The organism is Westiellopsis prolifica IICB1, from assembly GCF_004323185.1.
In the GTDB taxonomy this organism is placed as follows: Bacteria; Cyanobacteriota; Cyanobacteriia; order Cyanobacteriales; family Nostocaceae; genus Pelatocladus; species Pelatocladus prolificus_A.
In genome coordinates, this window is the sequence record NZ_NAPS01000002.1 from 2,111,478 (window position 1) to 2,155,521 (window position 44,044).

At 40.7% G+C, this 44,044-nt stretch carries 31 protein-coding genes and 2 pseudogenes (1 of these 33 running past the window's edge); 14 read left to right on the forward strand and 19 right to left on the reverse strand.

Translation table 11 applies throughout. The features are described from left to right. The 7 genes and pseudogenes from B4U84_RS23410 to B4U84_RS23440 form a co-directional block, all read left to right on the forward strand. Positions 1-269 (forward strand): annotated as a pseudogene (locus B4U84_RS23410) (IS701 family transposase); it begins 1,062 nt to the left of the window's first position. 257 nt (positions 270-526) lie between these two features. Beyond that, entirely contained in the window at positions 527-2,125 is a 1,599-nt protein-coding gene (gene gpmI, locus B4U84_RS23415) for a 2,3-bisphosphoglycerate-independent phosphoglycerate mutase (protein ID WP_131120729.1), read from the forward strand. A 210-nt stretch (positions 2,126-2,335) separates the two neighbouring features. Next, positions 2,336-2,569 (forward strand): preprotein translocase subunit SecG, encoded by a 234-nt coding sequence (secG, locus tag B4U84_RS23420; protein WP_017311576.1) that lies wholly within the window; start codon positions 2,336-2,338, stop codon positions 2,567-2,569. 106 nt (positions 2,570-2,675) lie between these two features. Further along, positions 2,676-3,470: a matrixin family metalloprotease gene (locus tag B4U84_RS23425; protein ID WP_131120730.1), complete on the forward strand. Its 795-nt coding sequence runs from the start codon at positions 2,676-2,678 to the stop codon at positions 3,468-3,470. 160 nt (positions 3,471-3,630) lie between these two features. Further along, complete coding sequence (locus tag B4U84_RS23430; protein WP_131120731.1) at positions 3,631-5,013, forward strand: DICT sensory domain-containing protein; 1,383 nt, start codon at positions 3,631-3,633, stop codon at positions 5,011-5,013. A gap of 476 nt (positions 5,014-5,489) precedes the next feature. Beyond that, the gene (locus B4U84_RS23435) at positions 5,490-6,128 is read left to right on the forward strand and encodes a pentapeptide repeat-containing protein (protein WP_131120732.1); all 639 of its coding nucleotides are present in this window, start codon (positions 5,490-5,492) and stop codon (positions 6,126-6,128) included. 101 nt (positions 6,129-6,229) lie between these two features. Next, entirely contained in the window at positions 6,230-8,260 is a 2,031-nt protein-coding gene (locus tag B4U84_RS23440) for a WG repeat-containing protein (RefSeq protein WP_131120733.1), read from the forward strand. A gap of 12 nt (positions 8,261-8,272) precedes the next feature. Here the strand turns inward: B4U84_RS23440 and B4U84_RS23445 are convergent, their stop codons facing one another. Continuing rightward, entirely contained in the window at positions 8,273-9,139 is an 867-nt protein-coding gene (locus B4U84_RS23445) for a CPBP family intramembrane glutamic endopeptidase (protein WP_131120734.1), read from the reverse strand. Between the two features lie 135 nt (positions 9,140-9,274). After that, entirely contained in the window at positions 9,275-9,556 is a 282-nt protein-coding gene (clpS, locus tag B4U84_RS23450) for an ATP-dependent Clp protease adapter ClpS (protein WP_017311583.1), read from the reverse strand. 404 nt (positions 9,557-9,960) lie between these two features. Between clpS and B4U84_RS23455 the strand changes: the two genes are divergently transcribed. Next, positions 9,961-10,326: a hypothetical protein gene (locus B4U84_RS23455; RefSeq protein ID WP_017311584.1), complete on the forward strand. Its 366-nt coding sequence runs from the start codon at positions 9,961-9,963 to the stop codon at positions 10,324-10,326. Positions 10,327-10,855: 529 nt separating this feature from the next. Here B4U84_RS23455 and B4U84_RS23460 read toward each other — a convergent pair. Continuing rightward, a complete protein-coding gene (locus tag B4U84_RS23460) occupies positions 10,856-11,050 on the reverse strand; it encodes a hypothetical protein (RefSeq protein WP_017311586.1) in 195 nt (64 codons plus the stop codon). Between the two features lie 442 nt (positions 11,051-11,492). On the opposite strand from B4U84_RS23460, the gene B4U84_RS23465 reads away from it, so the two are divergent. From B4U84_RS23465 to B4U84_RS23480, 4 genes are all read left to right on the forward strand, one after another. Then, positions 11,493-11,795: an STAS domain-containing protein gene (locus B4U84_RS23465; RefSeq protein ID WP_017311587.1), complete on the forward strand. Its 303-nt coding sequence runs from the start codon at positions 11,493-11,495 to the stop codon at positions 11,793-11,795. Positions 11,796-12,188: 393 nt separating this feature from the next. Continuing rightward, positions 12,189-14,915: a TIGR03960 family B12-binding radical SAM protein gene (locus B4U84_RS23470; protein ID WP_131120735.1), complete on the forward strand. Its 2,727-nt coding sequence runs from the start codon at positions 12,189-12,191 to the stop codon at positions 14,913-14,915. A 562-nt stretch (positions 14,916-15,477) separates the two neighbouring features. Continuing rightward, the gene (rne, locus tag B4U84_RS23475) at positions 15,478-17,508 is read left to right on the forward strand and encodes a ribonuclease E (protein ID WP_017311589.1); all 2,031 of its coding nucleotides are present in this window, start codon (positions 15,478-15,480) and stop codon (positions 17,506-17,508) included. A gap of 29 nt (positions 17,509-17,537) precedes the next feature. Continuing rightward, positions 17,538-18,200, forward strand: a complete 663-nt coding sequence (locus B4U84_RS23480) for a ribonuclease HII (RefSeq protein ID WP_017311590.1) — start codon at positions 17,538-17,540, stop codon at positions 18,198-18,200. A gap of 180 nt (positions 18,201-18,380) precedes the next feature. On the opposite strand, the gene B4U84_RS23485 is transcribed toward B4U84_RS23480, so the two are convergent. After that, positions 18,381-18,974 (reverse strand): DUF1997 domain-containing protein, encoded by a 594-nt coding sequence (locus B4U84_RS23485; protein ID WP_017311591.1) that lies wholly within the window; start codon positions 18,972-18,974, stop codon positions 18,381-18,383. Between the two features lie 176 nt (positions 18,975-19,150). Between B4U84_RS23485 and pheA the strand changes: the two genes are divergently transcribed. Continuing rightward, positions 19,151-20,017, forward strand: coding sequence for a prephenate dehydratase (pheA, locus tag B4U84_RS23490; RefSeq protein ID WP_131120736.1), 867 nt, complete (start codon positions 19,151-19,153; stop codon positions 20,015-20,017). A gap of 186 nt (positions 20,018-20,203) precedes the next feature. Here pheA and B4U84_RS23495 read toward each other — a convergent pair whose 3' ends face one another. From B4U84_RS23495 to B4U84_RS23535, 9 genes are all read right to left on the reverse strand, one after another. Next, the gene (locus B4U84_RS23495; protein WP_017311593.1) at positions 20,204-20,854 is read right to left on the reverse strand and encodes an LON peptidase substrate-binding domain-containing protein; all 651 of its coding nucleotides are present in this window, start codon (positions 20,852-20,854) and stop codon (positions 20,204-20,206) included. Positions 20,855-21,094: 240 nt separating this feature from the next. Next, complete coding sequence (gene rpsJ, locus B4U84_RS23500) at positions 21,095-21,412, reverse strand: 30S ribosomal protein S10 (RefSeq protein WP_008232935.1); 318 nt, start codon at positions 21,410-21,412, stop codon at positions 21,095-21,097. A 191-nt stretch (positions 21,413-21,603) separates the two neighbouring features. Beyond that, complete coding sequence (gene tuf / locus B4U84_RS23505; RefSeq protein ID WP_017311594.1) at positions 21,604-22,833, reverse strand: elongation factor Tu; 1,230 nt, start codon at positions 22,831-22,833, stop codon at positions 21,604-21,606. A 22-nt stretch (positions 22,834-22,855) separates the two neighbouring features. Beyond that, the gene (fusA, locus tag B4U84_RS23510) at positions 22,856-24,934 is read right to left on the reverse strand and encodes an elongation factor G (RefSeq protein WP_017311595.1); all 2,079 of its coding nucleotides are present in this window, start codon (positions 24,932-24,934) and stop codon (positions 22,856-22,858) included. A gap of 153 nt (positions 24,935-25,087) precedes the next feature. Next, positions 25,088-25,558 (reverse strand): 30S ribosomal protein S7, encoded by a 471-nt coding sequence (gene rpsG / locus B4U84_RS23515; protein ID WP_017311596.1) that lies wholly within the window; start codon positions 25,556-25,558, stop codon positions 25,088-25,090. A gap of 656 nt (positions 25,559-26,214) precedes the next feature. Beyond that, positions 26,215-26,589: a 30S ribosomal protein S12 gene (rpsL, locus tag B4U84_RS23520; protein WP_016860906.1), complete on the reverse strand. Its 375-nt coding sequence runs from the start codon at positions 26,587-26,589 to the stop codon at positions 26,215-26,217. A gap of 127 nt (positions 26,590-26,716) precedes the next feature. Further along, complete coding sequence (locus B4U84_RS23525) at positions 26,717-27,049, reverse strand: HesB/IscA family protein (RefSeq protein ID WP_044451193.1); 333 nt, start codon at positions 27,047-27,049, stop codon at positions 26,717-26,719. A gap of 142 nt (positions 27,050-27,191) precedes the next feature. After that, positions 27,192-27,611: a phosphomannose isomerase type II C-terminal cupin domain gene (locus B4U84_RS23530; protein ID WP_016860909.1), complete on the reverse strand. Its 420-nt coding sequence runs from the start codon at positions 27,609-27,611 to the stop codon at positions 27,192-27,194. Between the two features lie 378 nt (positions 27,612-27,989). After that, on the reverse strand, positions 27,990-30,080 hold the full coding sequence (locus B4U84_RS23535) for a phosphodiester glycosidase family protein (protein WP_131120737.1): 2,091 nt from the start codon (positions 30,078-30,080) through the stop codon (positions 27,990-27,992). A 768-nt stretch (positions 30,081-30,848) separates the two neighbouring features. On the opposite strand from B4U84_RS23535, the gene B4U84_RS23540 reads away from it, so the two are divergent. Then, the gene (locus B4U84_RS23540; RefSeq protein ID WP_131120738.1) at positions 30,849-35,555 is read left to right on the forward strand and encodes a glutamate synthase-related protein; all 4,707 of its coding nucleotides are present in this window, start codon (positions 30,849-30,851) and stop codon (positions 35,553-35,555) included. Between the two features lie 233 nt (positions 35,556-35,788). Here B4U84_RS23540 and B4U84_RS23545 read toward each other — a convergent pair whose 3' ends face one another. From B4U84_RS23545 to B4U84_RS31255, 6 genes and pseudogenes are all read right to left on the reverse strand, one after another. Further along, positions 35,789-36,715: a polysaccharide deacetylase family protein gene (locus tag B4U84_RS23545; RefSeq protein WP_017311600.1), complete on the reverse strand. Its 927-nt coding sequence runs from the start codon at positions 36,713-36,715 to the stop codon at positions 35,789-35,791. A 645-nt stretch (positions 36,716-37,360) separates the two neighbouring features. Then, positions 37,361-38,647, reverse strand: a complete 1,287-nt coding sequence (locus B4U84_RS23550; RefSeq protein WP_017311601.1) for a mannosyltransferase family protein — start codon at positions 38,645-38,647, stop codon at positions 37,361-37,363. Positions 38,648-38,911: 264 nt separating this feature from the next. After that, complete coding sequence (locus B4U84_RS23555) at positions 38,912-40,378, reverse strand: glycosyltransferase family 39 protein (protein ID WP_207390983.1); 1,467 nt, start codon at positions 40,376-40,378, stop codon at positions 38,912-38,914. Between the two features lie 398 nt (positions 40,379-40,776). Continuing rightward, positions 40,777-42,174 (reverse strand): DUF2079 domain-containing protein, encoded by a 1,398-nt coding sequence (locus B4U84_RS23560; RefSeq protein WP_131120739.1) that lies wholly within the window; start codon positions 42,172-42,174, stop codon positions 40,777-40,779. A 94-nt stretch (positions 42,175-42,268) separates the two neighbouring features. Continuing rightward, positions 42,269-43,684, reverse strand: a complete 1,416-nt coding sequence (locus tag B4U84_RS23565) for a DUF2079 domain-containing protein (protein ID WP_131120740.1) — start codon at positions 43,682-43,684, stop codon at positions 42,269-42,271. A 163-nt stretch (positions 43,685-43,847) separates the two neighbouring features. After that, positions 43,848-44,044, reverse strand: a pseudogene (locus B4U84_RS31255) (hypothetical protein); the annotation flags it as partial.

Below are 44,044 nucleotides of genomic sequence, written 5' to 3' on the forward strand. Positions count from 1 at the left end.
CAGTCTTCTTAAGCTTAAATCAATCTCGTAAACTTGAGACCGAGGCACAAGAAAATAGTGATGTTGATTTTTCTAATCATCCGCAATGGAACCATGAATCTGGATGGAAGAATGCTTTAAATAATCTGCGTCTCATTATCCAACCACTTTTACTATTTTGGTTAATTTATCCCTGGTTAAGTATTTTCCCTAATTCACATTTGTTACTAGGATTCAATCATTTAATAGCAGCAATGAATCAATTTAAACCCTATTATGCTTCTGGATAATTTCGTTCCTGAACTACTTGCTTATTCCGGAAAGTGACAGAAGAGGGATATTCGATCTCGATTGAATAGCAACTTCGTTTTCAATGCTCAAGAGTTGGTTATTACCACAAAAATAAGAAAAAATTACTAAAATTCTAATAAATATATAAAAAATGGGGTATCTCTTATAAAAGAAGTTAATAAGCACAAATCTACTTGCGACTGTAGTTAGCAGTGGTATCATTCGGGTATTACAAAAAGTAAAGGGCGATTTTATTATGACCAAAGCACCTGTTGCTCCCGTGGTGCTAGTCATTTTAGACGGATGGGGCTACTGTGAGGAGACAAAAGGAAATGCTATTGCCGCTGCTCAAACTCCGGTAATGGACAGCCTGTGGGCAGCATATCCGCATACCCTTATCCACACATCAGGAAAAGCCGTAGGCTTGCCAGAAGGTCAAATGGGCAATTCTGAAGTTGGTCATTTGAACATTGGCGCTGGTAGGGTTGTACCCCAAGAGTTGGTACGCATTTCTGATGCGGTAGAAGACGGTTCCATCCTCAAAAACTCAGCACTTGTCAGCATTTGTCAAGAAGTCCGCAGTCGCAATGCTAAATTGCACATGATCGGGCTTTGTTCTGAAGGTGGCGTACATTCACACATTAGTCATCTGTTTGGACTACTTGACTTAGCGAAAAGTCAGGAAATATCAGAGATTTGCATACATGCGATTACAGATGGCCGTGATACCGCCCCCACAGACGGTGTCAACTCAATCGCACTGATTCAAGACTACATCGACCGAATTGGAGTCGGACGCCTAGTCACCCTCAGTGGTCGCTATTATGCCATGGATCGCGATCGCCGTTGGGATCGGGTTCAACGTGCCTACAATGTGATCACACAAGATAGTTCTGGTAATGGACACTCTGCGGTGAAAGTTTTGCAAGCTTCCTATGCAGAGGGTGTAACAGATGAGTTTATAGCCCCAGTGAGAATAGCCCCTGGAGCTATAGAACCAGGAGATGGGGTCATATTTTTCAACTTCCGTCCAGATCGTGCCAGACAACTCACCCAAGCTTTCGTCAGTCCAGAATTTAACGGTTTTGAAAGAAAGCTAATTACGCCATTGTCCTTTGCTACCTTTACACAATACGACCCAGAATTGTCAGTAAAGGTTGCCTTTGAACCGCAAAATTTGAGTAATATTCTCGGAGAAGTTATTTCTCAGCACAATCTTAAGCAGTTTCGCACCGCCGAAACTGAAAAATATGCCCACGTTACCTACTTCTTCAATGGTGGACTAGAAGAACCTTTCCCAGGAGAAGACAGGGAACTGGTTAATAGCCCAATGGTTGCCACCTATGACAAAGCACCCAAGATGTCAGCCGCAGCAGTTACAGATGTGGCAGTCGCAGCAATTGAAAAGGGTATTTACTCGTTAATTGTAATTAATTATGCTAACCCAGACATGGTGGGACACACTGGTCAGATCCCAGCTACAGTAGAAGCCATTGAAGCTGTAGATCACTGTTTGGCTCGCCTATTGACAAGCATAAGCAAAGCTGGAGGTACAGCAATAATTACTGCTGATCACGGCAACGCCGAATATATGATAGATGAAAATGGCAATCCCTGGACAGCTCATACTACCAATCCAGTTCCTCTGATTCTATTGGAAGGAGAACAAGCGAAAATTTCTGGTCATGGCGGTAATGTGATCTTGCGTGAAGATGGTAAACTAGCGGACATTGCTCCCACGATTTTGCAAATTCTACAGCTGCCTCAACCAGCAGAAATGACTGGGCGATCACTAGTACAACCCACAGAGTACGATGTAGAACTTTCTCGTAAACCTGTGCCAGTGGGGCAGTAAAAAGTTGATAATAGTGAATTATGAATGAGAATTTCAGTACGTCAGTACACTGAAACTAGTGACGAGGATTGTCATTCGTTCTTTGTCATTTGTCATTGGTAAAAGTTTCAATGATGTTTATGTTTCGTAATATAATTCTGCTTATTTCCGCCGACCTACTTAACATAAGTTCATCATTCATAATTCAAAATTCACAAACACATTGTCACTATGACCATTTCTAACGTTGTACAAGGTATCTGGGTTTTTTCTGCTGTTGCTTTGACCGTCCTAGTATTGTTACATAGCCCCAAAGGTGATGGTATCGGAGCCATTGGTGGACAAGCCCAATTATTTAGCAGCACTAAAAGTGCAGAAAAAACATTAAACCAAGTTACATGGGCCTTGACAGTCATTTTCCTTGGATTATCTGTGGTTTTGAGTGCTGGTTGGCTCCCTAATTGACAATACAAGGGAGATAGGAAGATTCGGAGGACAAGGAGGACAAGGAAGCAGGGAGCAGGGAGCAGGGAGCAGTTAACTGATTATTCTCCCTTGCCCCCGATCCCCTATACCCAATCCCCCATACCCAACCCCCTATACCCTATACCCAATCCCCAATTCCCAATCCACCAACATCTCACAAAGTTTGATTTGGCAGCGTTTACTGGCATTTACTGGATTAGCTATTAGTACAGGACTGCTCGTGATCTTAACTAACGTGCAGTCTTTTGCCATTTCCCCCTCTACACCTCAACCCCATCCCCTACCGCCCACACTGGCGCAGTGGCAAGATCAGACAAATAGCGGTAACTATTTTTCTCAAGTTGTACCGACGCAAGTCGGTTATTTAGTTTGGTCACAGTTTCCCGTTAAGGTTTACATAGAAATACCGCAAGCAATAGACGCTAAACAAGCCCAAGCATGGATTAATGATGTCTTGCAGGCGGTACAAGAGTGGAATGTTTATCTACCTTTACAAGTAGTCGAAAATCAAAAATTAGCCGATATTACGATTATCAGGAAAAACCCACCACTACAAAAATTACCCAATAGCAAGATTCCCCGTGCGCGTTCCGCTCAAACTACTTACGAAGTCTATAGAAAACGAGATATTTTATACCACAATTTCACGATCCTGCTCAGTCCGAGTCAAACAGGTATATATCTTTTAGCAGCTGCTCGCCATGAACTAGGACATGCCTTGGGTATATGGGGACATAGTCAAACGCAAAGTGATGTATTATACTTTTCTCAAGTTCGTAACCCGCCGCCCATTTCTGCAAGAGATGTGAATACACTGAAGCGCGTTTATGAACAGCCTACAAGTTTAGGATGGGCTTTGTCCGATAAGTTTCATAATTGATAACAAAGAAGGCATTTTTGCCAAATTATATAATCTCAAACAATATTAGCACTCTCAGTAGATAGCATATTTTAGTCTCAGACAGTAAACTAAAGTGTCATAAGCCCTGATTTCACCCTCTGCCGTTCTGCATCCTTTGCGGTTCGTTTAATCAAACCTCATGTTACAAGGCTCCATACTCCAACAACTAGAAATAGCTCATCGCCATAGCAAAAGACCGATTAGATTCGGAGTGTACTATAAAAATACCCTAGTCGCTCTGTGTCATGCCCTGGAAGATCACATATTAAATGATGTCACCTCGCCCTTGGTAATTACCGCCTTTGAACAGGGGAAATGGTATCTTCAAGAAGCAGAAAGATATGCAGATATCGCAAAAAAATCCCGTCAAATAGCCATTATGGCCGCTCCAGATACTGGCTGGGCAGAACATCCTACAAGTCAATTACCTAATGTCAACTTAGTTGGTTTAGATCCAGCTGATCCAGTAGCCCAGGAATGGCACTTAATTATCCTATCACCAAGATACACAGCAATGGTAATTTGTCAAGAATTATCAGAGGCTGATTATGGTGCTTCTGGATTGCCTCCGTCAGATTTAGAGCGAAAATTTTACGGCTTGTGGACATTTGAACCAGAATTAGTCAAAGAAACAGCCACATTGGCGATCGCTCACATTCAACGCTACAATCCAGAATTGGCAGCAAAACTCACTACCGATCAACAAGCAATTCAGCCTAGCTTGGCTACACCAGAAGAATTGAATGCGGTAGTTTCCCGTGTAGTTGATTACCTCCAAACCGGACAAGAAAATATCTCTGTCCCCAGCAACATACGCCACCAAGCCCTGGATACTAACTTAGTTTCCAATGAAATCCAAGCATTTTTGCGGATGGCGCAAATTATAGATGCTGCTGATATTACCAATCCTATGGCAGCAGCAGAAGTTGTGACGCTAGTAGAAACAATGGGACAACTTTTAGATTTGCCCGCATGGCAGATCAAAAGATTGCGCCTAGCAGGATTGTTACACCGTTTAGATCCATTGCAAAGAGTAGAAAGCGTACTTACTCCCAGTACAACTACTTATTACCAAGAAGATGCACCTAGTTGTCCTTTAACTTGTTCTCTTGTACCAGGAGCGCAGGTACTGCGAACTATGCCACGACTACGAGCGGTAGCACAAATTATTACTCACCAAACCGAATATTGGGATGGAACTGGTGAACCAGCGGGATTGGCTGGTGATGAAATTCCTCTAGAATCGAGGATTCTAGCACTCATTGTTGAATTTCAATCCCTAGTACATCAAAAACAATCATCTCAATTGAGCCGTGAAGAAATCATTAATCAAGCTTTAGAAGAATGTAAACAACAATCGCGACGCTTTGATCCAAAACTGATAGATACCTTGACACTATTAGTGATGGGTTTACAACAAGGACTAGAATTACCCATAATTACACCCAAACTCAGTGTTGGTATGTGGTTATTGGATTATCGACTCGATAGTGAAACCAAGACTAGTACTCTGACAACCTAACTTTGAGGGGTAAAGGAATGAACCGCCAAGGCGCCTTAGACGCGCAAGCGGCTACTTTCACCAAGCCACTACCTACGGAAGCCGCAGAAGCGTCTACGTGTCTACCGTAAGGTAGTACACCAAGAGAAGAGGAAAAGAAGGTGAATCTAAAATTGGTTTACCTAGCAAAGTTGACTTGCCAGACTACTAGTATGGAAAGAAATCAAAATTTACGTATACAATAAGTGTTTTTTTGCTTAACCAGAACTTACGCAAAAATTATTTGAAAAACTCTTATTTCTTTGCGTACTTTTAGGTATTTGTGGTAACCTCCGGTAAGCCACTATGTGTCTACGTTTTTTCATAATTTTGCGTAAGTTCTACTGCTATTTTTTTGTCGTCTAGTGGTTGATTTTTTTTACTAACCACATAGACGCTTTAGCGACTTACCGTAAGGGTAGGACATAAAGATCACAAAGAGATTTTTTGTAGGTTTTATGAATATAGAAGCTATTAAATTAGGAAAAGTTAAGCACTTAGCAGGAGCTAATTTAGAAGATGAGGATTTATCAAATTTGGATTTAAACCGCATTAATTTTGCTGGTGCTACTCTTGTGGGTACAAATTTCACTGCTTCTAAACTTGAAGGTGGGCATTTGGAAGGTGCTAATTTGATGGGAGCAAACCTACAAGCAACTGATTTGCGGGCGAATTTGATGGGCGCGAATTTGATGCAAGCAGATTTGACAGGTGCTGACTTAAGGGGTAGCAATTTACGCGGTGCTAATTTAATCGGGGCGAGACTGAGTGAAGTGTCTTTTGCTGGTGCTTTCTTGAGTGGTGCAAATTTGATGAATGTCAACTTACAAGGAGTTGACTTCCGGGGTGCTGACTTGCGAGGAGCCAACCTGACAGGGGCGAATCTCAAAGGCGCAGACTTAAGCCGTGCAGATTTGCAAGGGGCGTTGTTGAGTGAAGCAAATTTAGAAGAAGCAGATATGAGAGAGGCTAATCTGTCAGGGGCAAATTTGACAAGTGCAAATTTACTGTGTGCAGAGTTAGAAGGAGCGAATTTAAATGGAGTAAATTTAGATCGGGCTTGTTTGGTAGGGACAATGGCTGAGTTTGCTTCGTAAACAAAAGTAACTAAAATATTATTTTTCCAGTAATTCAAAGGTTGAGCATTGATGTTGATTAACACAATGAGATTAGTGTTTAGCTCTACTGGTTCAACCTTATGCTGGTCAATGGAACAATCCTACGTAATCACTACCAGATAGTCCAACAATTGGGAAGTGGTGGATTTGCTGACACTTATTTGGCAAAAGATATGGATTTACCCACTTATGCCCAATGTGTAGTCAAACACTTAAAACCAACTAGCCCTGATCCATCCGTTTTACCTATTGCCAGAAGATTATTTGAAACAGAAGCACAAGTTTTGTATCAATTAGGCCAACATGATCGAATACCAAGATTGTTTGCTCACTTTGAAGAAAATGGGGAGTTTTATTTAGTTCAGGAATTCGTCGATGGGTATGATCTGGGAAAAGAACTGACTCCTGGTAGGCGTTTTAGTGAAAGTGAGGTTGTAAGACTGTTGCAGGAAATTTTGGAAGTATTGGTGCTTGTTCATGAGCGTAATATTATCCACCGGGATATTAAACCCCAAAATTTAATGCGGCGTAGAAGTGATGGAAAGATTGTAATGATTGATTTTGGGGCAGTCAAAGAAATTGGCAGTTTAGCAATGAACACTCAAGGTCAGGTCAGATCTACTATTGCGATCGGTACTGCTGGCTATATGCCAAGTGAACAAGCTAATCGTGACCCCAAATTATCCAGCGATATCTATGCGGTGGGTATGCTTGGTATCCAAGCTCTTACAGGCTTAATGCCGCAACAGTTACTTCAAGATAATACAACAGGTGAACTGATTTGGCGTAATTATGTGCAAGTGAGCGATAAGCTAGCAAATATTTTAACCAAAATGGTACGCTATCACTTTAGCCAACGCTACCAAAATGCATCTGAGGCATTACAAGCCTTAAATGCCATAACACCACAGTCACAAACACATTCACAACCTTTAATATCTTCTAGATTAACTACTATAGTTTCACAAATTCCCAAACCATTACTATGGGGAAGTTTAATTGGACTAGGTGGATTGGGAATAGGAGTTATTTCTATTGTTGCTCTATTAAGTCGTTCTCCATCTCCACCACAGTCTGTAATATCTCAAACTCCGTCAGCAATAGTTAGTTCTTCTACACCAGCAGATACATCAACTACACCACCAACCTCATCGCTATCTTCAGAAAATGTCAATTTTGCTATTGAGCCGAAATTTGACGGGGTTTCCGATTTTTCTGAAGGGCTAGCACAGATCAAGATTGACGGTAAGTGGGGCTATATCGACAAAACAGGCAGTGTCGTAATTCAACCACAATTTGATAAAACTGATAACTTTTCTGAAGGACTAGCACGAGTTTGGATTTCAGGAAAAAACTGGGGTTATATCGATCAGACTGGAAACTTTGTCATTCCACAGCAATTTACTGATGATAATTCTAGTAATTTCTCTGAGGGGTTAGCACGAGCATGTCTTGCTGATACTTGTGGCTTTATTGACAAAATAGGGCGTTTTGTAATAGAGCGGAAATATTATAATGTTTTCGACTTTCAAGAAGGGTTAGCAGGCATACAAATTGGTGGTAAGTGGGGTTTTATCGACAAAAACGATAATGTTGTTATCAAGCCACAATTCAATGAGGTTGGTCATTTTTCTGAAGGTCTAGCAGATGTAAATATTGCCAACAAATGGGGTTATATTGACAAAAACGGCAACGTTGTTATCAAGCCACAATTTGACTATAATCACACCTTTTCTGAAGGATTAGCAGTAGTAAAGACGAATGGCAAATGGGGATATATTGATAATAAAGGTAATGTAGTGATCAAGCAGCAATTTGATGATGCTAAAAACTTTAGCCAAAACTTAGCAATTGTTAAAGTTGGCAACAAGTGGGGCTATATTAACAAAAGTGGTAACTTCGTTATTCAACCACAGTTTGACGAAGCTTATAGCTTTTTGGAAGAACTAGCTCTTGTTAAAGTTGGCAACAAGTGGGGCTATATTAACAAGAGTGGTGATTTCGTGATTCAACCACAATTTGAGGATGCTGGAAACTTTTCAGAAGGACTAGCATGGGTACAGATTGGTGACAAAAATGGTTATATTCGCAATCCTTTAAATAGTCAGTAATTACATAAATTATCAATTTTTGATATTGAATTTTGCATTTTTAGATTCATCTATGGCGACTGTGGATACCTTTCCCCTCATCCACAACGCCAATATACCCATTAATACTAGTCCCATTACTCCCATCAAAGGATTTTTATTTACCCCTGTCACCCAATCAGGAACCTGATTCGTATATTCAATTAATCCGCCAATATTAACGATGTAATAACCCCAAACTATACCCATATGTAAACCAATAGGTAATCCCAAACGCCCCCGTCGCCAGTGCTTTCCCCATACCTGCGTCAACCCCAGTAGCACTAAAGCCGGAAGTTGTGGCAATGTGTGAAGAATCGCTTCCAAAGTCTTAATAAAATGCGATACCCCATAAATTATTGCACTTGCCCAAAGTGCTACACGGGGAGAATAATCTCGCTGCAATTCATCTAACAACCAGCCTCGAAATAACAATTCTTCAACCAACCCAATACCCAAACCTGTAAGAGAACCTTCTAATACTATTTTTAATAAAAAAACTTTGGGTTGTTGCCACACCAAAAATCCTAATAACCCTTCTAAACCAAATAAAATCAAAATGCTAATTAATCCTATCGCTAAACCTTGTAGTAAATCTACGCCGTTTAATCGCGTGAACTGTAAACCGTAGTGCTGGAAAATTTGAGGTTGTTTATAAACTTGCTTACCCCATATTCTGAGTAGAAAAATAAATTCTACATATAGTAGTACCATTGTTAAAATAGTTACTAAATTACTATCAGGTACTAATAAATATATTGGTATAGCAAAAGGCAACCACAGCACTAATAAAACCACTAGAAAAAAACCCAGCCTGATAAATACAGAACGCTGGGCTAAAAGAGCAAGGTTTATTTTCATACCAAATTGGCTAGAATTTTAAGAATTTTAACTAGTTTATCAAGAATATTTTTACTTATAGACCAACTTGATTTAAAAATGTATGAGTGATCAAAGCGATCGCTAATAACTAATAACTAATAACTGTTCACTGATTTATTCTTCTGGTTCAATTGTACTAATTAAACCATGATTTTTTAAAGTCTCACAATAAAACTCAGCAGGCTCCTGAGCGCAAGTAATGACTAAAGCAATACCACTGCTATGGGCTTCCATCATGATGCTAACAGCCTGTGGTTGAGTAAGACTGGGTACCGTAGTTAATAAAACCTGTACCACATACTCCATAGTGTTGTAGTCGTCGTTATGGAGCAAAACGCGATATTGAGGCGCTAGTTTTCTGGAAGTTGAAGGCTTCTGTTTGGTTTCGACTGACACGGCTGATTGCTCTGCTGGTAATTTACTACAACAAGTTTTTTTCTAGAGGTTGGTTGCTAGAATTAGCTTTACAGTTACTTATGAATTATTGTATAGCACCAAAAAGGGTGTTGGTTATTTGTTGTTAGTTATTTGTCATTGGTCACAGGTAATTAGTTTTTCTTCGCCTCCAGTGGTCTCCCTGCTAAGAGCTTCCTTGTCCTCTTTGTTCTCCTTGTTTCCCTTGTTCAGAATTTTGAATTTTGTACGCCCTTAGCGTTCCCGAAGGGTATTTTGAATTGTTTTGTCCTCCATATCCCACAACATACCATTCCCACCTTACAGGAGGATGGGGTATTTCGCAGAATTAGTTAAAATTAAAACAGCAGCAGCAATATCAATGCCACTGCCAAAGCTGTATAACTATGGAGATTACACTGAATTTTCAACCAGGACAAATAGTATCTTTAGAGCATGATGACAGCCAGCTATATGGAGAAGTTATTCAAGTTGTAATTTCCCGTCATTTGTGCTGGGTACGTCCTTTGGTATTATTGGTCAAATCTTCCGAACCTCCACTTATAAATGATTTACGAGAGGCTTCCGATTTACTTTGGCCATTAGATTTATTTCGACCAGCTTTAGATACAGAAATCATTTCCATCTTGAGTCAGCTCTTAGCAAAAGAACCAAAACCCGAAATAGATTCCCCTACTAAGCAGCTACTTCATCAGTTTATTCATGAAGTTTGGCGAGCTTATAAGAAAGAATCTAATGATTCATTACATTAATTTTGATGAGTCACGGGTGTTCACATCCCCGAATTCGTAAAGAAGTTGAGGATCTATTACCCTTGATAATGAACGCGATACACTACTAAGTAAGCCGGTGGAAATAAACATAACTATATTACGAAAAGTAAACACGCCTAGAACCCTTACGAATGGCAAAGGACAAAGGACAAAGGACAAAGGACAAAGGACAAAGGACGACCCCAACGAGTTCCAGACATGCCATGGCCCGTCTGGTGTATTTGTGCCTACTTACTTAGTACTGCTGCTGGAAGTTATAAATTACACTTTAGTTATACTCGAATATCACTAAACACTTCGATAACCATGTTCTGAATTGAAGTGTTTTTATACTTAAAGTATTTGAAATCACAATATTTAAAAATAAAATATCATGAAATATGAGCAGTCGTATTTCTCAAGATAACAAGCTTGCTGAAATAAAATTTGTCTCACAAAATTGTTCAGCTTGATTAACTGTGGAAGCTGTATTTTTTGTATCATCAAAACGTAATTACTAAGTATTAATTTAAATATTGGGAACTAATTGAATTCGACCAGCATCCATTTCTGCCATTAATAATTCCAAGGCTTCATAATCAATGTCAGAGATGTAACCCATTTGTGTCAGTTCTGAGTTAATTTCATTTTCTATTTCAGGAGTTAATTTCCTAATCAAAAGGGCTTTTTCTACTAGTTGACGAATGATATATCTGGTTTTCATACCTAATTACCAACTAATTTCCTTTATATAGTTATTATCCCAGGCGCAATTTTGTATAAAATGTGATCTAATACTTATGTTAGCAGTGATCTGAATCACAAGTTATGATTGGTTTGATTCGCGATCGCCTCCTGTATCTATCATATAGTTGAAGTGAAGTCAGGATATAGATTATTGCCTTACTGTTTGCATTAACCAACTTTAGTAATCACTAATTAAGAACTAGTCGGTATGGCAAGCAATATATTTAATTCTTATTGTAACAAAAGTATACTTAAATACTTTTTTCTGAGTTTATGAAAATCTTTAAAAAGATATAGCAAAGCAATAAAGATTCCGCTAAGAGAAGTAATACGCATGGTCGATGTCAGCAGAAAGAGTATATGGTCAAATACATCTATCTTTCATTATTGAAAAACTTTACATTTAGTAGGATGTTATTATGCAAGCGCTGCTTAAAAATCCAACAATTACAGTGATTCGTCCTCAAGGTAGTCTAAATGCTGCTAATGCTCTAAAATTTCAACAAGATTTAACAAAAGCACTGGCACAAAACACAACTAATCAATTGCTAGTAGATTTGGAACAAGTAGAAGCATTAGATAGTGCTGGCTTAATGGCACTAGTGTCTGCACTGAAATTTGCTCAAGACTTAGGAAGGCAATTTAGCCTTTGCTCGGTTTCTCCATCTATTAGAATTGTTTTTGAACTGACCCAACTTGATCAAGTTTTTGAAATATCTTAGGACTTAAGTCAGTTGGCACAAATTTAGAGATGCGAAAGACGAAAGTCTCTACAGGCTGAGGTCGTTATTTGTCAAAAGTCATTGGTAAGAGTTTGGTGCATGTTTACTTTTCGTAACAGAGTTAGATTTATTCCCGCTGACTTACGCAGCACTACAGGCTGTAGGGACAATTAATTGTCCTTACTTTGGCTCATCAGAGTTTCGGCGATTCTTTGCGTAACTTCTGATATTTGAAACTAAAGTAGTATCTTAGGTAGGTTGTCACTAAGTTTGGAGTTGATTGACATTAAAAAACTTTGAAACACTAATTAACACTCTGAAACTGCCTAATCAATGCTAATGTTGGAGGTGAGTAAGAGTCATTTATTTTGAAATCGCTAGAAAAATAGCACAGTGGCTATTGCAGTAGAAAAATTAATCACCTCGGATATCGCCAAACCAGCTCGTTACCTGGGTAATGAACGTCTAGCCATACACAAGCCGTGGGAAACGGCAGTGATTCGCTGGGTATTAACTTATCCCGAAGTATACGAAGTGGGAGCCTCTAACTTGGGGCATGTCATTCTCTATAACATCTTGAATGCCCAACCACGCCAGTTATGCGATCGCGCCTACTTACCAAATCCAGATCTATCGGCTAAACTACGGGCAACCAAGACACCGTTATTCGCTGTTGAATCAAAGCGATCGCTCACAGAATTTGATATTTTGGGCTTTAGCCTCAGTTATGAACTTGGCGCCACCAACATTTTAGAAATGTTGGACTTGGCTGGTATTCCCTTAACTTGGAAAGAGAGAAATGAAGGGACAAGGGAGACAAAGGGACAAGGGAGCATTTCTTCCTATCCTTTAATTTTTGCTGGTGGACAGACGGCGACATCTAACCCAGAACCCTACGCTGATTTCTTTGACTTTTTCGCCTTGGGCGACGGTGAAGAACTTCTGCCAGAAATTGGTTTAGTTTTAGAAGAAGGTAAACAATCAGGTTTAAGTCGTCAAGAACTTTTGCTCGACTTGGCACAAATACCGGGTGTATACGTTCCTCAGTTTTATGATCTAGCTGCGGATGGATCTGTCCATCCCAATCATCCAGATGTACCCAGACGAATTTTACGACGAGTGGCTACGCCCATTCCTGCCTATTCGATTGGGTTAGTTCCTTACGTTGAGACAGTCCATGACCGCTTGACGATTGAAATTCGACGCGGTTGCACTCGTGGTTGTCGCTTTTGTCAACCAGGAATGCTGACTCGACCAGCGCGAGATGTGGAACCAGAAAAGGTGGTGACGGCAATTGAGAAGGGAATGCGGGAAACTGGCTATAATGAGTTTTCTTTGCTTTCTCTGAGTTGTTCTGATTATTTGTCCCTTCCAGCAGTAGGGATGGAAATCAAAAATCGTCTCAAAAATGAGAATATTTCTCTTTCCCTACCCAGCCAAAGGGTAGATAGATTTGATGAAAATATCGCTAACATCCTGGGTGGAATGCGGCAAAGTGGTCTAACCTTTGCTCCAGAGGCAGGAACCCAGCGAATGCGAGATATTATCAATAAAGGTTTAACCAATGAAGAATTATTACGGGGTGTAAAAACAGCCTGGGAACAAGGGTGGGATAAAATTAAGTTATATTTCATGATTGGTTTACCTGGTGAAACCGATTCAGATGTTTTGGGTATTGCAGAAACAGTCCGTTGGTTACAACGAGAATGTCGAGCTAAAGGAAGAAAACCACTGGCTTTCAACTTGACGATTTCTAACTTTACCCCCAAACCCCATACCCCATTTCAATGGCACTCCGTTGCAACTGCGGAGTTTGGAAGGAAGCAGAAGTTGCTGCAACAAGAATTCCGCCGCATCAAAGGAGTGAAGGTAAACTTTACCGATGTGCGGCTGTCGGCGATGGAAGATTTTATCGGTAGAGGCGATCGCTCTCTCGGTCAAGTTTTGCGTCGAGCCTGGGAATTAGGCGCAGGTATGGATTCCTGGTATGACAGCATTGAGCGTGCATACAATGCTTGGGGAGTTGCGATCGCCGAAGCAGACCTGAGTTGGAAATATCGCCAAGTTGAGAATGGCGAGTGGAATTTGTTTGGCACAGAGGAGATAAGGGGACAAGGAGGACAAGGGGGACAAGGAGGACAGGGGGGAGAAGAAATTATTTCCTTGTCTTCCCACACACCCCACACATCCCACACTTCCCCCACTCCACTCCCCCCTTCCCTCGATAAACCCCTACCCTGGGACCATATCGACACGGGTATCGATAAAAAGTGGCTGCAAGAAGACTTAAAACGCGCCTTAGAAGCTGCGATCGTTCCTGACTGCTCTTTTGATAGTTGCTCTCACTGTGGTGTCTGCGGCACAGACTTTGGTCATAACATTGTCATTCCCCCGCCATCAATCCCAGAATTTGCAGGACAGTTTGTACCAAATACTACTAAAGTTCAGAGATTACGGGTATGGTTTGGGAAACAGGGTGATATGGCTTTGGTCAGCCATCTAGATATGATGCGCTTGTTTGACCGAGCCATGCGACGAGCCGGATTACCAATTGCTTTTACTGGTGGGTATCATCCGTCACCACGTATATCAGTGGCTTCAGCTTTGCCTTTAGGAGCTACCAGTAGCGGTGAAATTGTCGATTTTGAGTTTACTCAGTCACTAGATCTGAATTTTTTCCGAGAAGAATTGGCACAGGTACTGCCCAGTGACATACCTATATATGATGTGGTAGAGCTAGATTTAAAAGCTCCTGCTGCTACCCAAGGCTTAGAAGCTGCCGAGTATGTACTCACTATTGCTGTACCAGATTCATCAATATCTACACAATGGCAAGAGTGGTTGGATACAATTAAACAAAAAAGTGAGATTTGGTACGAGCAAACAACAAAGTCAGGTAAAACTAATTTAGTAAATCTGCGCGATCGCTTGTTTGAAATTGAATTAGTAGAAACTACTCATATGGTGACATCGGCAGTTAGTTTGCGTTATCTAGGTAGTTGTCGTCCAGATGGTACACTGTTGCGCCCAGAACAAGTTCTGTTTATGCTAGAACAAGTGGCAGGCATAGAATTCCAGCTACTGCAAATCCATCGCCATCGTTTGGTTTTGCAGGATTAGTTAATTGCTTGAGGACAGCTGGCGATTGAGTAGCTTCCCAATTTGCCTATGGGGAATTGATTTTTAACAAGGTTGCGTTAGAATGATATGAAGAGAATTTTTCTGGCGCTGCATTAAGTTATTTGGTTCACAATCCTGGTACTGAGGGTTTAAAAGCAGAGATTTAGAGAGCGACATCTAGGATTTTATCCCAGACTACCACCAGGCAGATTCAAGAATACTCTCTCTTGATGCTTATCTTGTGAATCAATAACTAAATAAAAGGCTTCGTCGGCTTCTCTAAACTTTATGATTTTTAACACACATGCTCAATGCCTAATTCTTAGAGAATGAGGGCGTTGCATCAAAAATTAACCATGGACGGGTGATTAAATTGCTTAAATAGTATGCAGCCGTTCTGGAATCATCGGGCGTGTAAACGCATTTCTCCAGTCAATAGCTCTTTAAGTGTGGGCTTGAGTTCGCAGTTTTTACTAACAGCAGCGCCTGTTTGGGCTTGCAGGGGCAATAGGGACTACATACCCCCAAGTCTATTTTTGCTGCCAAATTTTGAGGAAATTGAATGCCGAAACAAATTATTATCGCGGAGCAGCATCAAATAGCTGCCGTATTTTCTGAAGATCAAATACAAGAATTAGTTGTTGCTACAGGTCATCATCAAATTGGTGATATCTACTTAGGAGTAGTAGAAAATGTATTACCAGGAATCGATGCTGCTTTCGTCAATATCGGCGACCCAGAACGCAACGGATTTATTCATGTTACAGATTTAGGACCATTACGACTAAAGCGTACAGCATCAGCAATTACCGAATTGTTAGCACCACAACAAAAAGTATTGGTGCAAGTAATGAAGGAGCCAACAGGAACAAAAGGCCCAAGGCTTACAGGTAACATTACTTTACCGGGACGTTATGTTGTACTCATGCCCTACGGACGAGGTGTAAATTTATCCCGGCGCATAAAAAATGAAAATGAGCGTAACCGCTTACGAGCATTGGCAATTTTGATTAAACCTGCGGGGATGGGTTTATTAGTTCGCACAGAAGCAGAAGGTAAACCAGAAGAAGCAATCATTGAGGATTTAGAAAACCTGCAAAAACAATGGGAAGCGATTCAGCAGGAAGCAGTTTCTACCCGCGCACCTGCACTACTTAACCGGGATGATGACTTTATCCAGCGTGTACTACGAGATATGTACGGTGCGGATGTCAACCGAATCGTTGTAGACTCCAGCACTGGCTTAAAACGGGTAAAACAGTATTTGCAAAACTGGAGTGGTGGACAAGTACCACAAGGATTATTGATCGACCACCACCGCGATCGCGCAGCGATTTTGGAATACTTCCGGATCAATGCTGCGATTAAAGAAGCTCTTAAACCCAGAGTAGATTTACCTTCTGGTGGCTATATTATTATTCAGCCCACCGAAGCATTAACGGTGATTGATGTCAACTCTGGTTCATTTACGCGATCAGCAACAGCCAGAGAAACAGTTTTATGGACAAACTGTGAAGCAGCCACAGAAATTGCTCGTCAGCTACGTTTACGGAATATAGCTGGTGTGATTGTTGTTGATTTCATTGATATGGAAACACGGCGTGATCAACAGCATGTCCTTGAACACTTTAACAAAGCCCTAAAATCAGACAAAGCCCGTCCTCAGATTGCTCAATTAACAGAACTAGGTTTAGTAGAACTCACCCGGAAACGCCAAGGTCAAAATATTTACGAATTGTTTAGTGAATCTTGTCAAACCTGTGGTGGTTTAGGGCATGTTGTGCATTTACCTGGAGAAACCGAAAGCCGTTCGATCGCACCACCACCCGAATTACCAGAACGTTTTGTATCTGTGCCTCACAGAGAACCTCGTTTGCCATCTCCTCGCTTGAGTGAACCACGGGAAAGCTACGATGGATTTGGGGAAGGATACGAACACGAGAGCGATTTAAGTGGATTGAACCTATCCAATCATCCCAGCTATCAAGAAATTAGTGACAACAAAAGACGTCGCCGTCGTCGCATCGGACTAAATGGTGGTAACGGGAAAGAAGAGCCACGCATCAATGGCAATCCCTTATCATTGGTAAATGATCCAGATATGGACATTGATGGAGAGGGAGAATTAGTAGAGACTTCTGATCTACCCATACCTAACATTAGTAAACCAGGTTGGGTAGAAAGAGGAGAACGAGTTAAAATCTCAAGACCAGAAATAGTCAAACCAGTAGTCGAACCACCAGAAATTGTGACTGTGGAAATGACACCACCGGAACAAGATGTGTACGCTTTGATGGGAGTTTCACCATTAGTGAAATTGAACCGAGAAGTCAGAAATCCCAAGTCTGTCATTATTAATGTTACTCTCCCCGGTCAAACTGCCACACAAACAGAAACAGCCCCGGAAATTGCTCAAACAGCAACTACTACCATAGAAAGTTCGATACAAACAGAACCATTGTCATCAGTTGTAACTGAAACTGTGGATTCGCCCATGATGGCAGATGAAACAGAAGCTAGTACTAGTATTGCTGTTCGTCGTCGTCGCCGTCGTTCTTCCGCTTTGGAGACAGATCCATCAACAGCTGACTAGCTAAAGCTAAAAGTTAAAAACTTTAAAATATGGTCATGAGTAAGCCAGATACCGCTTCTGTTGATTCGTCAACACTTCAACAGCAAGCGAGTTGGCTGGAATTTTCCGCTTTTTCAGACATCTGTGGACTAGTTGCAGGCGTTGATGAAGTAGGGCGGGGCTGTTTGTTTGGACCTGTAGTAGCTGCTGCTGTGATACTACCAAATGACGCTCTGCCTGCATTGATGGCAGCAAAAATTAAAGATAGTAAAAAGTTGTCTAGCTCTCGTAGGAGTCAGCTAGCCCAACATATCCAGACTGTTGCAATTGACTACAAAATAGGCTTCGCTTCAGTTATGGAAATTGATCAAATAAATATTTTGCAGGCTACACTTTTAGCGATGAAGCGAGCAGTATTAAAGCTAAAGGTGCAGCCTACACTCTGTTTGATTGATGGTAAGCAATCAATTCAGGATTTGCCACTCCTGCAACAAACAATAGTCAAGGGAGATGAGCGATCGCTCGCCATTGCTGCTGCTAGCATTATTGCTAAAGTGTGGCGAGATGACTTAATTGTCAGGCTTGCCTCTAAATATCCCATGTACGACTTGGAGCATAATAAAGGTTATGGAAGTCCAAAGCATTTATTAGCACTGCAAGAACATGGATCTTCACCTTTACATCGCAAATCTTTTCGTCCTTGTCGAATTTGATTGATGGGAAGAAGGAAGAAAAGACGCGGTGACACTTCTGAAGACACGGAGAAAAACAGACGTGGTGACACTTCTGAAGACACGGAGAAAAACAGACGCGCTAAATTTACCCCGTCTCAATGTCCCCCTTCCGCATCCCCACCTCCCCGTGTCTCCTTCCCCCGTCAATCTCAACGATGATTACTCAGCTTTCAAGATAGGTAACTCTGGATTTTGCTCATTGCTACTAAGCTTTCCTTCTTGAGTTTGCAATGTTACCCAACGACGATAATCTACTATTAATTGATGTAACAATCTTTGCTTAATAGTTAACAGTACGCTTTTCAATAAACCATTACCAGTGGTTTCTAAAATTGGTTTGGGCGTAAAGGAGAATGGCGGTGGTAACTCTACCTCTACTTCTAAATCCGCTCTACCTTGTAAACGAGTTCCACTACTGAATTGAGATGGTGATAAATACCCTTTTAAATTCAGATTGAAGCGCTGGTTGATGTACTCAATACCAAGGATTTCACAATTTTGCGATCGCAAGTGAATTTTACCATTAGATTCTGTCCAAACTTTCATGTCTACGGTAGGCTGAATACTTAGTGACATAAAACTAAGGGGACGCATTTTTAAACGAAAAATATCATCAGCTAACGGCTGAATTCGATTCGGGTCTACTAATGCATAAACCAGACGTTGGGGCTGACGCAAATAGTGCTGAATGGGAATAGGCTGTTGTGGGACAGCAATTTCTACCGACTGGAAAGCGGTAAACTTGGTAGACATGCGTTCGTCAAAATAATTGTTTTATAATTCTATTATTTTTTAATTTTTGGAGTTTTTGAGAAAAAATGATAGTGAAAAGGCTAAAATTTTTTTTGGAAACTACATTGATTAACAGTTATACATTATCGATAAAAGTTTTCTATTTTTAAACAAACTTACACTTTGAACAAAATCTCATGACTTTATCGATCGCACATTTAGGTCCACCTGGCACCTATGCAGAACAAGCTGCTATTTTATACGTTAATTGGTTGAGCCACAATCAAGGACTTCAAGCTACCTTATGTCCTTATCCTAGCATTGCCCAAACACTCCGAGCTGTTGCCCAATCTCAGGTAAATCTAGCTGTCGTACCTGTGGAAAATTCGATTGAGGGTAGTGTGACAATGACTATGGATACTCTATGGCAATTGGATAATTTACAAATTCAGATGGCTTTGGTAATGCCAATTGTTCATACGTTGATTTCCTGTGCTGATAGCATAGAGAATATTAAAACAGTTTATTCTCACCCCCAAGCTTTAGCGCAATGCCAAAAATGGTTAGAGCAATTTCTGCCCAATGTACATTTAATTCCTGCTAATTCTACAACCGAGGCATTGCAGACACTCAAGCAAGATTATACAGCAGCGACTATCTCATCTGAGCGAGCAGCACAACTTTATAATCTACCTGTATTAGTTAATGGTATTAATGATCACCCAGAAAACTGTACTCGTTTTTGGGTTATAAGTCAGACTGATATGCCTAATAACTATAAAAAATCTTCTCTTAAAGTCAGTCACACCTCCCTAGCTTTTAGCGTTGGTGCTAACTTACCAGGAGCTTTGGTTAAACCACTACAAATATTTGCCCAATTAAATATTAACCTCAGCCGGATTGAGTCTCGTCCTACGAAGCGATCGCTAGGGGAATACTTATTTTTTATTGATGCGGAAGCAGACACATCTCAAATCCAAATACAATCTGCCTTACAAGAATTAACTGTATACACAGAAATACTAAAAATTTTTGGTAGTTATGGTGTTTTGTCTGTGGGATAGGGGATAGGGGAGCGGGGATAGGACATTGGGCATAGTAATATCCCAATTACAAATGACCAATGATCAATGACAAATGAGGACCCCAACCTGTAGAGACGCGAAATTACCCTACCTTCGGAACCCTATTCGAGGGAACGGGAACACCTTCGGTGAACGCGTCTCTAAATTTGTGCCGACTTACTGAATTTACAACTTTTGATTAAAAGTATCTTTGAGAACAGTACGAGCCGCTAAGTGATTGCGAGTAGAAGTCAAAATTTCTGTTTCCCGTTCTAAACGAGCAACAGTGTCTTGCATTTCTAGCAACGCTTGTTGTTCTAAAGCAACACCATAAAGATTGCTCGCTACCCAATAAGAAAGTTCTAAAGGCAAATCAGGTAAATCTTCTGGGAGTTCAATTTGTTGTTCAGTTAATTTGGCTGAGAGGCGAACAACATCTTTTAGCAGCTGAGATAACTCGTTAGCTAAAGGACGTAAATCTTTTGTGGGTGGATGATCTTCAATCCATTCAACTAAACCAACAGGATAGGGTTTCTCACGTACATACTCTAAAACACGAAATCTTTGTTGTCCCAAAGTCAACATTTTCATCCGATCATCGGGTAGACGTTGATAATGGACAATTTCGGCACAGCAACCCACATTAGCGATCGCACCTTTGACCGGATCAACCATTAATACGCCAAACCTGCGATCGCTTTCCAGAATCGTGTTCATCATGATTCTGTAGCGAAATTCAAAGATGTGCAAAGGTAATTGCTTTGTAGGGAACAAAACTACTTCTGACAACGGGAACAGAGGTAGTTCACGAACGGCAATTTTAGAAGAGGATGTCATTTTTACCTTGTTAGAACTTTGGTATAAGTTTTATCTGATAATTCTCTTTAAAATTTTTTTATTTTTTGCTTTTGCCGTACTATGCATACATTTTAGCATCTGTTTTCCAGTAAATAAAAAGCCCTGAAAATATATCTTTCAGGGCAAGGTAAATATTCACACCAAATAAAGTCATTAATGATCTGTCCTTTGTCTTTAAACTAATGACAAATGACCAATCACTAATGACTAATAACTAATTTATAGTTTTACTTCAATATCCACGCCTGAAGGCAAATCCAGTTTCATTAAAGCATCAATAGTTTTAGAAGAAGGCTGGTAAATATCAATAATGCGGCGATGGGTACGGGTTTCAAAGTGTTCTCGTGAATCTTTATCCACGTGTGGCGATCGCAGCACACAGTAGATCCGGCGTTTTGTAGGTAGAGGAATTGGTCCAATCGCTGTAGCGTTAGTACGATTTGCAGTGTCTACAATCTTCTCGCAAGATGTATCTAGTAAGCGACGGTCAAATGCCTGTAAGCGAATTCTAATCTTTTGCTGCTGCAAAGTAGCCATTTTTCGGTTGTCCTGGTTCTGATGAGTTAGGTGATTGGGGAGTGGGGACTGGGGAATAGGGATTGGGAAATAGGGCAAATTTTTTCCCAATCCCCGATCCCCGATCCCCGATCCCTTTTTTTGAGGGAATATAAAAGAGCAGAGAGGGATTATACCACCTCTGCTCCTTGTTTAATCAAGATAAACAGATGCTATTTGACGATTTTGGAAACGACACCAGCACCGATTGTACGACCGCCTTCACGGATAGCGAAGCGCATTCCTTGTTCAATAGCGATCGCGTTGATCAGTTCAACTGTCATCTTGATCCGGTCTCCGGGCATAACCATTTCTGCGGCATCACCTTCATCGGAGGTAAAGGTCGTGATGGTACCAGTTACGTCGGTTGTTCGTACGTAGAATTGAGGACGATAGCCTGGGAAGAAAGGAGTTTTACGACCACCTTCTTTCTCAGTCAGGACGTACACTTCCCCTTCAAATTGAGTATGAGGAGTGATAGAACCAGGTTTGGCAATTACCATACCCCGTTCAATATCAGCTTTTTGGACACCGCGCAAAAGTATACCGGCGTTATCTCCAGCCATACCTTCTTCGAGACTCTTCTTGAACATCTCGATCCCGGTGACTGTGGTAGCACGAGTATCTTTGATACCAACTAGCTCTACGTTATCGCCGATCTTGACTTTACCCCGTTCAATACGTCCGGTAGCTACTGTACCACGACCTGTGATGGAGAACACGTCTTCTACTGCCATCAAGAAGGGCTTATCAACATCACGCTCTGGTGTGGGAATATAAGCATCTACAGCATCCATCAGTTCGTAGATTTTATCTACCCACTTATCTTCACCCTTCTGTGTCTTGGGGCTAGCTGTCATTTTTTCCAGCGCTTGCAGACCAGAACCCTTGATTACTGGGATGTCATCACCAGGGAAATCATAGCTGGAAAGTAGTTCACGAACTTCCAATTCTACTAGTTCCAACAATTCTTCATCATCCACCATGTCTTCTTTGTTTAAGAAGACAACTAGGTTGGGTACACCCACCTGGCGTGCTAGGAGAATGTGTTCACGAGTTTGGGGCATTGGGCCATCCGCAGCCGAAACCACCAGAATAGCACCATCCATTTGCGCTGCACCAGTGATCATGTTCTTCACATAGTCAGCGTGTCCAGGACAGTCTACGTGAGCATAGTGACGGTTTTCTGTCTCATACTCAACGTGAGCGGTATTAATGGTAATACCCCGTGCTTTTTCTTCAGGTGCGTTATCGATTTGATCGTAACCTTTACCGGTAGCCTTACCGATCGCAGCCAAAGTCATGGTAATAGCTGCTGTTAATGTGGTTTTACCGTGGTCAACGTGGCCAATAGTGCCGATATTAACGTGGGGTTTAGTCCTTTCAAACTTTGCGCGTGCCATGAATGCTCGTTTCCTTTTTTAATTAAGCGTTCCCTTTGCTTTTAGCTATGATTGCTTCAGCCACGTTGCGAGGTACTTCATCGTAGTGGCTAAATTCCATTGAGAATATACCTCGACCTTGGGTCTTCGACCGGATGTCAGTGGCGTAGCCAAACATTTCTGCCAATGGGACTTTAGCAGTCACTTTGGCGATCCCTTGCTCGGAACCCATCCCCTCAATTTGTCCACGACGGGAATTGAGGTCGCCCATTACATCCCCAAGGAAGTTTTCGGGAACTTCAACCTCAACTTTCATCATAGGCTCTAAAAGGACGGGTGAAGCTTTCATTACAGCTTCTTTCATTGCCATTGAGCCAGCGATTTTGAAGGCCATTTCCGAGGAGTCCACTTCATGGTAAGACCCATCAATCAGCGTCGCTTTGACGTCAATGAGTGGATATCCAGCTAGAATACCCGATTCGCAGGTTTCTTTCATACCTGCTTCTACTGGGGAAATGTACTCTTTCGGTACAGTACCACCAACAATTTTGGAGACGAATTCAAAGCCGCTTCCTGGTTCTCCTGGTGCTAAGTCAATCACTACATGACCGTACTGACCTTTACCACCGCTTTGGCGGATGAATTTACCTTCAATTCTGTTGACTTGTTTGCGAATGGTTTCGCGGTAAGCTACTTGTGGCGCACCAACGTTTGCTTCTACCTTGAATTCGCGTAACATCCGGTCTACAAGAATTTCTAGGTGTAACTCTCCCATTCCAGCAATTACCGTTTGGTTGGTTTCTGGATCGACGTTCACGCGGAAGGTCGGATCTTCTTCGGAGAGAGATTGTAGAGCTTTGGACAGTTTGTCCATATCGTTCTTGGTTTTGGGTTCTACCGCCACCGAGATCACTGGCTCTGGAATAAACAACGATTCCAGAATCACTGGTGAGCCTTCATCGGTGAGAGTGTCACCTGTCAAGGTGTCTTTCAAACCTACTGCAGCTCCCAGATCACCTGCTCTGAGTTCATCTACGTCAATGCGGTTATCCGCTTTCAAAACTACGAGACGAGAAATTCTCTCTTTCTTGTTTTTAGTAGCGTTGAGGACGTAGCTACCTTTCTTCAGAACACCAGAATAGACACGAACAAACGTCAGACGACCATAAGGGTCAGCCATTATCTTGAACGCAAGCGCCGACAGAGGTTCATTGTCGTCAGCATGGCGTTCTACAGTTTCGCCATTGGGCAGTGTACCCTGGATTGCGGGTACGTCAGGGGGTGCTGGCAGGTAATCGACTACAGCATCAAGCAGGAGTTGTACACCTTTGTTTTTGAAAGCTGAACCACAAAGCATTGGCACAATCGTACCTGCAACAGTGCCTTTACGCAGAGCAGTACGGATTTCTGCTTCTGTGAGTTCTTCGCCTTCAAAGTACTTGTTCATCAAATCGTCATCGGTTTCGGCTACCGCTTCAATCAGCTTGTTACGGTACTCCTGAACCAAATCCTGCATATCTGCGGGTATATCCTCATCCTTGATGTCTGTTCCTTGGTCATTGCCGTAGACATACGCCCGCATTTTAACTAGATCAACCAGACCCAGGAAATCACTTTCGCTACCAATAGGCAATTGAATAGGAATAGCATTAGCCCGCAAGCGATCGCGCACTTGTTCGTAAACTTTGTAGAAGTTCGCTCCAGTGCGATCCATCTTGTTAACAAAGACGATACGTGGAACTTTATAACGATCCGCTTGTCGCCATACTGTTTCTGTTTGTGGTTGCACACCACCCACAGAACATAAAACTGTGATTACACCATCCAAAACCCGCATGGAACGTTCCACTTCAATCGTGAAGTCCACGTGTCCTGGAGTGTCGATAATGTTAATTTGATGATCTCTCCAACTGGTGCTAATCGCAGCAGCTGTAATAGTAATTCCCCGCTCCCGCTCCTGATCCATCCAGTCAGTGACAGCGGTTCCTTCATGGACTTCACCAATTTTATGAATTATGCCAGAGTAAAATAAAATTCTCTCTGTTGTCGTTGTCTTGCCCGCATCTATATGCGCCGCAATACCGATATTGCGTACTTTCTCTAGCGGGTTCGTACGTGCCACAGCTGCCTCCTATACTTTTCGCCTCATGATATCTTGTATATTACACTTTGTTAAGATTCTATCTTTTCTGGTAAACCGTCTTTTTATTTAGTAAGTACCACGATATATCTTTGTCCTTTGTAGAAACGCACCTGAGGGCGCTTCTACAATTGTTTAGTAGCGGTAATGTGCAAAGGCTTTATTTGCTTCTGCCATCCGGTGCGTTTCTTCACGCTTACGAATTGAACTACCAGTTTCGTTAGCAGCATCCATCAATTCTTGAGCTAGTCTGCCAGCCATTGTCCGGCCAGGTCTAGAGCGAGAAAACTGTACTAACCAACGTAATGCCAAACTTGTACCACGCTCTGCTCGCACTTCCATGGGAACTTGATAGGTCGCACCGCCTACTCGTCGAGCTTTTACTTCTACCAATGGCGTTGCATTCCGCACTGCTCTTTCAAACGTTTCCAATGGATCGCTTCCGGTTCTTTCCTCGATACTTTTCATCGCAGCATAAACAATCCTTGCGGCAAGTGATTTTTTGCCACTACGCATCACCCGACGGATCATCATGCTTACTAGGCGACTGTTATAAACAGAGTCAGGTGGAACTGGGCGCTTTTGAGTAACACCACGACGAGACATACTTCAACCTTAAATTTCTGAATTTAGCAACTAGATGATTTATGCTTAGACAGTTTTTCATTGCTGAAATTGCAATGGAACTGACTTCTTTAACTTGCTGCCCTCAACTAGACATACAAGGCGACAATAATTATATACCTTAATAGCTAATTTAATAGCTAATCAAACTCAATTTAAAATGCTGCTGTCGCTGATAGCATTCTAAAAATTCCCATATTCACAGCAAACAGGGCGTCAGAGGCTTTACTAATCTAACTTATAAGTTTCTTAGACACTCATAATTTTTGACAGAATTAAGGCGATCGCACTTCAGATGTCCTGCGAGTGATTATCTTCATACAGGTCTTACATTCTGATGTACTTAGCTTTGCCCCTAGAAAACTATAGGAACAGCTGCTCGCTTCTGATGACATTGATTTTTGTACGTTTGCACAGAATCAATTCAAATTCTATCATTGATTTTTGTTGAATAGTGCCACTACAAAGCAATAGCAAAAACAAAAAAAGTAAACTTTTTTTGCTGATGCAGATACACACCTTACGCATTAAAGGTTGATTTGTATGAGCTATGCCAACTGCTCTACAAATAAATGTCAAGGCTAATTAGTCTTCAAACGCGATTAATCGCGTTTAAACTCGATTAATCGCGCCTTTGTCTATTTTTTTGGACGTTTGGTTCCATACTTGGAACGACCTTGCTTGCGGTCTTTGACTCCGGCTGTATCTAAAGTGCCACGAATGATGTGGTATCTCACGCCTGGTAAGTCCTTAACCCGACCGCCACGAATCATTACAACAGAGTGTTCTTGCAAGTTATGACCAATTCCTGGAATGTAGGCTGTGACTTCAAATCCAGAAGTTAATCTTACCCTTGCGACTTTACGCAGAGCCGAATTAGGTTTTTTCGGTGTGGTCGTGTATACCCTAGTACAAACGCCCCGACGTTGTGGGCATTGTTTTAGAGCTGGAGACTTGGTCTTTTGACGCGCTTTTTCGCGTTCGTTACGTATTAGCTGCTGTATGGTGGGCATGAGTTACAGCGCGTGAAGCTGCTTATAGTTTAACTTTTGACAACAAATTCTGATTGTATCTTTTTTAGGTGTCAAAAGTCAATATAATATTATTTTTTTGTTGTGAATAATCAACAAGCACTAAAAATCAACCCATAGCAAAGGAATTACCACAGCCACAAGTAGCGTTTGCTTGGGGATTTTGGAACCGAAAAGCGCCACCCATTAGATCCTCAGAATAATCAATGGTGAGACCATCAACATAATTAAAGCTTTCAGGATCTATAACGACTTGAATACCATCACACTCTAAAGTGCGATCGCCCGTCTTAATAATTTCATCAAAATAGATGTCATAATACCAGCCAGAACAACCACCGACTTTAACTGCCAATCTAAACAACGGATTTGGTTGTTGTTGTTGCTGCTTAGATTTTAATCTTCTAATCTCGCTTACTGCTGCTGGACTCAGATGAATCATGGAACGGATATGGGGTTAAAAGCTTTACCGTGAAGTACCCCACCGCATAGGCGGATGGGGTTTCGCGTCTCACTCGCCGTTGCTCTGTTGGGTATATCTATAAATATCAGATATCCGATATCTCCACTTGACAATTTTTAATTTAATCTTCTGCGCGAGCGTAATCGTCTTGGAAACGGATAATATCATCTTCGCCTAAATATTCTCCGTTTTGGACTTCAATTAAAACCAAAGGAATCACACCAGGGTTCTCTAAACGATGAGCTGTACATTGGGGTACATATGTAGACTGATTATTGCCTAGCAAGACTTCTTGTTCACCACAAACTACTCTAGCTGTACCAGAAACAACTATCCAGTGTTCGCTGCGATGATGGTGCATTTGTAAACTCAGCCGATGTCCGGGTTTAACTTCGATACGCTTAATTTTATAACCGCGCCCTTCTTCCAAAACTGTAAAAGAACCCCAAGGACGCAGCTCTGTTGCTGCAACACCTCTTGCAGTAATAGCTGAAGGTAAAGGTAATGCATTAGTTTGTGTTGTTTCTTGGTATTGAGCCATAGTTACCTCATTCGGAGATATAACAAAATCGTTAGTACTCTTAACCATTGATGGAAAAATATGGCGCTATGTTGCAACCGTATAAATCAGCAATTTAGCCCACACCTGCCAAACATAGCAAAATCACGGTCTAAGGTGTAATCATTGACTGCTACCAATAACATATCTATATCAAGTCTTCACTAATTTAAGTGGCAACTTTTAGTTAGCTTTAAATTTGGGGATCGGGAATTGGGGATTGGGGATCGGGGATCGGGAATCTGAGAACAGGGAAATGGGAGGGGGAAAGGGAAAACTTATCAGTTATCAAATTAAACTGGTCACTGTTAATTGTTAACTGATTCATGCTTAATTCCCAATCCCCGATCCCCGATCCCCTCAACGTGGTTGTAAGAAAATACCTATACCGTTGTGAACACGAGCTGCGGTATTGGGGAAACGATCTAGAAGTTGTCCTCCTAAGTAAAGGCTAGTAGAACTACCACCATCCAGATTTAAAGCATCAATACAACCCATTTGCTGCATTAATTGAGCGTGTTCTGCTAAGGTAGGGCCAGCACCGCCAGCACGGTTATGGACGGCGGCGATGATCAAGTTACCTGTTGTTGTTTTACAAATACCACTACGGATTGCTTTTTGGACAACAAAAGCATTACTGAATTGTTCGCCTTTGCCATTCAAGACAATTTGACTATTTTGTACAAGTAGGGGGCCTGCTCCGAGAATATAGGGGTAATTACTAAACTCTCCAGGACTGGTAGAACTGTCAATTTTGACTGAAGAACCAATCGGTAAAATAGCAGCGTTGGTGGCACCATTAGCACGTAGTACAAGCAAATATCCATCTGTAGGGATAGGAAAAGTAGTTTGACCGACTTTTCCTGCTGGTAACTGATTAGTAATTTGATCTTTCTGGACAGTAAGGATAATTTCGTTGTCGGTTAAGGGCGAATAGTTCACTCCCCAAGCAGGAGTATAACGAGCTATACCACTTTGAACATAACCACTATTGAGAGTTAAAATCGGCAATTTTTGGTTATTAGCAGTAATTAAATTTTCTAACAAGGCTAGACGACCCAGATAAAATTGACCAGAATCATTCCATGCGATCGCACCCCGGTTCAAAATGGGACTAGATAACCATTGACCATCTCGACGAATTGCACCCAAAGGTAGGCGATTATTGCGGTTAAAATAGCCACCATTAATCGCTGCGATTGCTAATTGTTGTTGGGCTGTTTGGATTAAAGGAGCAGTCCCCTCTAGGGTATTAGAGTTTGTAATAATTGGTCTAATTTTTAACCCGACAGTACGCGGATTGATTTCTAACCAAACAATTGGAAAGCGTTCTTGAGCTAAATTTAAATACTGCTGGCGCCAGATTAATCCCGGCGCCCAAGTAATTGTTCGTGGTAGTAGTGTATCTGGACGAACGTCGATAATCAGACGATTTGGTGCAGTGCTAACTAGGGGGGCTAACCCAATGGGAATCTCTAGACGGATAATTGTCTGATTGTTAACTATCTGTACTTGCTTAATTAATGGTGGGGGAGTGGGAGTAGTATTTTGTTGATTCTGGTTTGATGGAAATATTTGTTTTAAGAGATTTTCGGGAAATGGCGCGGGGGTAGGAATCTTTTCAATTGCAGGTGGTGGCGGGGGGGTGTAACGTTGAATTAAAGCTGGATCGGCGATACCATTTAAGGTTATTGTCCAATCTCTGGTGGTGGGAGCAGAGGGTTTGACAATTGGGTGATTTGGATCGTCGCTTAAAGGCTGATTTTGTTTAACTGGAGCTTCTTGGTTGATTTGCCAAGGAGTAGGGCGATCTAAACTGACGGTGACCCGTTCTATTAAAGATTCTTTGGTTTGATTAATCTCTGTGATTTTGACGTTCGGTGTAGATATCACTAAGGTATTACCCTGTACTTGCATTTGCCATTCAGATGTTTTAGCAAAATTGGTAATATCTAAGTAGCGATAACCTCCCGCCAAGGTACTAACCAAAATCGGTGGTTTAGCTGTGGATGAATACCACTGGATTGGCTGTTTGGTAGGAATGTTGCTGTTTAATAAATCTACGCCGAAAAACTGCCGAATTGCTGCATCGCTGATCTGAGTTGTCAGTTGACCAGCACTCAGCCGTCTTTGTAACCATGCCCCTGGTAAGATTCGACCATTGAGAGAAATTTGATTACCATAGTATATTACCCCTTGTAAAGGAGGTGCAGGTGGTTTTGGTTTTGGTTGAACTGTAGTTGTAGATTGGGCAACTTTTGTCTTGGTCTGTTTTTCGGAAGCGATTGACTTGTGAGAAATAGCAGGATAGGCGATCGCACGCTCTCCAAGTGCTGTGAAGCACAGTACAAATAAAAGTATAGGTGATGTCAAAAACTTGACGAACCTACTGAGACTACCAACAGCAACATGATGAGGTTGGCATTGACCAGAATTTAATGTTTTTAGCATAAATGATTCAGTGTTTTGGGAAAAATCTCACACACACACAAACTAACTGGACTTTCTAAAATATCAAAAAATAATGACGTAAGTTTGGAACACGAACGTGATAATGTATATATGGGCTTTTTGTTTCTTGTTCAAGCGACAAGCAATTCTGCCACTATGAAAACTGCGATTTTGAGTGCGCTAAATTACAACTAGTGCTAAAAAATATATAACAGCAGTTAAAAGCTTTTAAGCTGAATCTAGGTGGACCATCCTCACTGGTTAGTTGCTACTTAAGTGAGGTTTAGCTAGTAGCAATACAGGTAACAAAGGGTGGTCAGTTAAAATCTAGACAGCTAATCCAGAGAGATTTAGGAATTGCCAAATGAGTATATAGTGTAATACGCTGATTTTGTTGCTAAATCAGGATAATTTTTGTCTCAAAAATTAGAGATGTGAAGAATTGGATTTTTTTTATTAAGCTGCAAAAGGCTAGAGCAAATTAGTGAATTGTATTGGAAAATAAAGGGCATTGAGGAGTACATAGCTTCACGATATAAATAAAACACTGCGTAAGCAAACGTCGTTTGCTTAACTCAGCAAAAACCCATAAAAAATGACGCATAGATTTTAACACGAGCATGGTAAAAATCAACTCGAAGTTAAAATTTTTTTTCCTTAAATTTCGGTTATTGTGAATTTTTTCATTTGTGTATTTAGAAAATATTTCCCAGTTGCAAAGACCTAATTGTTAATTCATTGTCGGCATTACGATGGCAGGGTTAGTCTATGAATAAAAAATCGGTGAATCAAGAGCATAAAATTAGTTTTGCGGACAATTCTCAGGAGTGTACCTACCAAGGACAAAAATGGTTAGTAGAAGAAAGAGATGCCTGCGGTGTGGGTTTTATTGCCCATCGTTTACAATATGCTAGTTATGAAATAGTCTCGAAAGCTTTAGGTGCTTTGACTTGTCTAGAACACCGGGGTGGTTGCAGTGCGGACCAAGACTCTGGTGATGGTGCAGGAATTTTGACCGCAATTCCGTGGGAGTTGTTCCAAAAAGATTTTGCTACACGGGGAATACAAATTCCCGTTAATAACAATGTTGCTGTGGGGATGATATTTTTACCGCAAAACCCACAATTAGCACAAAAGGCTAAAGCTGTAGTTGAGCAAGTAGCAGCTGAGGAAAATTTGACTGTACTGGGCTGGCGAGTAGTACCAGTAGCACCAGAGATCTTGGGTGTACAGGCTAGAGAAAATCAACCCCAAATCGAACAAGTTTTTTTAGTATCTGCTGCTCAAAGCGGTGACGAACTCGAACGGCAATTGTATATTACCCGTAGCCTGATCGCTAAAGCCATCCGCAATCATAATCACGATTGGTCAGAAGAATTTTACATTTGTTCTTTGTCTAGCCGCACAATCGTTTACAAAGGTATGGTGCGTTCAGCGGTTTTGGGAGATTTTTATCTCGATTTAAAAAACCCAGCTTATAAAAGTGCCTTTGCTGTATACCACCGTCGCTTTAGCACCAACACGATGCCGAAATGGCCCTTAGCACAACCGATGCGGCTTTTGGGTCACAATGGGGAAATTAACACCTTGTTGGGTAATATTAACTGGATGACGGCTAGACAAGCAAGTTTAGAGCATCCAGTTTGGGGCGATCGCATTGACGAACTCAAGCCTTTTGTCAATCTTAATAACAGTGATTCTGCGACCTTAGATAATGTATTTGAGTTACTCGTACGCTCTGGTCGTAGTCCCCTGGAAGCTTTGATGATCATGGTTCCAGAAGCTTATCAAAATCAACCTTCTCTACGTGAGTTTCCGGAGATTGTTGATTTCTATGAATACTATAGCGGTCTCCAGGAAGCATGGGACGGGCCAGCACTTTTGGTATTTAGCGATGGTCGCAAAGTCGGCGCTACCCTGGATCGTAACGGTTTAAGACCAGCTCGCTATTGCATCACCAAAGACGACTATATTATTGTGGCTTCCGAAGCTGGTGTTGTCTCAATAGATGAAGCTAGTATCATCGAAAAAGGCAGACTTGGCCCAGGACAAATGATCGCCGTAGATTTAGATAGCCATGAAGTCCTGAAAAACTGGGAAATCAAACAGCGGATTGCGAAAAAACAACCTTATGGAGAATGGTTGCAACAGCATCGCCAAGAACTCAAAACTTTAGTCAATGGTCATTTGTCATCAGTTAATGGTAACGGAGTCCACACCAACGGACACCGAGTAACCACCAACGAACAACCAACAATTAATATAGATAGACAAAGCCTACTACAACATCAAATTGCTTTTGGCTACACCACCGAAGATGTGGAAATGGTGATTCAGCCAATGGCCATGGATGGCAAAGAAGCAACTTTCTGCATGGGTGATGATATTCCCTTAGCCATCCTCTCGGAAAAACCCCACCTGCTGTATGACTACTTCAAACAGCGCTTTGCTCAGGTGACAAATCCCGCCATTGATCCTTTGCGGGAAAAATTGGTGATGTCACTCAAAGTCGAACTGGGTGAACGGGGTAATTTGTTAGACCCCAAACCAGAGTATGCTCGCAGATTAAAACTAGAGTCCCCAGTGCTGACACAAGTCGAACTCGAAGCGATTAAAAATTCCGAGTTTACGACAACTGAGTTATCCACACTATTTACTATTGTCAAAGGCCCAGAAGAATTAAAAGCCGCAGTCAAGTCTTTGCAAGCCAAAGCAGTAGAAGCAGTGCGTGCTGGTGCGAAGATTTTAGTTTTGAGCGATCGCGCCCATGAAGGAATCAGTTCCGAATATTCTTACATTCCGCCTTTATTGGCGGTGGGTGCAGTACACCATCACCTGATTGAGTCAGGATTGCGGATGAAAGCATCACTGGTGGTTGACACAGCTCAGTGCTGGAGTACTCACCACTTTGCTTGTTTAATTGGCTACGGTGCTGGCGCGATTTGTCCCTACATGGCTTTAGAGACAGTAACTGATTGGTGGGCAGATCCGAAAACCCAGCAATTTATGGAGCGAGGTAAAATTGCTAACCTCACTCTGGACCAAGCTATCGGTAACTATCGCCAAGCTGTAGAAAGTGGTTTGCTGAAAATTCTCTCGAAAATGGGGATTTCGTTACTTTCGAGTTACCAAGCAGCCCAAATCTTTGAAGCGATTGGTATTGGTGGCGATTTACTACAACTAGGATTTAAAGGTACAACTTCCCGCATCGGTGGTTTGAGTGTCAGTGATCTGGCTCAAGAAGTCCTATCTTTCCACAGCAAAGCTTTTCCAGAATTAACGACGAAGAAATTACAAAACCTGGGTTTTGTCAATTACCGTCCCGGTGGTGAATACCACATGAATAGCCCCGAATTGGCAAAAGCTTTACACAAAGCTGTTGATGGCAAGAACTACGATCACTACGAAGTTTATAAGAAGTATCTGCAACAAAGACCGTTAACTGCACTGCGGGACTTGCTCGACATGCAGAGCGATCGCGCTCCAATTCCCATTGAAGAAGTAGAGCCAGTCAGCGAAATTGTCAAGCGCTTTTGTACTGGTGGTATGTCCTTGGGGGCTTTATCACGGGAAGCTCATGAAATTTTAGCGATCGCCATGAATCGCATTGGAGGTAAATCTAACTCTGGAGAAGGGGGAGAAGATCCAGTCCGGTTCACAGTCCTAGATGATGTCGATGCTGCTGGTCATTCGCCGACTTTAGCTCACCTGAAAGGATTACGCAACGGCGATACCGCTTCCAGTGCCATCAAGCAAGTAGCATCAGGACGTTTTGGTGTCACACCACAGTACCTGATGAGCGCCAAACAAATTGAAATCAAAATCGCTCAAGGTGCAAAACCAGGAGAAGGCGGACAACTACCAGGAAAGAAAGTCAGCCCCTACATTGCGATGCTGCGGCGCTCGAAGCCTGGTGTTACCTTGATTTCACCGCCACCACACCACGATATTTATTCGATTGAAGACCTAGCACAGTTAATTTTTGACCTGCACCAAATCAACCCGCAAGCTCAAGTGTCAGTGAAGCTAGTTGCAGAAATTGGGATTGGCACAATTGCGGCGGGTGTTGCGAAAGCCAATGCTGATATTATCCAGGTTTCCGGTCATGATGGTGGTACAGGGGCTTCACCACTAAGTTCTATTAAACACGCTGGTTCTCCGTGGGAACTCGGATTGACAGAAGTGCATCGCGTGCTGATAGAAAATAGTTTGCGCGATCGCGTGATTCTACGTGTAGACGGCGGGATCAAGAGTGGTTGGGATGTGATCATGGGTGCGTTGATGGGAGCAGAAGAATTTGGCTTCGGTTCGATCGCCATGATTGCCGAAGGTTGTATCATGGCTCGTATCTGTCACACAAATAACTGTCCTGTAGGTGTTGCTTCTCAAAGAGAAGAACTACGGAAGCGGTTTACAGGTATTCCAGAACACGTAGTTAACTTCTTCTACTTTATCGCCGAAGAAGTCCGCAGCTTACTAGCAAGGCTTGGTTATCGTTCACTATTAGATATAGTTGGACGTGCTGATTTGTTGAAAGCACGGCAAGATGTGCATATCAACAAGACACAAACACTCAACCTCGACTGTTTATTACGGCTACCAGATACCAAAACCGACCGTAGCTGGTTAGTCCATGAAAAAGTTCACAGTAACGGCGATGTTTTGGATGATCAATTACTTTGTGATCCCGACATTCAAGCTGCAATTAGTAATCATGGTGTAGTTACGAAGACATTAGCTGTTGTCAACACTGACAGAACCGTTGGTACACGCCTAGCTGGAGCGATCGCCTCTCAATACGGCGACAATGGCTTTAGTGGCCAAATCAACCTCAACTTCCAAGGTAGCGTCGGACAAAGCTTTGGTGCTTTCAACTTACCTGGAATGACTTTGACTCTGGAAGGAGAAGCCAACGACTACGTAGGTAAAGGAATGAATGGTGGTGAAATTATTATCAAACCACCGACAGCAGCTAACTACGACTCAGCACAAAACGTGATTATTGGCAATACCTGTCTCTACGGTGCTACTGGGGGGATGTTGTTTGCTAATGGTTTGGCTGGAGAACGCTTTGCTGTCCGTAATTCCAAAGGAACAGCAGTCATAGAGGGAGCAGGTGATCACTGCTGTGAGTACATGACCGGTGGGGTAGTTGTTGTCCTTGGTAAAGTCGGACGTAACGTTGGCGCTGGTATGACTGGTGGACTAGGTTACTTCTTGGATGAAGATGGTAGGTTCTCAGAATTAGTTAACTGGGAAATTGTGAAAATTCAGCGAGTAATTACAGCAGCTGGTGAAAAGCAACTCAAAGAATTAATCACAGTTCATCTGCATCGCACCGAATCACCAAAAGCAAAAATGATTCTCGAAAACTGGGAAGAATTCTTGCCGAAATTCTGGCAATTAGTTCCACCTTCGGAAGCTGATAGTCTAGAAGCAAATCCTCAACAAGAAAAGCAGTTGAGTGCAGTGTAGTTTACTTGAACGTGAGCGCGATTAATTCATTAAACCCTTAAACCCACTTGAAGTGGGTTTTTGCTATCAGCCTCAAATTTATTTGAGGGCGATATTGGGCTAATAAAATCTATCAACTTACATGAATTGAATAAACTCTTAAACCCACTTCAAGTGGGTTTTTTCTATCAGCCCCAAATTTATTTGAGGGCGGAATGTCGTTGCTCATCAAATCATTAATAGAGGAGTATTGATTACCGAGGCGCTTGTTTCTTTGTATTTGCAATTAAATTATAGTTTTTATCTTGTAATTCTAATAATTCTGGGATAGTAACAAAGCGATAACCTTGTTGCTTTAACTTACTAATAATTTTTGGTAAAGCTGCTACGGTATGAGAACGATCGCCACCTCCGTCGTGCATTAACACAATACCACCCGGCTTGGCCTGTTTTAGAACTCTACTCATTAATATAGAAGCATTGGGACGACTATAATCCACAGAATCAGCCGACCACATTACTACTGTATACTTATTGCTTTTTGCATAACTCGCTAAACCGTTGTGCAGCATTCCACCAGGAGGACGAAATAAAGTTGTTTTCGCACCTGTAACTTGAGATATTAATTCTGATGTATGGTCAATTTCAAAGGCTGCTGCTTGCTGATTAAAAAAGTGATACCAATGATGCCAAGTGTGGTTACCAATGACGTGACCATCTGTTACAATTTGTTTGCCCAAGTTGGGGTAATTTTTCAGATTTTGTCCAACTACAAAGAATGTGGACTTAATATTATTTTCTCTCAAAATATTTAATACTTGCGTCGTGTAATTAGGCCAAGGCCCATCATCAAAGGTAAGAGCTATGACTTTATCTTTTGGGGGAAGTTTTGCCTGATTAATTATTGCCCCTTGAAAGCGCGATGGTATAGTGTAGGAAATGCCTTTTAATGTTGCTTGTTGTTGCCAACTTACTAGCATGGCAGTCTTAAATTGTTTTAGGCGTTTTTGAGTCCCTACTTTGATCCCTGTATCATTTATAGTATTTATAGTAGATTGCGTCTGAATTTCAGAAGTACTCTGGTTAAGAGGCATAATCAAACCAAGGCTCAAGCTGCCGCACAAGGCAATAAGTGAAATCAATATTCCTTGCGGCCAGACAACAGACTTATTATTTTCCACGTCATAGCTCCTTCAGTAATTTAACCATCAGCCACCTTTCTGACGGTAATTTATAACACAGTTTTTCAAATTATTTTTAGATATTCTGCTGTTTTCTGGTAGCTCAAGAAAATCATCCAGAACAACAGAAAATTAAATATCGGACAGAGAGATTGTAGAGGTCTAACTGAATCCTATATGATTTAGCTTTGGAAGGCCAATGCTTGTAATTTAATATATTTATTGTTGTTAATATTTCGTTGTTTTTAATATTTAAAGTATAGATTTTATTTTTTACCTAAAGTATATTTTACTTACAGGTAATATTTTGACATTGAAAAAAAATATTAATTTTTTGTCAAATCTCACAGTTCAATTTACATAAGTCAGTTAAGACGTACTTCACTCAAAATAGTTTCTTTTTTTGACACCTTTCAAACTGAATTTTTATAATCATTTATTTAACTATTTTATACAGATAAAAATAAAGTTTTACCTTATTGTTTAAATCTATTGTGTTAAAGAACTCTAAAAAATAAGTTATTTAACTTCTAATACTGTTTGAATAAGATAAATTAATTGACATTTAAAATCTGTACCAGATGCGTAGCTTGTGGCGACAGCTTTGGGTGGGGTAAAAATCCTTGCCCAAAGCTTACACCCCTGTTAACCTACCCAACGATCCTGAGCAAAGCCAATAGCAATTCTAGCTAGCAAAACAGAAAACCAGCCTAGAATCAGGTATGCTTGACGAGGATAACGTTCTAAGAAAACACCGAAAGCAATGCTCAAGGGTACAATGCCGTAAGCTAAACGGCTCAATGATATCGTTCCGCCAGAAGCCAGTAGTAAAGCGATACCACAAAACCCGTAAAAAACAGTAACCGAGGTCAATTCTTTACGTAAGTGCCATAAAACATAAGCACCTCCCAAAACCATGACCGCGTTGAGTAGGTTAGTGATATAGCGATCATTAACTAGTATGAGAGAAAATGTAACCACAGCATAAAAGCCGTAAATCTTCGTAACTGAACTCAACTTTTGTTGATGACGCCACAACAGACAACCACTGCTAACTATGATACTAAATAAGAATGGATGTAATAATTTTTGAATCCAGCTTTGCTGTGTATCTGATTTACCTAGTGCGATTTCTGACAGCATATTCCACCAACCTTGGCTATCAAATCCAAAAGAGGGACGCCATCCTTTTTGAGCATTAATAAAGGCGATCGCATCACCAAATTCAATTGCACAATATAAACTAAATGCTAGCAGCCCTATAGCCGTAGCTGCTGCTGCTAAGTAAGCGACTTTTGGACGACGTTCTCTCCAAGCTGCAATCAAAAATGCTGGGATTAATGCTAAACCTGTAGGACGTGTTGCGGTCGCCATTGCACCCCACAAAGCAGTCCAACGATATTGGTGACGATCAAAAGCACGCAAAGCTGCTGCACTTAAAAACAGATATAGTCCTTCGGTATAAATTACTGTTCCAAATAATGATAGAGGACACCAAGCTAATACAGTAGTTGTCCATCTGGCTTTGCTTGTTCCATGATGTTCGGAAACCCAAAAGTATACACAGTAAAGTGCTGCCAAAAATGCGATGTTATTTACTAATAACCCAGCCACTTGAAAAGGTAAACCCAAATCCATAACACTGCGAACCATTAGGGGAAACAATGGGAAAAAAGCAATGTTGTGTTGACGTCCATCATTAATAAATTCATATCCAGAAGTGACAATGCTACGGTAATGTATGCTATCCCAAGCGTCAAAAACTCCCAAATCAAAGGTGGGTAAAATTCCCTCTACAGGTTTGGGTAGGTTTGGTGCGATTAGCAACATCGCAACCCAAATAAATAATCGGCTGACTAACCAAATTGTTGCGGGAAATAGGAAATCACTTTCCCATATACTTTTTTTGATAAATATCTGAACTTGAGCCATAAGCATTGATTTTTTAAACTCCTTGGTAAATGTTTATGCTTATGACTGTTAAGCAAATGTTTGTTGTTAATGTTTTATACATTTCACTCCTCCACCAAAATCAATAACTTACTGAAAGCAAACTGAAATGATGAAAATATTTAGAGTTATGATTCAGTAGTCAAGATCGAAGTACTATTTCTCTTAGCCTAAGCATTTGTAGTTACATATATAGTATTGTTGTTAACACTTTTTCAAAAAATTAAATTAGACCAATATATAAAGTCATTTCAAAATATACTGTTCTTCGCTTTTAGCTGTATTCGCATAAGTTTTGGAATAATTAGCATTAAGATAATCCATAATGTTTTTATCACTCTTAATTTGAGTAGTCCACCTGGTTAATATAATTTGCTCTGGGCGATATTTTTTTAATATGGCAAGCATTTTAGCAAACGTCAAATCTCCAGAATTTATTCTTTTATAAGACATAACGGCAATTTCCGGTGGGACAATTAAATCATTGTAGAAAGCATACATAGGATTATCTGTAAACACCCAGTTTGTAAAATTTTTGTATTTTTCAACCATTTGCATTAATTCTAAATTTTTGGGTACACTTCCATGAGGATTTGGGGGAGTCGTAATTACTAAAATAATTAAGATTACGACTAAAGAAAAAGGTAGAAATATTTTTTTGAAATTAATTTTTTGGGAATCTTGATGAAAATTCTGCAAAAACAAATCATATAATAAAGCCACTCCATAAGCAGCTAGCCAGCAAATCGGGATAGCAAGTAAGGGATAATAGTGATACCAGAGTGGTTGATGATTAAGCAAAATTAATATGGCAGTAATTAACCAGGAAAATGGCAGTAATCCATTTTTATTTCTTTGATATGTAATTGCCCAGATACCGATGAGAGCAAGAAAAATATAGTCATAATCTTGATGAATCATGTAGCTGAGATATTTCAGATTATGAAAATTTTCTATCTCTAAGTTTTGTGGTTGTCTGAGATGGGTAAAAATTAATTGTTCTTGGTTATCAAATTGTTGATACAAGACTCCAAATAAGCCATAAACTGATCCTAGAACAATCAACCATAAACTTATATCTTTAAAGAAAACTATTCTATGTTTTTTATTTTCCTGAATTTTGCTATCAGAAGCGAAAAAATTGAATAATATTAAAGGAATCAAAAAAACAGTAAATAATTTAGTTTGTAAAGATAACGCCAAGCATCCAGCAGATAATATTAAATATAAGTTATTTGTTTTCTGCTTATATATTTTTAACAAATAAATAGATAGCATCGCTAAAGCTATGGATGGGATACCAATCATTACTGAAATACTTAAGCGAATATATAACCAAGATGTAAATAATAAAATTGTCCCTACTAAAGCTGCAAACTTACTTAATTCAAGGAAGATTATTTGATAAAAACACCAGATTAAAACTGCTGAAAATATAAGTGTCAGTAAACGTGCAGCAAAGATAGAATCACCAAATAGTTTTAGCCAGTTTGATAAAATAACTGTATAGAGGGGTGGTTGATCATTCCAGATTTGACTATAGAGCGAAAAACCTTTTGAGTACAACAAGGCTTTCATTAAATTAAAGCCTTCATCATAGTCAAGTTGAAATGTTTGCGTGATTGGCTCAAACCTAATTGCAATTACTAAAATTATTAAAAATAAGATTATTGAGAATTGAAATAAAATGTTTTTTAGTTTGGCAATGTTCATATATAGGAGTCCGATTTGATTTATGAAAAAATCTAAGTATCTGTAGTATCTGTAGGGTGTGTTATGGCGTAGCTATCACGCACCTAAATCCTTAACTGGTGCGTTAGCCTTTGGCGTAACACATCCTACGTGTATTTCAGAAATCAAATATGAGTCCTATAAATCGTAAATTTGGCATAATTAGTAAGGGTGGGATGAATAATTTTATGTTTGAAAAATTTAACAAAAAGTATTATTAAATGTCTCCTACAGATATCCTGTTTTATTGGTGAAAATTTAGTGACTTGCCGCAGAGTAGGACACAAAGTAAACAAAGATGGAGATAAGAAAGTTTTTAATAAGGATTTTTGATTACTAGATAAAAGTTGATTATTAATTATGAAATTATTAGTAATTATTTATTTAGTTCGCTTGACAAATAAATACACGTCATCTCGCTGGTATATTAGTTGAAATATTTGCTCGGTTTTCAGTTGATTTACTAAGTTTGCAGCAAATTCTGGGTTGCGAGTGCCGTCTGGGTGACGCACGTTCAGCAATATATATTCAAATGGAGTGAAGTCTGTGGGTGGGCCGCTAATATCATCTACAAATTGAATCATCGGACGGTGACTTAAATGTGGGGCGATGCTGTGAGTAGTTAAAACAGGGCCTTTTGTTTGAACTTGAGCGATCGCCTGATTTGTTGCTTGCCAATTATCAACTGTTCTCAGATATCGTGACCAAAAATAGCCGTATTTTCCTAATACCATGAAACCTAATACTGCCCACAAAATAAATTTTTTTCTGGAACGCAGCCATCCTTGATCAGCAGCAAGACTGGCAATTATAGTCAAAATTAAAAATGGCAATATCGGCAAAGAATATTGATGAATTAAGTCACGTTGGGCTGATTTTTCGGAAAGAATATTTAAAGCTAATGCTGGAATCGCACTTACCAAAGGAGTTAAATGTCGCGGTGTGAGTCCCCAAATTACAGGTGCGACTAACAATCCTAAATATTCCAGTGTATCTAGTGAAAATACCTTCGCCAAAATGATATTTGGTTTCAAGATTATATTGCTAGCAATTGCCAAAACAGAATCGCCTAAATAGCTGTAACGTTCTACTGCTGCTGCTTCACTATTACTAAATAGAGGAATAATGACTTGGCTAGAAATTAAAAACCAACTGATACCAGCAATCAGAGCAAATGTACCGCAAAAACGCCGCCGTTCAAACACCAGCAGCCAGAAACCCATCGCCGCTACCGTCAGCGATAAGACAGCTTTACAACCCAAAATAAAAATAGTACCAAGACAAAACCACAATACCTTACCTAACCGTGCTGCCAAAACAACACCCAGAAATACAGGAATTGCCATTACTTCTGGGTGAAATTCAAAGATATTGACGTTAAAAATCAATGGATACAGTAGATAAACTACTGTCATTGCTACTGCTTGGCTTTGCTTGAGTCCTGCTTGTAAGGCAAGATAATAAGTCGGTACAGCACCTAAAGCAAGGGATATAGCTTGTACAGCTAACAACCAGTAGGCGCTGGGATAAATCTTGTAAAGTAAAGCCAATGGATAGACTGAAAAAGCTGCATGGTTCCCCATGTGATGAAAGCCCAGAAAAGAGGAAATAGGCGGTTGTCCTTGGCTGATTAAGTAAACAACCTGATCGTAAATTCCTAAATCCAGAACTCCTGACTGAAACAGTGTATGTCTGATACTGCTGCACGCAAACAATACTAAAGCACTGATTCCAGTCATCCAACCGATAATGCCAAATTGAAAAAGTTGTTTTTTCACTCCTCGTTACAAGTAAAAAATATTGTTAATATTTTCTTAACCTAACTATTTTACGATTTTCTGGAAAAAAGACAGACCTAGAGACATTTAAGTTTCAATTAATTTTTTTATCTCTAGCAGAAGAGTTTTTTACAAATAAATAAACGTCGTCTTGCTGGTAGTTTAGTTGAAACTGTTGAGTATTTTTGAGCTGATTGACCAACTTAATCGTAAAGTCGCGATTACTTAGCCAACCGGGATGACGGGCATTTAAGAGTATATACTCAAATTTCGTCAGATCTGCTGGTGGGGAATTTGCATTTGTAAACTCGATGAGTGGACGATGGGTTAAATGAGAAGCAATTTCGGCAGTTGTATAAACACCTCCTTGGGTTTTAACTTGGGCGATCGCTTGTCGTGTAGATTGCCAAGTATCAAATGATTCCAAATAAATTGTCCAAAAATATCCGTATTTAGCTAGTGTAAAAAAAGCTACTAATGACCAGAGAATAATTATCCTTGGTTTTTGTATCCATCCTTTTTTAGCAGCCAGAGTTTGAATTACAACTACTAACAAAAAAGGTAAGACAGGTAAAGAATACTGATGCACTAAGTTTCTTTGCTGACTAGCATTTGCGAGAATATTCAATATCAGTGTGGGAATAGCGCCAATTAAAGGTAGCAAATGTCGAGGCGATATTCCCCAAATTATTGGGGCAAATAATAAAGCTAAATACTCTAAAGTATTGAGTGAGAAAATTTTTCCTAGTACTAACTTGGGATTGAAAAGTAAATTTTGAGCGATTTCAACAAAAGAATTTCCCAGGTAGCTATAGCGTGAAATGTGGCGAGTGACTGAGGCTGCTTCACCACCAAAAAAAGGGATTATTACTTTGGTGGCGATCGCAAACCAAATAATTCCACTGAGTATAGCGATCGCACCATACAACCGCCTTTTTTCAAATACCAGTAACCAGACTCCCATAGCTGCAACTGTCAGAGACAATACAGCTTTACATCCCAACACTAGGAAGATACTGAAACAAAACCAGCCAAATTTTGCCAAACGCGCCGCTAAAATTGCTCCCAATAGTGCAGGTAGGGCTATTACTTCTGGGTGAAAATCATACAGATTAATGTTAAATATCAACGGATACAACAGATAAACTGCTGTCACTGCTATTGCTTGTCGCGTCGTTAGTCCAGCTTGACGCGCAAGAGAATTAGTCAACAGTGCGCCTGATGCTAAGGCAATTGCCTGTACAAACAACAACCAGTAAACACTAGGATAGATTTTATAAAGTAAAGCCAATGGATATAAAATCGTAGCCCCATGATCCCCAAGAATGTGAAACCCCAAGAATGAGGAAATAGGGGATTGTCCTTGGCTAATCAAGTAGACAGCTTGATCAAAAATTCCTAAATCCCAAGCAGCAGAATGAAACAGTTGGTGTCGTAAACTGCTACACCCAAATAATACTAAGGCACTAGCGCAAGTTATGAAACCGACAGTATTTTTGTCATTTGTCATTGGTCATGAATCAGTTAACAGTTAACAGTTAACAGTTTAATTTGATTAGGACTTACGCAAAATCATAGAAAAACGAACCGCGTAGACGCGTCAGCGGCTTCTCGTAGAGTAGGACGCAAAGGACACGAAGGAATAAGAGTTTGGGAGAGTTTTTGCGTAAGTCCTATTGATAACTGATAACTGATAACTGATAAGTCGTCTTTCTGTAAACAAGTATTTGTATTTCGCTGACGAGTCTTTGATACTCGTTAATGAGTCTTTTATCCTCGGCGACGAGTCTTTGATACTCGTTAATGAGTCTTTGATACTCGGCGACGAGTCTTTTATCCTCGTTAATGAGTCTTTTATCCTCGGCGACGA

Bases quoted from the DNA above. Each gene is read 5' to 3' on its own strand.
- gpmI (WP_131120729.1), top strand. From the start codon at position 527: ATGACCAAAGCACCTGTTGCTCCCGTGGTGCTAGTCATTTTAGACGGA.
- secG (WP_017311576.1), top strand. From the start codon at position 2,336: ATGACCATTTCTAACGTTGTACAAGGTATCTGGGTTTTTTCTGCTGTT.
- B4U84_RS23430 (WP_131120731.1), top strand. From the start codon at position 3,631: ATGTTACAAGGCTCCATACTCCAACAACTAGAAATAGCTCATCGCCAT.
- B4U84_RS23435 (WP_131120732.1), top strand. From the start codon at position 5,490: ATGAATATAGAAGCTATTAAATTAGGAAAAGTTAAGCACTTAGCAGGA.
- B4U84_RS23440 (WP_131120733.1), top strand. From the start codon at position 6,230: ATGCTGGTCAATGGAACAATCCTACGTAATCACTACCAGATAGTCCAA.
- B4U84_RS23445 (WP_131120734.1), bottom strand. From the start codon at position 9,139: ATGAAAATAAACCTTGCTCTTTTAGCCCAGCGTTCTGTATTTATCAGG.
- B4U84_RS23455 (WP_017311584.1), top strand. From the start codon at position 9,961: ATGGAGATTACACTGAATTTTCAACCAGGACAAATAGTATCTTTAGAG.
- B4U84_RS23460 (WP_017311586.1), bottom strand. From the start codon at position 11,050: ATGAAAACCAGATATATCATTCGTCAACTAGTAGAAAAAGCCCTTTTG.
- B4U84_RS23465 (WP_017311587.1), top strand. From the start codon at position 11,493: ATGCAAGCGCTGCTTAAAAATCCAACAATTACAGTGATTCGTCCTCAA.
- rne (WP_017311589.1), top strand. From the start codon at position 15,478: ATGCCGAAACAAATTATTATCGCGGAGCAGCATCAAATAGCTGCCGTA.
- B4U84_RS23480 (WP_017311590.1), top strand. From the start codon at position 17,538: ATGGTCATGAGTAAGCCAGATACCGCTTCTGTTGATTCGTCAACACTT.
- B4U84_RS23485 (WP_017311591.1), bottom strand. From the start codon at position 18,974: ATGTCTACCAAGTTTACCGCTTTCCAGTCGGTAGAAATTGCTGTCCCA.
- pheA (WP_131120736.1), top strand. From the start codon at position 19,151: ATGACTTTATCGATCGCACATTTAGGTCCACCTGGCACCTATGCAGAA.
- B4U84_RS23495 (WP_017311593.1), bottom strand. From the start codon at position 20,854: ATGACATCCTCTTCTAAAATTGCCGTTCGTGAACTACCTCTGTTCCCG.
- rpsJ (WP_008232935.1), bottom strand. From the start codon at position 21,412: ATGGCTACTTTGCAGCAGCAAAAGATTAGAATTCGCTTACAGGCATTT.
- tuf (WP_017311594.1), bottom strand. From the start codon at position 22,833: ATGGCACGCGCAAAGTTTGAAAGGACTAAACCCCACGTTAATATCGGC.
- rpsG (WP_017311596.1), bottom strand. From the start codon at position 25,558: ATGTCTCGTCGTGGTGTTACTCAAAAGCGCCCAGTTCCACCTGACTCT.
- rpsL (WP_016860906.1), bottom strand. From the start codon at position 26,589: ATGCCCACCATACAGCAGCTAATACGTAACGAACGCGAAAAAGCGCGT.
- B4U84_RS23525 (WP_044451193.1), bottom strand. From the start codon at position 27,049: ATGATTCATCTGAGTCCAGCAGCAGTAAGCGAGATTAGAAGATTAAAA.
- B4U84_RS23530 (WP_016860909.1), bottom strand. From the start codon at position 27,611: ATGGCTCAATACCAAGAAACAACACAAACTAATGCATTACCTTTACCT.
- B4U84_RS23535 (WP_131120737.1), bottom strand. From the start codon at position 30,080: ATGCTAAAAACATTAAATTCTGGTCAATGCCAACCTCATCATGTTGCT.
- B4U84_RS23540 (WP_131120738.1), top strand. From the start codon at position 30,849: ATGAATAAAAAATCGGTGAATCAAGAGCATAAAATTAGTTTTGCGGAC.
- B4U84_RS23550 (WP_017311601.1), bottom strand. From the start codon at position 38,647: ATGGCTCAAGTTCAGATATTTATCAAAAAAAGTATATGGGAAAGTGAT.
- B4U84_RS23555 (WP_207390983.1), bottom strand. From the start codon at position 40,378: ATGAACATTGCCAAACTAAAAAACATTTTATTTCAATTCTCAATAATC.
- B4U84_RS23565 (WP_131120740.1), bottom strand. From the start codon at position 43,684: ATGACAAATGACAAAAATACTGTCGGTTTCATAACTTGCGCTAGTGCC.